Source organism: Streptomyces sp. JK94, from assembly GCF_053613315.1.
In genome coordinates, this window is the sequence record NZ_JBSICH010000024.1 from 115344 (window position 1) to 173014 (window position 57671).

The 57671-nt window shown below is 73.2% G+C and carries 46 protein-coding genes (1 of these 46 only partly in view); 26 read left to right on the forward strand and 20 right to left on the reverse strand.

Features of this window, described 5'->3' with window-relative positions:
- Window positions 1-19: 19 nt before the first annotated feature.
- Both leuA and ACVV2G_RS21655 read left to right on the forward strand, forming a co-directional pair.
- The gene (gene leuA / locus ACVV2G_RS21650) at window positions 20-1741 is read left to right on the forward strand and encodes a 2-isopropylmalate synthase (RefSeq protein ID WP_453844393.1); all 1722 of its coding nucleotides are present in this window, start codon (window positions 20-22) and stop codon (window positions 1739-1741) included.
- Between the two features lie 184 nt (window positions 1742-1925).
- Window positions 1926-2621: a TerB family tellurite resistance protein gene (locus ACVV2G_RS21655; protein ID WP_453844394.1), complete on the forward strand. Its 696-nt coding sequence runs from the start codon at window positions 1926-1928 to the stop codon at window positions 2619-2621.
- Here ACVV2G_RS21655 and ACVV2G_RS21660 read toward each other — a convergent pair.
- Window positions 2618-3172, reverse strand: coding sequence for a GNAT family N-acetyltransferase (locus ACVV2G_RS21660; RefSeq protein ID WP_453844395.1), 555 nt, complete (start codon window positions 3170-3172; stop codon window positions 2618-2620). The two genes, ACVV2G_RS21655 and ACVV2G_RS21660, sit on opposite strands and share 4 nt — an antisense overlap.
- Before the next feature lie 256 nt (window positions 3173-3428).
- On the opposite strand from ACVV2G_RS21660, the gene ACVV2G_RS21665 reads away from it, so the two are divergent.
- The 6 genes from ACVV2G_RS21665 (at window position 3429) to ACVV2G_RS21690 (ending at window position 10148) form a co-directional block, all read left to right on the forward strand.
- Window positions 3429-4199 (forward strand): SCO2525 family SAM-dependent methyltransferase, encoded by a 771-nt coding sequence (locus tag ACVV2G_RS21665; RefSeq protein WP_453844396.1) that lies wholly within the window; start codon window positions 3429-3431, stop codon window positions 4197-4199.
- Window positions 4200-4253: 54 nt separating this feature from the next.
- The gene (locus ACVV2G_RS21670; RefSeq protein ID WP_453844397.1) at window positions 4254-6098 is read left to right on the forward strand and encodes an SCO2524 family protein; all 1845 of its coding nucleotides are present in this window, start codon (window positions 4254-4256) and stop codon (window positions 6096-6098) included.
- A gap of 2 nt (window positions 6099-6100) precedes the next feature.
- Window positions 6101-7018 carry an SCO2523 family variant P-loop protein gene (locus ACVV2G_RS21675; RefSeq protein WP_453844455.1) on the forward strand — a complete coding sequence of 306 codons (918 nt, stop codon included), beginning with the start codon at window positions 6101-6103 and terminating at the stop codon, window positions 7016-7018.
- A complete protein-coding gene (locus tag ACVV2G_RS21680) occupies window positions 7015-7980 on the forward strand; it encodes an SCO2522 family protein (RefSeq protein ID WP_453844398.1) in 966 nt (321 codons plus the stop codon). Before ACVV2G_RS21675 ends, ACVV2G_RS21680 begins: the two co-directional genes overlap by 4 nt.
- 1 nt (window position 7981) lies before the next feature.
- Window positions 7982-8962: an SCO2521 family protein gene (locus ACVV2G_RS21685; RefSeq protein ID WP_453844399.1), complete on the forward strand. Its 981-nt coding sequence runs from the start codon at window positions 7982-7984 to the stop codon at window positions 8960-8962.
- Between the two features lie 70 nt (window positions 8963-9032).
- The gene (locus tag ACVV2G_RS21690; protein ID WP_453844400.1) at window positions 9033-10148 is read left to right on the forward strand and encodes a hypothetical protein; all 1116 of its coding nucleotides are present in this window, start codon (window positions 9033-9035) and stop codon (window positions 10146-10148) included.
- An 812-nt stretch (window positions 10149-10960) separates the two neighbouring features.
- Here ACVV2G_RS21690 and ACVV2G_RS21695 read toward each other — a convergent pair.
- On the reverse strand, window positions 10961-11194 hold the full coding sequence (locus ACVV2G_RS21695; RefSeq protein WP_453844401.1) for a DUF397 domain-containing protein: 234 nt from the start codon (window positions 11192-11194) through the stop codon (window positions 10961-10963).
- Window positions 11176-12009 carry a helix-turn-helix domain-containing protein gene (locus ACVV2G_RS21700; protein ID WP_453844402.1) on the reverse strand — a complete coding sequence of 278 codons (834 nt, stop codon included), beginning with the start codon at window positions 12007-12009 and terminating at the stop codon, window positions 11176-11178. Before ACVV2G_RS21700 ends, ACVV2G_RS21695 begins: the two co-directional genes overlap by 19 nt.
- 115 nt (window positions 12010-12124) lie before the next feature.
- Here ACVV2G_RS21700 and ACVV2G_RS21705 point away from each other — a divergent pair, with 115 nt between their 5' ends.
- The 4 genes from ACVV2G_RS21705 to ACVV2G_RS21720 are packed head-to-tail and all read left to right on the forward strand — an operon-like array spanning window position 12125 to window position 14179.
- Window positions 12125-12331 (forward strand): hypothetical protein, encoded by a 207-nt coding sequence (locus tag ACVV2G_RS21705; protein ID WP_453844403.1) that lies wholly within the window; start codon window positions 12125-12127, stop codon window positions 12329-12331.
- A complete protein-coding gene (locus tag ACVV2G_RS21710) occupies window positions 12328-12546 on the forward strand; it encodes a hypothetical protein (protein ID WP_453844404.1) in 219 nt (72 codons plus the stop codon). The genes ACVV2G_RS21705 and ACVV2G_RS21710 overlap by 4 nt, the downstream gene beginning before the upstream one ends.
- Window positions 12547-12568: 22 nt before the next feature.
- Entirely contained in the window at window positions 12569-13315 is a 747-nt protein-coding gene (gene recO / locus ACVV2G_RS21715; protein ID WP_453844405.1) for a DNA repair protein RecO, read from the forward strand.
- A gap of 12 nt (window positions 13316-13327) precedes the next feature.
- Window positions 13328-14179 carry an isoprenyl transferase gene (locus ACVV2G_RS21720; protein ID WP_453844406.1) on the forward strand — a complete coding sequence of 284 codons (852 nt, stop codon included), beginning with the start codon at window positions 13328-13330 and terminating at the stop codon, window positions 14177-14179.
- A 54-nt stretch (window positions 14180-14233) separates the two neighbouring features.
- On the opposite strand, the gene ACVV2G_RS21725 is transcribed toward ACVV2G_RS21720, so the two are convergent.
- The 4 genes from ACVV2G_RS21725 to ACVV2G_RS21740 are packed head-to-tail and all read right to left on the reverse strand — an operon-like array spanning window position 14234 to window position 17433.
- A complete protein-coding gene (locus tag ACVV2G_RS21725) occupies window positions 14234-14653 on the reverse strand; it encodes a Fur family transcriptional regulator (protein WP_453844407.1) in 420 nt (139 codons plus the stop codon).
- 59 nt (window positions 14654-14712) lie between these two features.
- Window positions 14713-15615, reverse strand: a complete 903-nt coding sequence (locus ACVV2G_RS21730) for a metal ABC transporter permease (protein ID WP_453844408.1) — start codon at window positions 15613-15615, stop codon at window positions 14713-14715.
- Window positions 15615-16382: a metal ABC transporter ATP-binding protein gene (locus ACVV2G_RS21735; RefSeq protein ID WP_453844409.1), complete on the reverse strand. Its 768-nt coding sequence runs from the start codon at window positions 16380-16382 to the stop codon at window positions 15615-15617. The genes ACVV2G_RS21730 and ACVV2G_RS21735 overlap by 1 nt, the downstream gene beginning before the upstream one ends.
- A gap of 28 nt (window positions 16383-16410) precedes the next feature.
- Window positions 16411-17433, reverse strand: a complete 1023-nt coding sequence (locus tag ACVV2G_RS21740) for a metal ABC transporter substrate-binding protein (RefSeq protein ID WP_453844410.1) — start codon at window positions 17431-17433, stop codon at window positions 16411-16413.
- Window positions 17434-17582: 149 nt separating this feature from the next.
- On the opposite strand from ACVV2G_RS21740, the gene ACVV2G_RS21745 reads away from it, so the two are divergent.
- The 3 genes from ACVV2G_RS21745 (at window position 17583) to ACVV2G_RS21755 (ending at window position 24788) form a co-directional block, all read left to right on the forward strand.
- Complete coding sequence (locus tag ACVV2G_RS21745) at window positions 17583-18965, forward strand: glycine--tRNA ligase (RefSeq protein WP_453844411.1); 1383 nt, start codon at window positions 17583-17585, stop codon at window positions 18963-18965.
- Between the two features lie 486 nt (window positions 18966-19451).
- The gene (locus tag ACVV2G_RS21750; RefSeq protein ID WP_453844412.1) at window positions 19452-20417 is read left to right on the forward strand and encodes a hypothetical protein; all 966 of its coding nucleotides are present in this window, start codon (window positions 19452-19454) and stop codon (window positions 20415-20417) included.
- 9 nt (window positions 20418-20426) lie between these two features.
- Window positions 20427-24788 carry a cation-translocating P-type ATPase gene (locus ACVV2G_RS21755; protein WP_453844413.1) on the forward strand — a complete coding sequence of 1454 codons (4362 nt, stop codon included), beginning with the start codon at window positions 20427-20429 and terminating at the stop codon, window positions 24786-24788.
- A gap of 305 nt (window positions 24789-25093) precedes the next feature.
- Here ACVV2G_RS21755 and ACVV2G_RS21760 read toward each other — a convergent pair whose 3' ends face one another.
- Window positions 25094-26536, reverse strand: coding sequence for an MFS transporter (locus ACVV2G_RS21760; RefSeq protein WP_453844414.1), 1443 nt, complete (start codon window positions 26534-26536; stop codon window positions 25094-25096).
- 160 nt (window positions 26537-26696) lie between these two features.
- On the opposite strand from ACVV2G_RS21760, the gene dusB reads away from it, so the two are divergent.
- Window positions 26697-27863, forward strand: a complete 1167-nt coding sequence (gene dusB / locus ACVV2G_RS21765) for a tRNA dihydrouridine synthase DusB (protein ID WP_453844415.1) — start codon at window positions 26697-26699, stop codon at window positions 27861-27863.
- Here the strand turns inward: dusB and ACVV2G_RS21770 are convergent, their stop codons facing one another.
- Entirely contained in the window at window positions 27864-29921 is a 2058-nt protein-coding gene (locus tag ACVV2G_RS21770; protein WP_453844416.1) for a CDP-alcohol phosphatidyltransferase, read from the reverse strand.
- 480 nt (window positions 29922-30401) lie between these two features.
- On the opposite strand from ACVV2G_RS21770, the gene ppdK reads away from it, so the two are divergent.
- Together ppdK and ACVV2G_RS21780 are read left to right on the forward strand one after the other, a co-directional pair.
- Complete coding sequence (gene ppdK, locus ACVV2G_RS21775) at window positions 30402-33131, forward strand: pyruvate, phosphate dikinase (RefSeq protein WP_453844417.1); 2730 nt, start codon at window positions 30402-30404, stop codon at window positions 33129-33131.
- A 336-nt stretch (window positions 33132-33467) separates the two neighbouring features.
- Window positions 33468-33983: a GNAT family N-acetyltransferase gene (locus tag ACVV2G_RS21780; protein WP_453844418.1), complete on the forward strand. Its 516-nt coding sequence runs from the start codon at window positions 33468-33470 to the stop codon at window positions 33981-33983.
- A 273-nt stretch (window positions 33984-34256) separates the two neighbouring features.
- Here ACVV2G_RS21780 and ACVV2G_RS21785 read toward each other — a convergent pair whose 3' ends face one another.
- Entirely contained in the window at window positions 34257-34760 is a 504-nt protein-coding gene (locus ACVV2G_RS21785) for a GNAT family N-acetyltransferase (RefSeq protein ID WP_453844419.1), read from the reverse strand.
- A 207-nt stretch (window positions 34761-34967) separates the two neighbouring features.
- Between ACVV2G_RS21785 and ACVV2G_RS21790 the strand changes: the two genes are divergently transcribed.
- Window positions 34968-36176 carry an acyltransferase family protein gene (locus tag ACVV2G_RS21790; protein WP_453844420.1) on the forward strand — a complete coding sequence of 403 codons (1209 nt, stop codon included), beginning with the start codon at window positions 34968-34970 and terminating at the stop codon, window positions 36174-36176.
- A 31-nt stretch (window positions 36177-36207) separates the two neighbouring features.
- Here ACVV2G_RS21790 and ACVV2G_RS21795 read toward each other — a convergent pair whose 3' ends face one another.
- On the reverse strand, window positions 36208-36663 hold the full coding sequence (locus ACVV2G_RS21795; protein ID WP_453844421.1) for an excalibur calcium-binding domain-containing protein: 456 nt from the start codon (window positions 36661-36663) through the stop codon (window positions 36208-36210).
- 184 nt (window positions 36664-36847) lie between these two features.
- Here ACVV2G_RS21795 and ACVV2G_RS21800 point away from each other — a divergent pair, with 184 nt between their 5' ends.
- Window positions 36848-37780 (forward strand): oxidoreductase, encoded by a 933-nt coding sequence (locus ACVV2G_RS21800; protein WP_453844422.1) that lies wholly within the window; start codon window positions 36848-36850, stop codon window positions 37778-37780.
- Between the two features lie 86 nt (window positions 37781-37866).
- Here the strand turns inward: ACVV2G_RS21800 and ACVV2G_RS21805 are convergent, their stop codons facing one another.
- The 5 genes from ACVV2G_RS21805 to ACVV2G_RS21825 form a co-directional block, all read right to left on the reverse strand.
- Entirely contained in the window at window positions 37867-39021 is a 1155-nt protein-coding gene (locus ACVV2G_RS21805; RefSeq protein ID WP_453844423.1) for an alkaline phosphatase PhoX, read from the reverse strand.
- 125 nt (window positions 39022-39146) lie between these two features.
- Window positions 39147-40091 (reverse strand): SMP-30/gluconolactonase/LRE family protein, encoded by a 945-nt coding sequence (locus ACVV2G_RS21810; RefSeq protein WP_453844424.1) that lies wholly within the window; start codon window positions 40089-40091, stop codon window positions 39147-39149.
- A gap of 119 nt (window positions 40092-40210) precedes the next feature.
- Complete coding sequence (gene nirD / locus ACVV2G_RS21815) at window positions 40211-40561, reverse strand: nitrite reductase small subunit NirD (RefSeq protein WP_453844425.1); 351 nt, start codon at window positions 40559-40561, stop codon at window positions 40211-40213.
- Window positions 40558-43167 (reverse strand): nitrite reductase large subunit NirB, encoded by a 2610-nt coding sequence (gene nirB / locus ACVV2G_RS21820; protein WP_453844426.1) that lies wholly within the window; start codon window positions 43165-43167, stop codon window positions 40558-40560. Before nirB ends, nirD begins: the two co-directional genes overlap by 4 nt.
- Entirely contained in the window at window positions 43167-44384 is a 1218-nt protein-coding gene (locus tag ACVV2G_RS21825) for an NAD(P)/FAD-dependent oxidoreductase (RefSeq protein WP_453844427.1), read from the reverse strand. The genes nirB and ACVV2G_RS21825 overlap by 1 nt, the downstream gene beginning before the upstream one ends.
- Window positions 44385-44748: 364 nt before the next feature.
- Here ACVV2G_RS21825 and ACVV2G_RS21830 point away from each other — a divergent pair, with 364 nt between their 5' ends.
- Entirely contained in the window at window positions 44749-45531 is a 783-nt protein-coding gene (locus ACVV2G_RS21830) for a sulfite exporter TauE/SafE family protein (protein WP_453844428.1), read from the forward strand.
- 192 nt (window positions 45532-45723) lie between these two features.
- Here ACVV2G_RS21830 and ACVV2G_RS21835 read toward each other — a convergent pair whose 3' ends face one another.
- The 4 genes from ACVV2G_RS21835 to ACVV2G_RS21850 all read right to left on the reverse strand — a co-directional run bounded on the left by ACVV2G_RS21835 (window position 45724) and on the right by ACVV2G_RS21850 (window position 50522).
- Window positions 45724-46347, reverse strand: a complete 624-nt coding sequence (locus ACVV2G_RS21835) for a class F sortase (RefSeq protein WP_453844429.1) — start codon at window positions 46345-46347, stop codon at window positions 45724-45726.
- A 284-nt stretch (window positions 46348-46631) separates the two neighbouring features.
- Complete coding sequence (locus ACVV2G_RS21840; protein ID WP_453844430.1) at window positions 46632-47165, reverse strand: hypothetical protein; 534 nt, start codon at window positions 47163-47165, stop codon at window positions 46632-46634.
- A 422-nt stretch (window positions 47166-47587) separates the two neighbouring features.
- Complete coding sequence (locus ACVV2G_RS21845) at window positions 47588-49732, reverse strand: molybdopterin oxidoreductase family protein (protein WP_453844431.1); 2145 nt, start codon at window positions 49730-49732, stop codon at window positions 47588-47590.
- 103 nt (window positions 49733-49835) lie between these two features.
- Window positions 49836-50522, reverse strand: a complete 687-nt coding sequence (locus ACVV2G_RS21850) for a SanA/YdcF family protein (protein ID WP_453844432.1) — start codon at window positions 50520-50522, stop codon at window positions 49836-49838.
- 164 nt (window positions 50523-50686) lie between these two features.
- Here ACVV2G_RS21850 and ACVV2G_RS21855 point away from each other — a divergent pair, with 164 nt between their 5' ends.
- The 5 genes from ACVV2G_RS21855 to ACVV2G_RS21875 all read left to right on the forward strand — a co-directional run.
- Window positions 50687-51463 carry a sirohydrochlorin chelatase gene (locus tag ACVV2G_RS21855; protein WP_453844433.1) on the forward strand — a complete coding sequence of 259 codons (777 nt, stop codon included), beginning with the start codon at window positions 50687-50689 and terminating at the stop codon, window positions 51461-51463.
- A 329-nt stretch (window positions 51464-51792) separates the two neighbouring features.
- Window positions 51793-53067, forward strand: coding sequence for a deoxyguanosinetriphosphate triphosphohydrolase (locus ACVV2G_RS21860; RefSeq protein WP_453844434.1), 1275 nt, complete (start codon window positions 51793-51795; stop codon window positions 53065-53067).
- A 146-nt stretch (window positions 53068-53213) separates the two neighbouring features.
- The gene (locus ACVV2G_RS21865) at window positions 53214-54479 is read left to right on the forward strand and encodes an NAD(P)/FAD-dependent oxidoreductase (protein ID WP_453844435.1); all 1266 of its coding nucleotides are present in this window, start codon (window positions 53214-53216) and stop codon (window positions 54477-54479) included.
- A 29-nt stretch (window positions 54480-54508) separates the two neighbouring features.
- Window positions 54509-56434, forward strand: a complete 1926-nt coding sequence (gene dnaG, locus ACVV2G_RS21870; RefSeq protein ID WP_453844436.1) for a DNA primase — start codon at window positions 54509-54511, stop codon at window positions 56432-56434.
- 357 nt (window positions 56435-56791) lie between these two features.
- On the forward strand, window positions 56792-57671 hold the 5' portion of the coding sequence (locus tag ACVV2G_RS21875) for an RNA polymerase sigma factor (protein ID WP_453844437.1). 356 nt of this gene lie beyond the right edge of the window; 880 of the gene's 1236 nt are visible here — the first part of the coding sequence; its start codon is at window positions 56792-56794; its stop codon lies beyond the right edge, outside the window.

The following is a 57671-nucleotide window of genomic DNA, read 5'->3' on the forward strand; positions in this document are numbered from 1 at the left end:
ACGAGGAGCCCACGCCAACATGGCCAACCGTCAGCAGCCCAGTTCCATGCCGACCGCCAAGTACCGCGGTTACGAGCAGGTCGACCTCCCCGACCGCACCTGGCCCGGGCAGCGCGTCACCACCGCCCCCCGCTGGCTCTCCACCGACCTGCGCGACGGCAACCAGGCGCTGATCGACCCCATGTCGCCCGCCCGCAAGCGCGCGATGTTCGACCTGCTGGTCAGGATGGGCTACAAGGAGATCGAGGTCGGGTTCCCCGCCTCGGGCCAGACCGACTACGACTTCGTACGGTCCATCATCGAGGACCCGGACGCCATCCCGGACGACGTGACGATCTCCGTGCTGACGCAGGCCCGCGAGGACCTGATCGAGCGCACGGTGGAGTCCCTGAAGGGCGCCCGGCGCGCCACCGTCCACCTGTACAACGCCACCGCCCCGGTCTTCCGCCGGGTCGTCTTCCGCGGCTCCCGGGACGACATCAAGCAGATCGCCGTCGACGGCACCCGCCTGGTCGTGGAGTACGCCGAGAAGCTGCTGGGCCCCGAGACGGAGTTCGGCTACCAGTACAGCCCCGAGATCTTCACCGACACCGAGCTGGACTTCGCCCTGGAGGTCTGCGAGGCGGTGATGGACACCTACCGGCCCGGCCCCGGCCGCGAGATCATCCTCAACCTGCCCGCCACCGTGGAGCGTTCGACGCCGTCCACGCACGCCGACCGCTTCGAGTGGATGGGCCGCCACCTGTCCCGCCGCGAGCACGTCTGCCTGTCCGTCCACCCGCACAACGACCGCGGTACCGCGGTGGCGGCGGCCGAACTGGCGCTGATGGCCGGCGCCGACCGCGTCGAGGGCTGCCTGTTCGGGCAGGGCGAGCGCACCGGGAACGTCGACCTGGTCACCCTGGGCATGAACCTGTTCTCGCAGGGCGTCGACCCGCAGATCGACTTCTCCGACATCGACGAGATCCGCCGCACGTGGGAGTACTGCAACCAGATGGAGGTCCACCCGCGCCACCCGTACGTGGGCGACCTGGTCTACACGTCCTTCTCCGGCTCCCACCAGGACGCCATCAAGAAGGGCTTCGACGCCATGGAGGCCGACGCCGCCGCGCAGGGCGTCACCGTCGACGACATCGAGTGGGCCGTCCCCTACCTGCCCATCGACCCCAAGGACGTCGGCCGCTCCTACGAGGCGGTCATCCGCGTCAACTCGCAGTCCGGCAAGGGCGGCATCGCCTACGTCCTCAAGAACGACCACAAGCTGGACCTGCCGCGCCGGATGCAGATCGAGTTCTCGAAGATCATCCAGGCGAAGACGGACGCCGAGGGCGGCGAGATCACGCCCACCGCCATCTGGGACGTCTTCCAGGACGAGTACCTGCCCAACCCGGACAACGCCTGGGGCCGCATCCAGGTCGCCCACGGGCAGACCACCACCGACCGCGACGGCGTCGACACCCTCACCGTCGAGGCCACGGTCGACGGCGCGGAGACCACCCTGGTCGGCACCGGCAACGGACCGATCTCGGCCTTCTTCCAGGCGCTGCAGGGCGTCGGCATCGACGTACGCCTGCTGGACTACCAGGAGCACACGATGAGCGAGGGCGCCTCCGCGCAGGCCGCCTCCTACATCGAGTGCGCCATCGGCGACAAGGTGCTGTGGGGCATCGGAATCGACGCGAACACCACACGCGCCTCGCTGAAGGCGGTCGTCTCCGCCGTCAACCGCGCGGCTCGCTGACCAGCCGAATCAGTGGTTTGGGGCCCCGCTCGCCGGAAAACGGCGGGCGGGGCCCCGTCGGATACCGGCCATCTCCGTGTGCAGGTCACGGAAAGGTCTCTTCCGGGGTACTGACTCCACGTCGGTGATGTGGCTAACATCACGCCAGCGCGACGATGCTGTCGCGCCGTTACGGAGGTGCGACGTGCTGCCTGGACGGGAACGAAACGGCCGAGCTGTCCGACTGCCGCGCCTCCTGGGCACGCGCACCGCGTGGACGCCCGTCGGGGACGGCGAGTTCTTCTGCCCGGGCTGCGGGGGCGACCGCAACTACCAGCGGCTCACCGGCCGCCGCCGCTTCACGCTGCTCGGCGTGCCCGTGCTGCCGCGCGGCGAGTCCGCACCGACGGTCGAGTGCGCGGCCTGCCGCCGCCACTACGGCACCGACGTCCTCGACCACCCGACCACCACCCGCTTCTGCGCGATGCTCCGCGACGCCGTCCACACCGTCGCCCTCGCGGTCCTGGCCGCCGGCGGGACCTGCTCGCGCACGTCACTGGAGACGGCGGCCGCCGCGGTGCGCGCGGCCGGCTTCGAGGACTGCACCGAGGACCAGCTCGGCGCGCTGGTCGAGGCGCTGGAGGCGGACACCGGCCGGGTCCACGGCGAGCCCTGCGTGCCCGGGCTGGCCATAGAACTCCACGAGGCCCTGGACCCGCTGGCCCCGCACCTCGCCGCCGTCGGCCGCGAGTCGATCCTCCTCCAGGGCGCCCGCATCGCGCTGGCCGACGGCCCCTACACCCCCGCCGAACGCGACGCGCTGGCCACGGTCGGCGCCGCCCTGACCATCTGCTCCGACGACGTGAGCCGCCTCCTGGAGTCGGCGGGCACACCGTCCTAGCCGGCCGGCTCTCCCGGACCCGGCAGGTCCAGGCGCATGATCTGGCGGTGCATGCCCGGGCCGAAGTAGTCCGCGCGCAGCCCGCCGTCCGGCTCCTCCGGGCGAAAGCCCAGCGAGCGGTAGAGCAGGATGGCGGCGAGGTTGGCGGGTTCCACGGTGAGGCGGACCACCTCCGTCCCGTCCCGGCGCAGCCGGTGCAGCACCTCCGTCATCAGCTCCCGGCCCAGTCCGTGGCGCCGGCGGTCCGGGGTCACGCACAGGCCGAGTATCCAGCTGTCCGCGCCGAGCGCCCTGGTGGCGGCCAGTACGTAGCCCCGCAGCCGGCCCGTGCCGTCGTCGAGGACCAGGAAGTGCTCCTCGTACATGTCGAAGAGCTGGCGCAGCAGGAAGCCGGGGTAGGCCACCTCCTGGAAGACCTCCTCGTCGAGCCGCCGCAGTTCGGGCAGGTCGGCCTCCCGCGCCGTGCGCAGGATCAGGGGCGGGGCGTCCGGGTCGGGTTCCGTGAGCCGGTCGTGGTGGTCCAGGGAACGTTCCAGCGGTTCGGCGGTCATGCAACCCCCAGTCGGGACGTGCGGACGTCAACTCGGCGGCACCGGGGCGGCGACCCGAAGGAATGAGCCTTCGTGTGGCGTCCGGTTACTCCTTCTGGCTAGAGTGAGCGTCCAACTTCCCCTGTGCAAGGGCGAATTCGGGTGTGCCGCTGTGCGCCCGACGTGCGCCCGGCGGATGGGAAGTGGCGAGTTCCCAGCTGTCTCCGCGTGCCCCGGTCGTTTACCGTGCACATCATTGGGGCTTGTCCGGAATCGAATGGAACGCGGCAGGGTGACTATGGATCGCAATGCCGACGCACCCTGGTCACAGTTCGATCCAGAGGTGTACGTCGACAACAACTACCGGACACCGCTCGAAGTGGACCTGCGCATCGTCCGGTTGCTGCGCGACTACTTCACCCGCTGCTTCTCCCGGGGCGTCCCGGATTCCGTGCGGGGCGTCGACGTCGGTGCCGGCGCGAATCTCTATCCCGCGCTCTCCATGCTCCCCTGGTGCGAAAAGGTACTCCTGCTGGAATTCGCGCGTCCGAATGTCGCGTACCTGGAGAGGCAGGTCTCCTCCGGGGGGTACGACACGGCGTGGGACGCGTTCTGGGAGGAACTCCGCCAGGCCCCGGCCTACGCCGCGGTCGAACCGAGGAGCCGGTGCGGCGAGATCGTCCGGGTGGAGCGGGGCAACCTGTTCGACCTCGACGGACACCGGCGCTGGGACATCGGGACCATGTTCTTCGTCGCCGACTCGATGTCCGAGTGCCCCGACGAGTTCCAGCGCGGTGTGCGGTGCTTCATGAACGCCCTCGCAGAGGGCGCTCCGTTCGCCGCCGCGTTCATGAAGGAGTCCGTCGGCTACCGCGTCGGCGCACACGACTACCCGGCCTGCCGGGTGAACGAGGACCGGGTCAGGGAGAGCCTGGAACCGTTCACCGGGGAGCTGGAAATCCACGATCTGCACCACGTGGTGCGCCCGGGACACGAGGGAATCCTCCTCGCCCTGGGGCGGCGCAATTCGGAGGTTGCCCCCCCCTGAGAACGGGGACCATGCTGAACACAGCGCAACGAGATCTGTACAAGGGGTGCGGGGATGCAGATCAAGCCACGCCAGCACATGCTGGAGATCTGGCAGGCCATGGCCCGTCATTCGTTCGAGGACGGGAAGCTCGTCCGGGGGGACACCGACGGGCTGAGCTGCGTCGCCGACGCCGAACGCCTGCTCTGCCTGCTCTATCCGGCCACCGAGGTCCCCGCCTTCCGCCTCGACCAGCCCGACACCACCGAACGTGACGTCCTGCGCGCCCTCGACCGGCTCGGCAGCCGGCTGGAGATCCCGCCCAACCTGATCACCGCGCTGACCCAGTTCATGCGCACCCACACCGACGCGGACGACAGCCCCACCTTCGCCGGCGGCCACTACTTCCGGCCCGCCGGCCCCGGCGGCCAGATCACCCCCGAACAGAGCCGGCTGGGCGTGGTCGACTCCTACTCCATGTCCGTCACGCTCTGCCTCGCCACCCTCGGCTTCCTCAAGATCTACGAGGGCACCACGACCCGCCCCGAGGTGCTCAGGGCGATCGCCGAGCTGAGAAACGCCACGAACGCCCGGCTGACCGCCGCCATGGTCAGCCTGCTGCGCTCCTTCACCGTCAACGTCTTCGACGCCGAGTCCGAACAGGGCGAGCGGCTGATCCAGGTCGTCGGACAGGGCAGGCAGTCCGACCGGGCCGTCCTCCAGCAGTTCTCCCGCAAGTTACGCCCCCTGCGCGCCACCATCATCGAGAGCCTCACCCGCGGCATCCAGGTCGACGAGGGCATCCGCGACGAGAGCCAGCTCTTCGAGTGCGGCTGGGCCTGGGGCGTCGTCAAGGACGCACCGACCGTCACCGACCTGGACGTCCCCGTCCCCGGCCAGCCCGACGGCATCGCCGACCGGTTGCCCTACGTCTACTTCACCGTCGTCGCCCTCGACGGCATCCAGGACCTGTTCTCCGACCGCACCCTCACCCTCGGCCTGCTCGACGCCGACCAGCAGAAGCTCGCCGAGGCCCTGCGGCTGCGCTGGGAACTCAGCCAGCAGTACTGGTCCGCGATCGCCCGCTTCGGTGCCGAACGCTGGCCCCTGGAGGACCTGCCCTGGCAGACCACCGGCCTGCGCCTGGAATCCGAGTACTTCTCCCTGACCGTCGCGGCCATCCTCGTCCACGACCTGGTCCGCCGGAAGGCGACCGACGACGACCTCACCCGCACCGTCGCCATCATGGAGCGCCTCGCCGACCGGGGCCGGGTCACCAGCCGGATGACCAAGGACGACCCCACCATCCGACTGCACACCCCCGGCGTCACCATGCCGCTCGCCGGGTCCGAGCGCTCCGGCGGAGTGCTCCTGTGGCGGATGACCGACTACTCCGCCCAGCTCCTCAAGCGGATCGTCCAGCTCGCCACCCTGTCGCGGAACATCGGCGCCCAGGACCGGCTGCTGCGCCTGGCCGAGCAGGCCTTCGAACACTTGTGGGCCCGGCGCATCGGCGACGAGGAAGGCGTCGGCCTCTGGGACAACGTCCGGTCCGTCTACCCCGACGCGCGCGACGTCGGACTGCGCATGTCCTGGAGCATCACCGAACGCGTCACCGAGTGCCTCGTCGCCGCCCGCAACCTCTACGAACAGCAGCCCATCCGCAGCCCCGGACTCGCCGGGCTGGCCCGCGAACTGCTCAGCGAGGCCACCCACCTGTTCGGCAAGGAGCAGCTGGAGGCCTCCGCCGCCGTCGACGGCAGCCGGGCCCGGGCCATGCGGAGCATCGAGAGCCGCCTCGACCACGCCCGCACCCTGGTCGACGAACGGCCCGCCACCGCCTTCGCCCTGGCCCTCCCGGTCCTGCGGGAACTCGACACCCTGGCCCAGGCCAGGGGAGCCGCCGCGCAGGAGGTGTGAGCGTGCTCGTCTTCGCCGCCTCCGACAAAGGGGGCACCGGACGCTCGGTGACCAGCGCCAACCTGGCCTACCAACGCGCCCTCACCGGCGACCACGTGGCCTACGTGGACTTCGACTTCGGCTCGCCCACCGCCGCCGCCGTCTTCGACGTGCCCGGCGCGATGCGCGGCACCGAGGAGCGCGGCCTGCACTCCTACCTGGACGGCGAGACGGCCGAGCCGGCCAGGATCGACGTCTGGCGCCAGACCGAGCACCCGCTGCTGCGCGCCCGCCCCAACCAGTCCGGCCGGCTCGTCCTGTTCCCCGGCGACGTCGGCGGCGGCGAGTTCGCCATCGGCGAGGAAGCCCTGGAGCGGTGCATCGACCTGCTGCTGCGGCTGAACGGCGAGTTCGACATCACCGTCGTCGACCTCAGCGCCGGCCGCAGCTACGCCGTCGACATGGTCCTCGCGGCCACCGCCCACCCCCGGATGCGCAACGTCGCCTTCCGCTGGCTCGTCTTCCACCGCTGGACCCGGCAGCACGTGATCGCCGCCTCCGGGCTGGTCCACGCGGCCCACGGCATCATCGGCGAGGGCGTCGCACGCGGGCACGACGAGGACGGTCTGCGGGCCGCGATCCGCTTCGTGCGGGCCGCCGTACCCGATCCCGAGTCGCCGCTGTGGTCCCTGGGCTCACCCGCCCAGGCCGCCTGGATGCAGGCCTGCGACGAGGCGCTGCGCCGGCTCGCCGCCGAGCAGCGCATCGGCGACAGCGTGGTCCTCGGCGTCGTACCGCTGGAGCCCATACTCCAGTGGCGCGAGCAGCTGATCACCGAGGAGGACGTGCTTTCCACCCAGATCGCCAACAAGGAGACCCTGGAGGCGCTGGAGGAGATCGCCCGGCGCCTCACCGACGACGCGCACTGGGGGCGGCCATGACCGGAGCGGTGTTCCGCGAGACCGCCGCCGAACCGCGCACCCAGTCGGTGCCGCTGTCCCACCTCTCCCTGGAGCTGGGCCACCTCTACATGGAGGACTTCGAGGCCGGGCCCGGACGCCTGCGCCGGCACTTCACCGAAGTACGCCCCTGGGCGGAGGCGGCCCGCGCCGCCGCCACCGCCCGCACCGGCGGCAGGCGCCCCCGGATCAGCACCTGCTTCCTGATCGACGACTACTTCACCCGCTTCTCCACCCCCGCCGACGTCGTGCCCATGCTGCTCGCGGAGGCCGAACGGGCCGGGCTGAGCGTCGACTACCTCGCCCGCGAGTCCGGCTGCGCCGTCACCGGCACGGTGCCCGTCGCCGAGGCGGTGGCCGGCCGCATCGTCGAGTCGCCGCCTCCCGGCAGCCACGGCCTGCGGCCCCCCGCCGCGCAGACCGGCTGGCTGGCCAACGGCGAGCGCAGCCCCGTGGCCCGCGCCCCGCAGGCGATGAAGCGCGCCACCGCCTGGCAGCCGCCGAAGGAGACCGCCGCCCGCCGCCACTCCGTCTTCCTCGACGTCGAGCTGTGGAGCGACGACCCCGACGGGCACCGCACCTGGTCCTGCCCCTTCCTCGCCGCCGTGTGGCAGCTCGCCCGCCTCGGCCTGCTGCGCAACGAGGGCGAGGCCGTCCTCGTCCCCCAGCCGCACACCGGCACCGGCTTCCCGGACGACTGGGACGAACTGCCCTCCCTCATCCGGCTCGACGACCGCGCCGCCCCCTTCGCCGCCTACCGGACCTGCTCGGTGCTGCCCACCCGGTTCCTGCCCGTCGAACACGCGGTCCGCGTGATCCTCGACCAGACCGAGGTCGACCCGGGAGCGCTGGAGCAGGTCGCCGAACGCTCCGGGCGGGAGGACACACCCGTCCCCGACTCGGTCGCCGACCGGATCTCCTACGTCTACTACGCGGGGCCCTGACGTGGCGCCGCGGCCGAGCGCCCCCCGCGCCGTCCTCGCCTGCGGTGAGGTCCGCACCTGCCTGCTGCCCGCCCGGCAGGCCCTCGACATCCGCTCCGCCGCCCAGCTCCTGGCCCTGCGCGCCGACGAACGGGTCCTGCTCTCCGAGCGCCCGAACCTCTACGCGCGTTCCCCCGACACCCTCACCGGCGTCGACTGCCCGCTGCCCAGCGCCAACGGCGCCCGCGTCCGCGCGATCGGCACCGTCGCCGCACGCGCCGCGCTCACCGAGGGGCGCCTGCTACAGGCCTCCGCCCGCTTCCAGGCCCCGGCGACGGGCCCCGGCCAGCGGCGGCCGTGGGGCGAGTACCTGGTACGGCCCGGCGTGGTCGAGCCGCTCGGGAAACTGCCCCACGCGGCCGTCGCGCAGGGCGTCCTCGACGGCGGACGGCACGGCGACCTCGACGTCGGGCTGATCGCCGGCGGGCTCCTCACCCGGCTGCTGCGCCACCCCCTGCTCGACCAGCGTCCGCCCTTCCGGTCCCGCCCGACCCGCCTGCGCTGGACGGCCCTGCCCGCGGAGCCGGGCGACGGCCCGTCCATCGAGCGCTTCACCCTCGCCGAGGACGAACTGCGCACCGTACGCCTGCGGGTGCCCGAGGGCACCGCCGTCGCCGATCTCGCGGTGCTCTGCGACGACCTCGCCCTGCACGACTGGCTGCTCACCACCGTGGTCCGCCTGCTCGACGGCATCCGGCTGGGCGGGCGGGCCGCCGAGGACGCCGGCGCCGTCGTCAGGGCGCTGCGCCCGGCCGTCGACCACCTGCTCCACCTGTGGATGCCCCGAGCCCGGGTGGCCGGGGACCTGGCCCCGCTGTGGGACCCGCTCGAGGAGCGGCCCGGTTTCACCCGCCAGTGGCAGGCCCTGGTGCAGCGCATCCGCGACCAGCTCACCCTGCACGCCATTCCCTCAGCCCACCGGGAGGCGGAGTCGGTCCCCTGACCCGGGCCGGTGCCTCCCACGCACGTCCCCGCCCCGATCCGACGCGTATCCCAACGGGGGGAGAAGCGAGATGAGCACGGCACAGTCACCCCGACCCGACGACACGGCCCGCACACGGGGCCCGGCCGATCCGAGAGGGGAGTCACCATGGGCGCGCATGCTGCTGGTCGCCCTGGTCGTCGGCGCCCTCTTCTGGAGCGTCACGGCGCTGCTGAGCCCGGAGGACGGCACGCTGCGGCAGTTCACGGCCGCCGTGCTCTGCGCCGGCGCCGCAACGGCCGTCCAGTACGTCCTCCGGCTGGCACCCCGCCCGGGTCCCGCACGGCTGGAGGAGCACACCCGCCGGGTGGAGAACGCGCTGGCCGAGAACACCGCCGCCGTACGGGACGGACTGACCCGGTACGACGACGAGCTGCGGACCGGCCTGACCCGGCACACCGAGGACGTGAAGCAGCTGGTCGAGACCCATGTGGCGCAGGTGGACCACCGGGCCGCGGAGTCCTACCCGCCGCTGGACCGGGCCCGCATCGACAGCGTGCCCGACCTGGCCAAGGGCTTCGCCGACGCCCTGCTGCCGGGCCCCTCGATCCTGCACACCTTCGTCCACCTGGAGATGACCCGGGTGGTCGGTCACATGGCGGACCTCACCAACCAGAGCGCCGAGTGCCCCGGTGAGAACCACGACTGGATGCTCACCCTCACCCGCGCCGCCGAGCACTCCATCTGCGCCACCAGCACCTCCGTCGACCGCACGTTCTGGAGCAGCGAGCCCGCGGGCCGCTACCTCGACGCCCAGCAGGAGGCGATCGACGAGCAGGGCGTGACGGTACGCCGGCTGTTCCTGCTGGAGAGCGCGCGCGAACTCGACGACCGGCTGCTGCGGCTGTGCGAGGAGCAGGAACTGCGGCGTATCGACGTACGCGCGGCCGTCCTGCCCGAGCTGCCCCCGCACCTCCAGCGCGGCACCACCAACGACTTCATCCTCTACGACGAGGAGGTGTCCTTCGAGATCGAGCAGGACCTGCGCGACGTCAACGTCAGGACCCGCCTCACCGCGCGCCCGGACTACGTGCGCGACCGGCTCAAGCGCTTCAGGGAACTCTGGGACGCGGGCATGGGACTGCGCGAGCTGGAGGTGCGGGTCGACGCCGAGCAGGACGGCAACTGGATGGTCGACCGGGCCTGACCGCGCACCGCCGCCGCGGGCCGGTACCCGCCGGTACTCGCCGGTACTCGCCGGCACTCGCCGGGGAGCAGGCGCGGCCGGGCGCCGCCCGGGGCGGGGGACTGGCGCCCGTCAGCATGGACACGGGGCCGTCGCGGTCGTTCTTGAGCAGCGGCGTTGTCAGGTGGCCGTGGGGCCGCCCGCTTCTTGGCCAGTGTCGTGCTTCCGCGAGCCGAGTAAAGGGCGCTCCCTGCGGTCGCGTCGGCTGCGCCGATGGCCCTGCGGGCCCCCCTTGACTCGGCTCGCTCCAGCACGGGTGAGAAGCGTGCGGGCGGCCGGGGGAGAACGGGGGGCCCGGGTGCGCCGGTCCCTTCCGTCGGCTGCGTACGCGTCCGGCGTGCGGGGGCGCGTCCGCGTCTCGCCAGCACGCCACGTGGGTTCGGCGGCGAGCGGTGGTGAGTGGGTGGTGGGTGGTCGTAGGTGGGTGGTAGGTGGGGACTGAATTGCGTGGATTTCGGGTGGGGGGCGGGGGTGGTCTGGAAAATGGATGACACATTGGGCTGAAGTGTCATCCATTTTCAGGGGGTGGTCCGGACCCGGACCCGGGGTCGTGGCGTGGGGCCCGTCCGGGGGTGGCCGCCGAGACGGCGTGGCGTGCCGCCACCGGGGCTGGCGCGCTCCCGTGTGCCGGGTGGGCGTGCAGCCGGCGTGAGGGACCGGCGTGCCTGGGCCACCACTTTTCCGGGCCGCTCGCTCGCTTCTGACCCGTGGTGCAGCGGGCCGAGTCAAGGGTCGGCCGCAGGCCGATCGCCGAAGGCGACGCGCAGCGCCCTTTACTCGGGTCGCGGAGGCACGACACTGGCAAGGAAGCGGGCGGCCCCAACGGTTCGTACGAACTCCGTCCAGGCCGCCGACCCCACGACGATCACCGGTCCGGCAGCCACCTTGCTGTCCCGGACCGGCACGACACCGGGGACCCCGTCAGCGACCTCGATGCAGCTGCCACCCTCGCCGTTGCTGTAGCTGCTCTTCGTCCAGCGGGCGTTGCTCAGGTCGTACTCGCGCATCGTCTGAAGTCCTCCGCCGCCGATTCGATCAGGGCCAGGGACGCCTCCGGCGACAGCGTGGCGACCCTGAGCAGATCGTATGCGCGCTGCGCCCGCTTCACCACGGCCGGTTCGTCCACCAGCGTTCCCGAAAACGACGTCTCTGTATAGGCGACTTGGGGAGCGTCCTCGAACTCCATGAGCTGCAACATCGCGCCCATGACCGCGTGTGCCCCCGCCGCGTACGGCAGCACCGTCACCAACGCCGTGCGCTCGTGCGTCAGCCGCGCGATGTGCTCCAGCTGGGCCGCCATCGCCTGCGGGCCGCCGACCGGGATGCGCAGCACGTTCTCGTGCAGAGTCACCCAATACTCGGGCCGTGCAGCGTCGTCGAGGATCAGCGACCGTTCCAGGCGGGCGGTCACGATCTCGTCGACGTAGGCGTCGGACTTGAACGGGTTGGCGGCGATCGTGACCGCGTGCGCGTACTGCTTCGTCTGGAGCAGGCCCGGGACGACCGTCGGCGCGAACTCGCAGATCCGTGTGGCCAGTCGCTCCAGCTCCACCACGCCCGCGAAGTAATCCGCGTACCTCGGATCGTCAATCAGCTTCCGGCACAGCCGCTCGAAGATACCGTCGGTTTGCAGTACCCCGTCGATCCGCTGCGCCACATCAAGCTGCGGCTTCCGAATTGCCTGTTCGAACTGTCCGATGTAACCCCCGGAGACGAATACCCGGGCGCCCAGCTCGACTTGGGTGATTCCCGCGTCCTCGCGCCGACGTTTGAGTTCCGTCCCGAAGAACTCCCACACAGCCTGCCGTGAACCGTTGGCCATAACCAACCCCCGTGTACTGAACCCCACTTGTAGTGCGCATACTCCTGCCGAGTGTAGTGACGGCGCGGCATTCTGGGGGTGCGAAGAGTGAAACCGGAAAGGGAAGGGGAGCACGGTGAAGGCACCACACTCGGCGCTCTGCGTCGGAGAAGCGGAGGACACGGTGAAAGAATTGCGCGAGGCGCTCGCGGAGGCCGGAATTACTCTCCCGTCACTCGGGCTAGACCCGGTGAGTCTTGCGCGAGAGGCGCCCTGCCCGCTCGTGGAATTGGGCCGGTGTTCCGTCGAGACCGCGCGGCGGCTCGCGGCGGTGCTGCGATGACGGCTCCGCCGGTGGGGGCCCACGCCGTCGACATCCGCAGCGGACGGGTCGGTGTCGTCATGGGGCACGAGGGGCCGTACGTCCAGATGCGGCCGTACGGCGGGGGCCGGGAGTGGGACGCCGAGCCGGGTGACGTACGCCACGCCACCCCGTCCGAGCGGCTCAGCGCGGCGACGGCGTACACCAACGCCCGAAGCCGTGGCGAGGTGCCTTGAAGCATGCGCGAGAATGGTCCGCATGAGTCTGTTCCGCGACGACGGCATCGTGCTGCGCACCCAGAAGCTGGGTGAGGCGGACCGGATCATCACCCTGCTCACACGCGGTCACGGACGCGTACGCGCCGTGGCACGCGGGGTGCGGCGGACGAAGTCGAAGTTCGGGGCGCGGCTGGAGCCGTTCTCGCACGTGGACGTGCAGTTCTTCTCCAAGGGCAGCGAGCTGGTCGGGCGCGGGCTGCCGCTGTGCACGCAGAGCGAGACCATCGCGCCCTACGGCGGCGGGATCGTCACCGACTACGCGCGGTACACCGCGGGGACCGCCATGCTGGAGACGGCCGAGCGGTTCACCGACCACGAGGGCGAGCCGGCGGTGCAGCAGTACCTGCTGCTCGTCGGTGCGCTGCGGACCCTCGCCCGGGGCGAGCACGCGCCGAACCTCGTCCTCGACGCGTTCCTGCTGCGCTCCCTGGCGGTGAACGGGTACGCCCCGACCTTCGGGGACTGCGCGAAGTGCGGCATGCCCGGACCGAACCGGTTCTTCTCGGTCGGTTCGGGCGGCACCGTCTGCCCCGACTGCCGGGTACCCGGCAGCGTCGTACCCTCGCCGCAGGCCCTGGAACTGCTGGGCGCGCTGCTTGCGGGAGACTGGGGCACGGCGGACGCGGCCGAGCCGCGGTACGTCCGGGAGGGGAGCGGACTGGTCTCCGCCTACCTGCACTGGCACCTGGAGCGGGGACTGCGCTCCCTGCGGTACGTCGAGAAGTAGGAGAACACTGACATGGCCGTACGCGGGATTCTGGGGCGTCAGCGCCGGGAGTACAGGACGCCTGAGCCGCACCCGTCCGGCGCACGGCCGCCGAAGCTCGGCGAGCTGGTGCCGGAGCACGTGGCGATCGTCATGGACGGCAACGGACGCTGGGCCAAGGAGCGCGGCCTGCCGCGCACCGAGGGGCACAAGGTCGGCGCCGAGCGGGTGCTGGACGTGCTCCAGGGCGCGATCGAGATGGGCGTGCGGAACATCTCCCTGTACGCCTTCTCCACCGAGAACTGGAAGCGGTCCCCGGACGAGGTGCGCTTCCTGATGAACTTCAACCGGGACTTCATCCGCAAGACCCGCGACCAGCTCGACGAACTGGGCATCCGCGTGCGCTGGGTGGGACGGATGCCCAAGCTGTGGAAGTCCGTCGCCAAGGAACTCCAGGTCGCCCAGGAGCAGACCAAGGACAACGACCGGCTCACCCTGTACTTCTGCATGAACTACGGCGGGCGGGCCGAGATCGCCGACGCCGCGCAGGCCCTCGCCGAGGACGTGCGGGCCGGGCGGCTCGACCCGTCGAAGGTCAACGAGAAGACGCTCGCCAAGTACCTCTACTACCCGGACATGCCGGACGTGGATCTCTTCCTGCGGCCGAGCGGCGAGCAGCGGACATCGAACTACCTGCTGTGGCAGAGCGCGTACGCCGAGATGGTCTTCCAGGACGTGCTGTGGCCGGACTTCGACCGGCGCGACCTGTGGCGGGCCTGCCTGGAGTTCGCGTCGCGGGACCGGCGGTTCGGCGGGGCGATCCCCAACGAGGAACTCCTCGCCATGGAGGGCCGGCCGGACTCCTCCGGCCCGTCCGGCGCCTGAGGACGAGGCCGTCGGGCCGGAACGGGTCCGGGGCACGGCCCCGGGCCCGACGGCTCAGCCGCCGGAGGCACGCGCGCAGTCCGCGCAGGTGCCGAAGATCTCCACCGTGTGCGCGACGTTGACGTAGCCGTGCTCGGCCGCGATGGCCTCCGCCCACTTCTCCACCGCGGGGCCCTCCACCTCGACCGCCTTGCCGCAGGTGCGGCAGACCAGGTGGTGGTGGTGATCGTCGCTGGAGCAGCGGCGGTAGACGGACTCGCCCTCGGCGGTGCGCAGGACGTCGACCTCACCGGCGTCGGCGAGGGACTGGAGGGTGCGGTAGACCGTGGTGAGCCCGACCGAGTCGCCCTTGTGCTTGAGCATGTCGTGGAGTTCCTGCGCGCTGCGGAACTCCTCGACCTCCTGGAGGGCCGCCGACACGGCGGCCCGCTGCCGGGTGGCACGGCCCTTCACGGGCGGTCCAGCGGTCGTCACCGGTTCCTCCTCACGTCTGCGGCTTGCCGGGCCATTGTGCCAGCCCGGCGGGGCGGCGGTCAGACACCGATCCCGTCGCCGGCCTCCCGGGTGGCCGGAATCTTGCATTCCGTCGGATCCGCGGCGGGCTCCGCCCCGGCGGCCGTCCGCGCGCGTCGCCGGGCCAGCGGGGCGGCCAGCGCGGTCAGCAGGAGGAACGCGCCGATGGTGAGCAGCACGATGGTCGCGCCGGGCGGCACGTCCTGGTAGTACGAGGTGACCGTGCCGCCGATCGTCACGCTGACGCCGATGGCCACGGCGACGGCGAAGGTGGCGGCGAAGCTGCGGGTGAGCTGCTGGGCGGCGGCCACCGGGACCACCATCAGCGCCGACACCAGCAGGAGTCCGACGACGCGCATGGCGACGGTGACCGTGACGGCGGCGGTGACGGCCGTCAGCAGGTTCAGGGCGCGGACCGGGAGGCCGGTGACCCGGGCGAACTCCTCGTCCTGGCTGACCGCGAACAACTGACGGCGCAGGCCGAGGGTGACGAGGACCACGAAGGACGCCAGCAGGCAGATCGCGGTGACGTCCGACTCGGAGACCGTCGACAGGGAGCCGAAGAGGTACGAGGTGAGGTTGGCGTTGGAGCCCGTGGGCGCGAGGTTGATGAACATCACACCGCCGGCCATGCCGCCGTAGAAGAGCATGGCGAGGGCGATGTCGCCGCGGGTCCTGCCGTACCAGCGGATCAGCTCCATGAGGACCGCGCCGAGCACGGACACCAGGGTGGCCATCCACACCGGGGACCAGGTGAGCAGGAAGCCGAGGCCGACGCCGGTCATCGCCACGTGGCCGATGCCGTCGCCCATGAGGGCCTGGCGGCGCTGGACCAGGTAGATGCCGACGGCGGGGGCGGTGATGCCGACCAGGACGGCCGCCAGCAGCGCCCGCTGCATGAAGGCGTAGTTCAGGAGTTCCATCAGCTCAGCAGTCCCGTGCGGATCGGTTCGGCGCCCGCCGGTGCGTGCGGGTGTACGTGGTCGTGGCCGGGCAGCGCGTGCTGGCCGACCGCCTCGGGCGGCGGGCCGTCGTGCAGGACGCAGCCGTCGCGGAGCACCACCGCCCGGTCGATCAGGGGCTCCAGGGGGCCCAGCTCGTGCAGGACGAGGAGGACGGTGGCGCCGGCCGCGACCTGCGTGCGCAGGGTGTCGGCCAGGACCTCCTGGCTGGCCAGGTCGACGCCCGCCATAGGCTCGTCCATGATCAGCAACTCGGGTTCGGCGGCGAGCGCGCGGGCGATCAGCACCCGCTGGTGCTGGCCGCCGGAGAGGGCGTTCACCGAGTCCCCGGCCCGGTCCGCCATGCCGACCATGCCGAGGGCCCGGCGTACGGCCTCGTGGTCGGCCTTGCGCAGGATGCCGAAGCGGGCCCGGGAGAGCCGGCCCGAGGAGACGATCTCGGTCACCGTGGCGGGGACGCCGCCCGCGGCCGTGGTGCGCTGCGGGACGTAGCCCACGCGCGCCCAGTCGCGGAAACGGCGCCTGGGGGTGCCGAACACCTCGATCTCCCCGGCCGTGACCGGCACCTGGCCGATGACCGACCGCACGGCCGTCGACTTGCCCGAGCCGTTGGCGCCGAGCAGCGCGACGACCTCACCGCGGGGGACGGTGAGGTCGATGCCGCGCAGGACGGGGCGTGAGCCGAGTTCGGCGCGGACGCCGCGCAGGGATATGACGGGCTCGGTCATGCCGTCCTCCGGTGGGTCGGTCGGTCGGTCACTTGGCGTTCAGGGCCGTCTGCAGGGCCGTGAGGTTGGCTTCCATGACCTGGAAGTAGTCGTCGCCGCGGGACTGGTCGGTGATGCCCTCGACCGGGTCGAGGACGTCGGTCTTCAGGCCCGCGTCCTTGGCGACCGTCTGCGCGGTCTCGTCGCTGACCAGTGTCTCGTAGAAGATGGTGGAGACGCCGTCGGCCTTGGCCGTCTCCGCCAGCTCCTTGACCCGGGCGGCGCTGGGCTCGGACTCGGGGTCGAGGCCGTTGATGGCCTCCTCGGTCAGGCCGTAGCGCTCGGCGAGGTAGCCGAAGGCGGCGTGCGTGGTGATGAAGGTCTTGGTCTTCGTGTCCTTCAGCCCGGTCTCGAACTTCGTGTTCAGGCTGCCGAGCTTCTCGACCAGGGCCTCGGTGTTCTTCTTGTAGTCGGCGGCGTGGTCGGGGTCGGCCTTTTCGAAGGCCTTGCCGACGCCCTCGGCGACCTCGGCGTACTTGACCGGGTCGAGCCAGATGTGGGGGTCCGCGCCGCCTTCCGCGGTGTGGTCGTGCCCGTCCTCCTCGGCGTGCTCCTCCTCGGCGTGCTCGTCCGCGTGCTCCTCCTCCGCGTGCTCCTCCTCCGCGTGGCCGTCGACCTCGGTGCCGTGCACCTCCAGCGTGGTCAGCGTCGCCGCGTCGATCTTCGTCGTGGCCCCGGACTGGGTGATGGCCTCGTCGACGGAGGGCTGCAGTCCCTTGAGGAAGAGCGCGGCGTCCGTCTCCTCGAGCTGCGCCCGCTGCTTGGCGCTGATCTCCAGGTCGTGCGGCTCCTGGCCGGGCTGGGTCAGACTGGTCACGCTGACGTGGTCGCCGCCGATCTGCTCGGCGAGGAAGGCCATGGGGTAGAACGACGCGACGACGTCGAACTTGTCCGTGTTGCCTGCGTTGCCCGCCGCCGAGCTGTCGCCGGAGCAGGCGGAGAGGGTCCCGAGACCGAGCGCGGCGGCCGCGGTGACTGCTATGCCGGATATGTGGCGTCGTCGTACGTTCATGACACTCATTTTCAACAAATATGGAAACCGTTGTCAACAAAGCGTCTGCGGGCCCCCGATTTGGCCGGGGGGCGGCCCGCGCCGGTAACCTGAGGCATTCTCTGGAAGCATCTCGCTTCGTCGCCCGTCGTCGTAATGAAGAGAGCACCGTGGCCGCCGACAAGATCGACACCATCGTCAGCCTGAGCAAGCGCCGTGGCTTCGTTTTCCCCTGCAGTGAGATCTACGGCGGTCAGCGCGCCGCCTGGGACTACGGACCGCTGGGTGTCGAGCTCAAGGAGAACCTCAAGCGCCAGTGGTGGCGCTACATGGTCACCTCGCGCGAGGACGTCGTCGGTCTCGACTCGTCCGTCATTCTGGCCCCGGAGGTCTGGGTGGCCTCCGGCCACGTCGCCACCTTCACGGACCCGCTGACCGAGTGCACCTCCTGCCACAAGCGGTTCCGCGCGGACCACTTGGAAGAGGCCTACGAGGAGAAGAAGGGCAAGGCCCCGGAGAACGGCCTCGCCGACCTCAACTGCCCCAACTGCGGCAACAAGGGCACCTTCACCGAGCCCAAGCAGTTCTCCGGCCTGCTCTCCACCCACCTCGGCCCCACCCAGGACAGCGGCTCCGTCGCCTACCTGCGGCCCGAGACCGCGCAGGGCATTTTCACCAACTTCGCCCAGGTGCAGACCACTTCGCGCCGGAAGCCGCCGTTCGGCATCGCCCAGATGGGCAAGTCCTTCCGCAACGAGATCACGCCCGGCAACTTCATCTTCCGCACCCGCGAGTTCGAGCAGATGGAGATGGAGTTCTTCGTCAAGCCGGGCGAGGACGAGAAGTGGCAGGAGTACTGGATGGAGCAGCGCTGGAACTGGTACACCGGCCTCGGCATGCGCGAGGAGAACATGCGGTGGTACGAGCACCCGGCCGAGAAGCTCTCCCACTACTCGAAGCGCACCGCCGACATCGAGTACCGCTTCCAGTTCGGCGGCAGCGAGTGGGGTGAGCTGGAGGGCGTCGCCAACCGGACCGACTACGACCTCTCCTCGCACGCGAAGGCCTCCGGCCAGGACCTCTCCTACTACGACCAGGAGGCCCAGGAGCGCTGGACGCCGTACGTCATCGAGCCGGCGGCCGGTGTCGGCCGGGCGATGCTGGCCTTCCTCCTCGACGCGTACGTCGAGGACGAGGCCCCGAACGCCAAGGGCAAGCTGGAGAAGCGCACCGTGCTGCGCCTCGACCCGCGGCTGTCCCCGGTGAAGGTCGCGGTGCTGCCGCTGTCCCGCAACCCGGAGCTGTCGCCCAAGGCCAAGGGGCTCGCCCAGGCGCTGCGGCAGAACTGGAACATCGACTTCGACGACGCCGGTGCGATCGGGCGGCGTTACCGCCGCCAGGACGAGATCGGGACGCCGTTCTGCGTCACCGTCGACTTCGACACGCTGGAGGACAACGCGGTGACCGTGCGGGAGCGGGACACCATGAAGCAGGAGCGAGTGTCGCTGGACCAGATCGAGGGGTACCTGGCGTCGCGGCTGGTCGGCTGCTGACGTTTCCCGTCGTGGGGGTACCAGGGGGCTCGCCCCCCGGTACTCCGGCCTTCGCCCACCTTTCGCCGACCCGGTCGGCCGGAGGGTGGGCGTTGTCGTCGCTGGGCCCGCGGTGGTGCCCGACGGCCCGTGGGCGGGCCCGTCGGGGTGAGTCCGTCGGGGTGAGTCCGTCGGGGTGAGAGCCGACCGTGGGCGGCAGGCGCAGGCTCAGCAGACCCGCCGGTGTCATCGGCGCCGGGCCCCGGCCCTGCAGGACCGCCCCGGCCGGCCCCACGCGCGTGCCGCCGGACGCCGGTTGGTGACCTGCGTGCCGGCCGACGGGGATTTCGGCAAGGGCTGGAGAGGCCGCAGGTCCTCGCTCCGGAGCGCGGGACGGCTTCGTCGGGGTGAAGCGCCCGAAGTGCGGGAACCCGCAAATGTGCGGAAGGTGAGGTTCCCAGGGATTCCACAGCTTGCACGAGCTTGCACAGGCGAGGACGAACAGCCATGGCTGAGCAGAATTCGGCGCAGACGCTCCCGAGGCCGTTGCACGCGGCCGCGTCGGCGCTGCGGAAGGTGCCGGGTGCCGGGACGGTCGGCAGGGCCGCCGAGGGCACGTTGGACAGGATCGGGGCCGTGTCGCCGCGAGGGCGGCGGGCGCTCGTGTACACGGGGGCCGGGGTGCTGGGCATCGCCGGGTTGGTGGAGTGGCCGGTGGCGGCCACGGGGGCTGCGGTGGCGTGGCTGACGCGGCCACGGTCGCAGGAGTCGCCGGAGGCGGAGGCGGCGCAGGTGCTGCGGGACGGGACGAAGGCCCCGGGTGGCGACGGCGCGGGCGGTGCCGCGGACGGCGGCACGGGGAAGGCCGGGACGGCGGGGACGAGTGAGGCCGGGGCGGGTACGGCCGGGAAGGACTCCGCGCGGCGGAGCACCGCGCGGAGAACCGGCGGGACACAGTCCGCCACCAGGAAGAGCCCGGCGACGAAGACCGCCGCGAAGTCGGGCCCCGCAGGCAAGAGCGCCGCCGGTAGGAGCACCGAGGCGAAGAGCGTGGCCACGAAGACCGAAGCGAAGAGCACTGCGGCGAAGAGCCCCGCCGACAAGAGCGCCGCCGACAAGAGCACCGCCGGTAAGAGCACCGAGGTGAAGAGCACCGAGGTGAAGAGCACCGCGAAGAACACCGCCGCCGGGAGTGCCGCCGCCGGGAGTGCCGCCGGCGGGAGCGCTGCCGGCAGGAGCGCCGCCGCGAAGAGCACCACGGCGAAAAGCACCGCCAAGAAGAGCGCGGCCAAGAAGAGCACCGAGGCGAAGAGCAGCGCGGCCAGGAAGAGCACCGAGGCGAAGAGCACCGCCAGGAGCAGCGCGGCCAAGAAGAGCACCGCCAAGAAGGCCGCGTCCGGTCCCTCCCGCGGCGCTGCGTCCTCCCGCGGCCGGAGCAGGAAGACGGCCGCGTCCACACGGAAGGCGGGCTGAGGGACAGCGATGGTCGGTGGACTCTTGACGCGTTCCCAGGGTGCCGTCACCGGAATCGTCCTGGCCGGACCCCGGCTGCTCGCGCGCGGCACCGCGCCCGCGGTGGGTGCCGCGGCCGGCGCCGTGGCGGGCACCGCGCGGGCCGGTGTGCGCGGCGCGGACTTCGCGGCGCGGGCGGCACGGGTCGCCCGCGCCGCGCTGCCGGGCGGCACCCCGGACTGGCGGGCCGGGCACCGGGCGCACCTCGCGCTCCGGCCGGCCGCGACGGAGGAGGTGCGCCGGGCGGGCGGCACGGAACGGGTCGCGCGCCGGGTGGCGGCGGCGCTGGTCGAGCACCCGGACGTGGTGCTCGCCTACTGGGACACCGGCCTCGCCCGGCTCGTGGTGACCGCGGCCGAGGAGGCGCTCACCGACCGGGTCGTGGACCGGGCCACCGAGCTGGCCGAACAGCACGGACTGACCCGGGCGGGCCAACGGGGTCCGGCCGATCCGGTGGAGGAGCCGGCCCACCCCGGCGACCCGGCCTCGGTGCGCGTCGCCGCCACGGCCCTCGGGGCGGACGCGCTGGGCATCGCCGCGGCCGTCACCGGCGCACGCCTGCGGCTGCCGCCCTCGCCCCGGCTGGTCACCGCCGTGGCGACGCTGCTGCGCGAGAACCCGGCCTTCCGCGCCTGGCTGCGCCGGCGTCTCGGCGCCGACGGCATGGACATCGCCCTGTCCGTCGCCAACGCGGCCGTCCACGGCGCCGGCCAGCGCTACACCTCACTGGTGCTCGACGGGGCGCTGCGCACCTGCCAGCTGACGGAGGCGGTGACCCGGACGGCGGCCTTCGAGGTCGTGCACGACCAGCTGTGCGCCCCGGGCCGGACCAGCCTGCCCGCCGACCCCGCCCTGCGCCCGCCGCTGCAGAGCTCCCCGGCGCAGGACTACGCCGCCCACGCCTCCACCGGCAGCGTGGCGGGCGCGGTGGCGGCCCTGCTGGTCAAGCACGACGTGACCGAGGCCGCCGAGGCGGTGCTGGCCGGCTCGCCCAAGGCCGCGCGCTACGGTCCCGCCGCCTTCCACGCCGTACTGAGCACCGCGCTGTCCCGCGCCGGCGTGCTCGTGCGCGACCCCGAACGGCTGCGGCAGCTGGAGATGGCCGCCACGGTCGTCCTGCACCCCAGCGCGCTGCGGGCGCCGGAGGCGGGCGCGGACCCGTGGACCGAGGACGTGCTGGACGCCGCCCGCCGCGCGGGCCTGCGCGTGGTGATGGTGGAGGACCCGGCGCTGGCCGACTTCACCGGACTCGCGGACCAGGTCGTCAGCGCCCGGCGCCCGCTCCGGGACGTCGTGGACGGACTGCGCGCCGAGGGCGGCGTCATCACCGTCGTACGGCCCCTGCCCGGCGACGACGAGACGGTGGCGGCCGGGCTGCTCGGCGGGGACGTGGCCGTCGCGCTGGCCGACGCGGACGCCCCGGTGGCATGGGGCGCGGACGTGATCGCCCCGCAGGGCCTGGCCGACGTGTGGCGGCTGCTGCGGGCGGTGCCGGCGGCCCGCGCGACCGGACGCCGGTCGCAGACGCTGGCCCGCTCCGGGGCCGCGCTCTCCGGGCTGCTGGTGGCGGTCGGCGAGGCGCGCGGCAAGGGGGGGAACGGCGGCGGGGGCGGCTGGGCGGCGCTGCCCGGAATGCGGCACGCGCCGGTCGACGTGAGCGCGGCGGCGGCCCTGCTGACCGGCGCGCGCGCCGCGCTCGGCGTGGCGATGGCCCGCGCCCCGCACCCCCGGGCACGGGTGGCGTGGCACACGCTGGACCCCACGGGCGTACGGGAGCGCCTGGACCGGGAGAAGGAGCCGGAGCCCTCCCTCACCGAACAGCTGACGGCGCGGATGCACGCCGCGGCCGACCGGGCGGGCCGTGTCCCCGTCCTCGCCCCGGTGAAGTGGACGTGGCAGCTGGGCCGGGCGGTCCGGGGCGAGCTGGACGACCCGCTCACTCCGGTGCTCGCGGTCGGCTCGGCGGCCGAGGCGATCCTCGGCTCCGTCATGGACGCGCTGCTGGTCGTCGGCGCCCTGGACCTGAACGCGCTGGTCGGCGGGTTCCAGCGGCTGCGCGCCGAACGGGCGCTGTCGGGGCTGCTCGCGCAGCAGAAGCAGAAGGCGCGGGTCGCCGACGAGGAGACGCACGACCCGTCGGCCGAGCCACGGGTCGTGGACGCCGCCAAACTGCACCCGGGGCACATCATCGACCTCAAGGCGGACGACGTCGTACCCGCCGACGCCCGGCTGCTGTGGGAGGACGGTCTGGAGGTCGACGAGTCGGCCCTCACCGGTGAGTCGCTGCCGGTCGACAAGTGCGTGGACCCGGTGGAGGACGCCCCCGTCGCCGAGCGGCACTGCATGGTCTTCGAGGGCACGACCGTGGTGGCCGGCCGCGCCCAGGCCGTCGTCGTGGACACCGGGGAGCACACCGAGGCCGCCCGGGCGGTCTCGCTGGCCGCCCGTACGCCGTCGGCGGCCGGCGTGCAGGCCAGGCTCCAGGAGCTGACCCGCAAGGCGCTGCCGCTGACCCTGGCGGGCGGGGCCGCGGTGACCGGCCTGTCGCTGCTGCGCGGGACGCCGATCCGGCAGGCCGTCGCCGGCGGCGTGTCGGTGGCGGTGGCCGCGGTGCCCGAGGGGCTGCCGCTGGTGGCGACGGTGGCCCAGCTGGCGGCGGCCCGCCGGCTCAGCCGGCACGGCGTCCTCGTACGGACCCCGCGCACCCTGGAGGCGCTGGGCCGCATGGACACCATTTGCTTCGACAAGACGGGCACGCTCACCGAGAACAGGCTGCGGCTGACCCGGGTGGCGGGCGCCGACGGCACGGTCCGCAAGGCGGGCGACCCGGACGTCGCCGACGCCGTACGGGTCGCCGCGCGCGCCTGCCCCCGCCTGAACGGCGACGGCGCCCGCCCCACCCACGCCACCGACGAGGCCGTCCTGGACGCGGCCGGGGACGACCCGGGGTGGACGCAGGAGGAGGGCCTGCCCTTCGAGACGTCCCGCGGCTACGCCGCCGCCGTCGGACGGGACGCCGGCGGCGCGCCGGTGCTGGTGGTCAAGGGCGCCCCGGAGACCGTGCTGCCCGCCTGCGCGGACCTGCCGGCGCACGCCTCCGAGGCGGCGCAGCGCATGGCGGGCGACGGGCTGCGCATCATCGCGGTGGCCGGCCGCCCCCTGCGCGAGGGGGAGAAGGCGGCCGACGTGCTCGAACAGGACCCACGGGGGCTGGAGTTCACGGGGATGCTCGGGCTGGCCGACGTGCCGCGCGAGACGTCCCCGGCCCTGGTGCACGGGCTGCGCGAGGCGGGCGTACGGCCCGTGGTGCTGACCGGCGACCACCCGCGGACCGCCCACGCCATCGCCGTCGACCTGGGCTGGCCCGAGGACGCGGTCGTGGTCACCGGCGACGAGATCGCCGCCGCGGACCGTACGGCGCGCTCCCGCATGCTGCGCGACGCGGACGTCGTGGCCCGGGTGGCGCCGGAGCAGAAGCTCCAGGTCGTCGAGTCGCTGCGGGACGCCGGGCGGGTCGTCGGCATGGTCGGCGACGGTGCCAACGACGCCGCCGCCATCCGTGCCGCCGACATCGGCGTCGGCATCAGCGCCCGCGGCTCGGCCGCCGCCCGCAACGCCGCCGACCTGGTCGTCACCGGCGACGACCTGCTGGTCCTGGTGGAGGCGGTGCGGGAGGGCCGGGCGCTGTGGCACAGCGTCGCCGACGCCATCGCCATCCTGATCGGCGGCAACGCGGGCGAGGTCGGCTTCGGCATCCTCGGCACCGTCCTCGGCGGTGCCGCTCCGCTGTCCACCCGGCAGATGCTGCTGGTCAACCTGTTCACCGACCTGTTCCCCGCGATGGCCGTGGCGGTGACGGAGACGGGGGACCCCGAGCAGGCACAGGACGACACGGGCGCGCCGCTCGGTACGGCGGTGCTGGGCGAGCCCCTGCTCCGCCAGATCCGGCACCGGGCCCTGACCACGGCCCTCGGCGCGACCGCGGCCTGGCTCCTCGGCCGCTTCACCCCGGGCACGGGGCGCCGTTCCACGACGATGGCCCTGTGCGCCGTGGTCGGCACCCAGCTCGCCCAGACCCTGGCCGACCGCCGGGGCAGCCGCCTGGTCCAGGTCACGTCCCTCGGCTCCGCGGCCGCACTGGTCGCCCTGGTGCAGACCCCGGGTGCCAGCCAGCTCTTCGGCTGCACACCGCTGGGCCCGGTCGCCTGGGCTTGCGTGGCCGCGGCCATCACCCTGGCCCTGGCGGGGCAGCGGGGGCTGCCGAGGGTGGAGGAGACCCTCGTGAAGTACTGGCCGAAGGTGACGGAGCGACTGCCGGCGCCGGTGCGGTGACAGGACCGACGCGGACGCGACGGGCGCCGCAGCGGGGGAGCCCGTGACGGGCGCCGCAGCGGGGAAGCGCGCGACGGGCGCCGCGCCGGGGCTGTTCGCGACGGGCGCCGCGCCGGGGCTGTTCGCGATGGGCGTCGCGCCGGGGTTGTCCGTGGCGGGCGTCGCGCCGGGGTTGTCCGTGGCGGGCGCCGCAGCGGGGCTGTCCGCGACGGGCGCCGCGCCGGGGAGTGCCGGTGCGGCGCCCGTCGGCCGCGCACGTACGAGGGGCGGGGCCGCCCCGGCTCACCGCGGGGCGTGCCGGGCGCTCACGATCCGGCCCGCGCCACCTGCCGCACCTCCGCCGACTGCAGGCGTTCGGCGGTCCGTTCGGCGGTGCGGCGGGCCCAGCGGCCGTTGGTCACGGCGCCGAGGACGAGGACCGAGAGGCCGCAGGCGGCCAGGATCCACCAGCCGGGGCGGGCGGCGGCCACGAAGGTGTCGCGGTACGACGACGCGCCCACGCCCGCCGCCAGCACCGCGCCGACCACCGCCACACCGAGGGTCTGGCCCAGCTGGCGGCTGGTGGAGGCGACGGCGGCGGCGACCCCGGCCTGCGCGCGGGGCATGCCGGAGACGGCGGTGTTGGTGATGGGCGCGTTGACGAAGCCGAAGCCGACGCCGAACAGGGCGTACCCGAGGAAGAGCGTGACGTTCGAGGTCTCGGCCTCGAAGGCGGCGAACAGCACCCCGCTCGCCGTCAGCGCGCCGCCCGCGATCAGCAGCGGCAGCCGTGGGCCGCGGCTGCCGACCAGCCGCCCGGACAGCGGGGCGCACAGGAAGGTCGGCACGGCCATCGGCAGCATCCACAGCCCGGCGTGCAGGGCGCTGAGCCCGCGCACGTTCTGCAGGTACAGCGTGGACAGGAACAGGAAGCCGCCCAGCGCCGCGAAGGCGGTGATCGCGGTGACGGTGGCCCCGCTGAACGGCGCCGAACGGAAGAAGCGCAGGTCGATGAGGGGTTCGGCGCGGCGGGGTTCGTAGAGGAGGAGGCCCAGCAGCGCGGCCAGTGCCAGCGCGGCGAACGGCAGCACCCGCACGGGCCCGGCGTTCGGTGCCTCGATGATCGCGTACGTCAGGCCGGCGAACAGCACGATCACCATCAGCTGGCCCAGCGGGTCGGGACGGCGGGCCTTCGGCGCGCGGGACTCGGGGACGAAGCGCAGGGTGAGCAGCAGGGCGGCCAGGCCCACCGGCAGGTTGACCCAGAAGATCGACCGCCAGCCGACCGACTCCACGAGCACGCCACCCACCAGCGGACCGGCGGCCATGGAGATGCCCACGACCGCGCCCCAGACGCCGATCGCGCGGGCGCGTTCCCGCGGATCGGTGAAGGTGTTGGTGATGATCGACATGGCGACCGGGTTGAGCATCGAACCGCCCACCGCCTGGACCATCCGGAACACGACCAGCGAGGACAGGTCCGGCGCCAGCGAGCACAGCAGCGAGCCCAGGGTGAAGACCACCAGGCCCGTCACGAAGACCCGCTTGCGGCCGATCCGGTCGGCCGTGGAGCCGGCGAGCATGAGCAGCGCGGCCAGCACCAGCGTGTAGGCGTCGACCGCCCACTGGAGCCCCGCGGTGCTGGTGTGCAGGTCGCGCTGCACGGCGGGCAGGGCGACGTTGAGGATCGTGTTGTCGATGCTCACGATCAGCAGGCTCATGCAGCAGATGGCGAGCACGAGCAGACGGCGGCGGGTGGGCTCGGGCATGGATTACATCGTACGGGGTTTTCGATAGTGCGGTTAACTAATGACTCATACACGGTCTTCCGCTTTCCCTGGGGCCCTGAGGTCCTGGGGTCCTGGGGTCCTGGGGTCCTGGGGCCCGGGGGCACGTCCGGCACCGCCCGGCGTACGTGACAATGGAGGAATGTCCACGCTCACCACGCCCGCCCCCGGCACCACCGCCGCACCCCTGCGGATCGGCCCGCACACCGTCGCCCCGCCCGTCGTGCTCGCACCGATGGCCGGGATCACCAACGCGCCCTTCCGCACCCTGTGCAGGGAGTTCAGCGGCGGCAAGGGCCTGTTCGTGAGCGAGATGATCACCACGCGGGCGCTGGTCGAGCGCAACGAGAAGACCATGCAGCTGATCCACTTCGACGCGACCGAGACGCCGCGCTCGATCCAGCTCTACGGCGTCGACCCGGTGACCGTCGGCAAGGCCGTCCGCATGATCGCGGAGGAGGACCTCGCCGACCACATCGACCTGAACTTCGGCTGCCCGGTGCCCAAGGTGACCCGCAAGGGCGGCGGCTCGGCCCTGCCGTACAAGCGGAACCTGCTGCGCGCCATCGTCCGCGAGGCCGTCACCGGCGCCGGCGGCCTGCCCGTCACCATGAAGATGCGCAAGGGCATCGACGACGACCACCTCACCTTCCTCGACGCCGGCCGCATCGCCGTCGAGGAGGGCGTGACCGCCGTCGCCCTGCACGGCCGCACCACCGCCCAGCACTACGGCGGGACCGCCGACTGGGACGCCATCGCCCGCCTGAAGGAGCACGTCCCCGAGATCCCCGTCCTCGGCAACGGGGACATCTGGTCCGCCGAGGACGCGCTGCGGATGGTCCGGGAGACCGGCTGCGACGGCGTCGTGGTCGGCCGCGGCTGCCTGGGGCGGCCGTGGCTCTTCGCCGACCTGGTCGCCGCCTTCGAGGGGCGCGCCGACGCGTACGTACGGCCCACCCTGCGCGAGGTCGCCGACGTGATGGTCCGGCACGCCACCCTGCTCGGCGAGTGGATCGGCGACGAGGCGCGCGGCGTCATCGACTTCCGCAAGCACGTCGCCTGGTACCTCAAGGGCTTCGCGGTCGGTTCCGAGATGCGCAAGCGGCTCGCGATCACCTCCTCGCTGGAGGCCCTGCGCGCCGGCCTGGACGAACTCGACCTGGACCAGCCCTGGCCCACCGGCGCCGACGGCCCCCGCGGCCGCACGTCCGGCAACAACCGGGTGGTCCTGCCCGACGGCTGGCTCAGGGACCCGTACGACTGCGCGGGCGTCGGCGAGGACGCGGAGCTGGACACCTCCGGCGGCTGATCAGCCCCTGGCGGGACGCGGCACCGAGCCGTACGCCGTCAGGAAGCGGTCGCGGAAGGAACTCATCCGCCACACCGGGGCGTCCCGGGCGGGTTTCAGGCCCTCCGTCCAGTTCCAGTCGTCGATCGCGTCGAGCACCTCCGGGTCCTTGGCGACGATCGAGACGGGGACGTCCCGGCTCGCCCCGTTCCCGCTGACGCGGGCGAGCGGCTGGTGGTCGCCCAGGAAGACCAGGACGGTGTCGTCGGTGCCGTAGCGCTCCAGCCACTGGACGAGGCTGGTGACCGAGTACTCGACCGACCTGCCGTACTCCTCCTTGGACCGCGCGGGGTCGGCGATGACGTCCGCCGCCTTCTCGCCCGACTCCTCGACGGCGTCGTACACCGACCCGTCGCCGACCGCGTCCCAGTCGATCATCTCCGGGATCGGCGCCCAGGGCTGGTGGCTGGAGGTCAGGATGATCTCCGCCATCAGCGGCCGGTCGCGCTCCCTGCCGTGCTCCAGGCGCTGGAAGGCCTCCAGCGCGTACTGGTCCGGCATGGTCGACCAGCTGAACTTCGGGCCCCGGTAGCCGACGTCGAACGCGTCGTAGACCTTGTCCAGCCCGTACCACTCCGCCTCCGGCCAGGCCTTCTGCACACCCGGCATGACGCCGACGGTGTCCCAGGCGCCGGTCTTCCCGAACGCCTTGGTGAGGGTGAGGCGGTCGCCCGCGGTGACGGTGCGGTAGCGCTGCTGGTTGTCGACCCACAGGCCCGACATGAACGTGGAGTGGCCGAGCCAGCTGCTGCCGCCGTACGTGGCCGAGGTCAGCCAGCCGCTCCGGGCCCTGAAGCCGGCACCGGCCAGCGCCTCCGTGCTCGCGTCGAGCATCCGGCCGACGCCGGGCGCCGTCACCGGGTCCTCGACGGCGCTGCGGCCGTAGCTCTCGATGAACGCGAAGACGACGTCCCTGCCGCGCAGGTCCGGCACCAGCTGGGCGGCGGGCGTGGCACCGAACCGGTCCGCCTCCGCCTCCTTCGCGAACGCCGTCTCGTCCCGCAGCGTGTCCACCACCCGGTGCGCCTGCGCCTCCAGGGCCCCGGAGGCGCTGCGGGTGGCGACCGGCACGCCGAAGGTCTGCACGCCCAGCGCCGCGCAGGTCATCCACACGGTGGCCGCCATCAGCGCGCCCCGGGCCGCCCGCTCCCGGTGCGCGGCGAGCACCTCGCCGAGCCGGACCGACGCCAGCGCCATGAGCACCGGCAGCAGCGTCGCGCCCCCCACCGCGCCCACGGCGGCCCAGGTCGCCGCCGCGCCGCCCATCGCGTCGGCCACGAACGACTGGGCGTCGTCCAGCAGGCCCCAGTCCAGGACGACGTTGAAGCCCCGGCCCAGGTACTCGGTGAAGCCCATGTCGAGCAGGTTCAGCACGGTCAGCGCGCCGAGGCCGGTGCCGAGGAGCGCCGCCAGCACCAGCCGCGGTACGCGGGGCAGGCAGAGCAGCAGTACCGCCCCGATGACCGCCTCCGCCGGTATCCGCGCGAACCGGTTCGGTTCCAGGGCGACGAGGGTGTTCGGCAGCACCAGCGCCCCGAGGACGAGGAGGGCGGCGAGGGCCGTCGTGGTCCGCCGGACGGCGAGGGCGGTCCGTGGGTGCCGGGTGCGCCAGGCGCGCCGGTGGGCGAGGCGGGCCGCGAGGGACCGCTCGGCGCGGGAGGTCCCCGGGCGGGAGGTCTCCGGCGAGGGGTGGCCGGACGCGCCGGGGGCTCCGGGCCGTCCGGGCGCGGGTGCCGCGTCTTTCCCCGGCTTCGGCTCCGAGTCCTGCTCCGGCTTCGGCTGCGGCTCGATGGACTCTCCGGGGTCCTCGGGCGCGACGACTTCGGGCTCGGCCGGTTCGTCGGCCTCCCGGGTCGCCTCGGTCTCGCGGGTCGTACCGGTCGCCCGGGTCGTATCGGTCGCCCGGGTCTCGCCAATCTCACCGGTCTCGTCGGTCCCCTCCGTCTCACCGGGTCCACCGGGTCCGTACGGCCCGTCGGCCGGGGGCGGTGACGGGCGAAAACGCGTGAAGACAGGCACCCGAAGGTCCTTCCGTACGAAACCGGGCCGGGCGGCGGGCCCGGCGAGGGGGCCGGACCCGCCGCCCTGTCGTACGTCCGCCGCGAGCGGTCCGTTCACACGTCCGCATGGTGAAATCCCGCGGCCTGTGGCAGCGTGATTCTCGCCACCTCTGATAAGGGGAGCGCTCAGATGAGCGGATCATGGGCGATTCCACTTCTCAAAGGGCGGCACTGAGTGCCATACCTTGATCGTTCATCGATCGAACTCAAACGTGGCGAATGACGCTCAGGTGAGCAATCGGCCTGGCGTGCGGAAGGTCATTCGTTCAAGAAGTGAAAACACAGGCTGTCGGTCGCTTGCCAAGCCTTGACTTTCGATCCGCTGGCGGACGAGTGGTTACAGGCGCATGACGCGCAAGTGGACGTACCCAGGTGCCTTTGATCTGGGTACATTCCTCGCCGTCAGGGCAGCCACCGCGTCCTCGAGGAGTCGAGACCCGTGTCGGAAAACAAAGAACCCCAGGTAGCGAACGTCACCAAGTTCGTTTACGACTTCACCGAGGGCAACAAGGACCTCAAGGACCTCCTCGGCGGCAAGGGCGCCAACCTCGCCGAGATGACCAACCTGGGTCTTCCGGTCCCTCCCGGCTTCACGATCACCACCGAGGCCTGCAAGACCTACCTCGACAGCGGCGAGGAACCGGCGGCACTGCGTGACGAGGTGAGTGCGCACCTCGACGCCCTTGAGGCGAAGATGGGCAAGAAGCTCGGCCAGGCCGACGACCCCCTCCTCGTGTCGGTCCGCTCCGGGGCCAAGTTCTCCATGCCCGGCATGATGGACACGGTCCTCAACATCGGCCTTTCCGACAGGTCGGTGCAGGGCCTGGCCCAGCAGGCCGGCGACGACCGTTTCGCCTGGGACTCCTACCGGCGCCTGATCCAGATGTTCGGCAAGACCGTCCTCGGTGTCGACGGCGACCTCTTCGAGGAGGCGCTGGAGGCGGCGAAGGCGGCCAAGAAGGTGACGGTCGACACCGAGCTGGAGGCCGCCGACCTCAAGAAGCTGGTCACCAGGTTCAAGAAGATCGTCAAGGCCGAGGCGGGCCGGGACTTCCCGCAGGACCCGCGCGAGCAGATGGACCTCGCCATCAAGGCCGTCTTCGACTCCTGGAACGGCGAGCGCGCCAAGCTCTACCGCCGCCAGGAGCGCATCCCGCACGACCTCGGCACCGCCGTCAACGTCTGCTCCATGGTCTTCGGCAACCTGGGCCCCGACTCCGGCACCGGCGTCGCCTTCACCCGCGACCCCGCCTCCGGCCACCAGGGCGTCTACGGCGACTACCTCCAGAACGCCCAGGGCGAGGACGTCGTCGCCGGCATCCGCAACACCGTCGCCCTCGCGGACCTGGAGTCGATCGACAAGAAGTCGTACGACCAGCTGATGCAGATCATGGAGACGCTGGAGAACCACTACCTGGACCTCTGCGACATCGAGTTCACCATCGAGCGCGGCCAGCTCTGGATGCTCCAGACCCGCGTCGGCAAGCGCACCGCGGGCGCGGCCTTCCGCATCGCCACCCAGCTCGTCGACCAGGGGCTGATCGACGAGGCGGAGGCCCTCCAGCGGGTCAACGGCGCCCAGCTCGCGCAGCTGATGTTCCCCCGCTTCGACGACGACGCGAAGGTCGAGAAGGTCGGCCGGGGCATCGCCGCCTCGCCGGGCGCGGCGGTCGGCAAGGCCGTCTTCGACTCGTACACCGCGGTGAAGTGGTCCCGCTCGGGCGAGAAGGTCATCCTGGTGCGCCGCGAGACCAACCCCGACGACCTGGACGGCATGATCGCCGCCGAGGGCATCCTCACCTCGCGCGGCGGCAAGACCTCCCACGCGGCCGTCGTCGCGCGCGGCATGGGCAAGACCTGTGTCTGCGGCGCGGAGGAGCTGGAGGTCGACACCAAGCGGCGCCGGATGACCGTGCCCGGCGGGCACGTCGTCGAGGAGGGCGACGTGATCTCCATCGACGGCTCCTCCGGCAAGGTCTACCTGGGCGAGGTCCCGGTCGTGCCCTCCCCGGTCGTCGAGTACTTCGAGGGCCGGATGCACGCGGGCGCCGAGGACGCCGACGAACTGGTCGAGGCGGTCCACCGCATCATGGCCTTCGCCGACCGCAAGCGCCGCCTGCGGGTGCGCGCCAACGCCGACAACGCCGAGGACGCGCTGCGCGCCCGCCGCTTCGGCGCCCAGGGCATCGGCCTGTGCCGCACCGAGCACATGTTCCTCGGCGACCGGCGCGAGCTGGTGGAGCGGCTGATCCTGGCCGACACCGAGACCGAGCGCGAGGAGTCCCTGAAGGAACTGCTGCCGCTCCAGAAGCAGGACTTCGTCGAGCTGTTCGAGGCGATGGACGGGCTGCCGGTCACCATCCGCCTGCTGGACCCGCCGCTGCACGAGTTCCTGCCGGACATCACCGAGCTGTCGGTCCGCGTCGCGCTCGCCGAGTCCCGCCAGGAGCCGCACGAGAACGAGCTGCGCCTGCTCCAGGCCGTGCACCGCCTGCACGAGCAGAACCCGATGCTGGGCCTGCGCGGCGTACGTCTGGGCCTGGTCATCCCCGGCCTGTTCACCATGCAGGTGCGGGCGATCGCCGAGGCCGCCGCCGAGCGCAAGGCCGCCAAGGGCGACCCGCGGGCCGAGATCATGATCCCGCTGGTCGGTACCGTCCAGGAGCTGGAGATCGTCCGCGACGAGGCCGACCAAGTCGTCGCCGAGGTCGAGGCGGCCACCGGTGCGAGGCTCAAGCTGGCCATCGGCACGATGATCGAGCTGCCGCGCGCCGCGCTGACCGCCGGTCAGATCGCCGAGGCCGCCGAGTTCTTCTCCTTCGGCACCAACGACCTGACCCAGACCGTGTGGGGCTTCAGCCGGGACGACGTGGAGGCCAGCTTCTTCACGGCCTACCTGGAGAAGGGCATCTTCGGCGTCTCCCCGTTCGAGACGATCGACAAGGACGGCGTGGGCTCCCTGGTCGCCGCCGCCGCGAAGGCCGGCCGCGCCACCCGCCCCGACCTGAAACTCGGCGTCTGCGGCGAGCACGGCGGCGACCCCGAGTCGGTCCACTTCTTCCACGAGGTGGGCCTGGACTACGTCTCCTGCTCCCCGTTCCGGATCCCGGTGGCCCGCCTGGAGGCCGGCCGCGCGGCGTCGCAGTCGAAGGGCAGCGACCACCGCTAGGACCCGTCCGGGGCGAAGACCCCGGAGCCGCCGCCTGTCACCCGACCACCCTCACCGATCGGCGGCGGCTCCGGACCACGGAAAGAGGCGGCACCCTGTGCGGGGGTGCCGCCTCTCGGCGCGTCCTCCGCGGTGAGAGGCGAGCCACCGTGCTCGCGCCGACCGCTCCTCGCGCGGGCGGGCACTGCAGGCCGGCCGCACCGACCGGCAGGAGTCCATCACCCGCCGGCTGCGCGCGACCCGTCGCTCCGCGAGCGCGGGCAGTGACGGCGTACGACCGCGCCACTCAGACCTCCACCCCGTTTGTGTCTCTGTGAAACGGACCAGCCTCTCCTCATGAACCACGCCCTCACCTGGACCACCCGCCCCGAGACCGCCGCCGACACCGCCGCGATCCGCGCGGTCAACCTGGCCGCGTTCCCGACCCCGCTGGAAGCCGACCTGGTCGAGGCCCTGCGCGTCGACCCGGCCTGGATCGACGGTCTCTCCCTGGTCGCACAGACCCCGGACGGCACCATCGCGGGCTTCGCACTGCTGACCCGCTGTCACATCGACGACAGCCCCGCCCTCGTGCTGGGCCCGTGCGCGGTGCTTCCCGCCCACCAGAAGAGGGGAGCGGGATCCGCCGCGATCCGAGCGGCCCTCGACTCCGCCCGCGCCCAGGGCGAGAATCTCGTCACCTGCCTGGGACACCCCGGCTACTACCCGCGCTTCGGGTTCACCCCGGCCTCGAGCCACGGCATCCGCCCCACCTTCGAGGTGCCCGACGAGGCCATGATGGTCCTCGCCCTGGACGCCACCGCTCCCGCCCCGAGGGGCACCATCCACTACCCGGCACCCTTCGGGGTCTGACGGGCCCGCGATCCGGTCGGCCCGTCGCACGACGGCGAGGGGCCGGTGCCGCCGCGGCGGTCCGCGCGATGTCTGCCTGGACGTGGCGGTCGCCCGCCTGCGGTGGGTGGCCGGCGGAGACTCACCACGAGGGCGCCCGCGGTCCCAGCCGGACCGGAGAGACAGTGGACCGGGCCATTCCGTGCGGGCCGGACGACGGCGCGCACAGGGCCCGGCACTCCGCCGCCGAAGTCCGTTCCCCCACGCCCCGAGGGCCGGTACGGCAACGGGTGCTCACGCGTCGGGGTGCTCCGGCAGGGCGAGCCAGTCCGACCAGGAGATCTCGCGGCCGATGAAGCGGGGCCGCTCGAACGGCCAGTCGGCGGCGATCCACTGCGGCACCAACGCGTCGAGGGCCTGCTCGACCTCGCCGCCCACCAGCTCGTCCACCACCCACCAGGAGATCTCGCCGTCCGCGCCGGCCCGCTCCGGGGGGTCGATGTAGACGCAGCCGAGCAGAGCCGTCTCCGCCGCGTCGAACAGCGCGTAGTTGAAGGACCGGTGTGCGGCGATCTCCTTCTCGTGCCGCAACAGGTCGGCCTGGTCGGCCTCGTAGGTCATGGTGGCAGCCGGCCATCCCCAAGCCGGGCCGAAGACGGCCCACAGCCGCTCGCGCGAACCCATCACCGCCGGATAGTCGAGCGGGGTGTCCGCCTCCCGGATCGGCCGCAGGTGATGACCGCCGCCCGGCAGCGGTACCAGTTCGGGGTGGACGAAGTCGTCGGGGAGCCAGCTCATGGCGCCCGACCGTAGCAGCGCGCGGCCGTCCGCCCCAGTGAATTCTCCCCGTACCGCCGGCCCGCCCTCGTACCGGGCGGGACCGGGGTGCCGCCGTGTGTGACGCGGTCGGTGGTGTGAACTCCTGTGCGTCGAGCAGCAGGATGCTGTCAGTAATGTTTGAGAGCCCTGACAGTGGACAGCGGCCGACACCGGAACGGTGGTTGGATGACCCAGACGGAGCACGGACGACCGGCCGGTACGACCGCATCGGGCGGGCGTGAGGAGGCGACCGCCCCGGGGGTGCCGGCTCCCCGGGCCGCCGCCGAGGCGCGTGTGCCGCAGGCCGGACCCGCCGTCCGCACGGACCGGCTCGCGGCGCTCGACGGGCTGCGGTTCCTGGCGGCCCTGGCCGTGGTGTTCTTCCACTTCGTCGGCCAGGTGCCCGGCACGATGCAGACCATCTGGGGCCGCCCCGTCGACGAGGTCTTCCCGCAGGCGCACGGCGTCTTCGCGTTCGGCCGGCTCGGCGTCGAACTGTTCTTCCTGATCAGCGGTTTCGTCATCTGCATGAGCGCGTGGGGACGCACCCCGCGCGACTTCTTCATCTCGCGCGTCACCCGCCTGTACCCGATGTACTGGGTGGCGATCGCGATCACGGCGTGCGTGGTCTACTTCGCCGACAACCCGTTCGGGCACCCGCACCCGCGGGTGCTGCTCGCCAACCTGACGATGCTGCAGACCCCGCTGGGGGTGGAGCACCTCGACTCCGTCTACTGGACGCTCTGGCCCGAACTCTGCTTCTACCTCACGTTCGCGGTGGTGGTCTGGAAGGGCCTGACCTACCAGCGGGTGGTGATCTACTGCGGAGTCTGGACGGTCGCCGCGGTGCTGGCGCCCAGTGCCGACATCCGGCTGCTCACGCTGCTGGTCAATCCGCCGTCCGCCCCGTACTTCATCGCGGGCATGGCCTTCTACCTCATGTACCGCTACCGGCCGACGCCGCTGCTCTGGGGCATCGTCGTCATGTCGTGGCTGGTGGCGCTGCACTACCTGCTGACGCCCGACGGGGGCCGCCTGAACTGGGGCTCCTGGTCGCCGGGGCGCGGCTGGCTGATGCTGGTGATCACGTTCTTCTTCCTGCTGGTCGCCGCCGTCGCGCTCGGCTGGACCAGCCGGATCCGCTGGCGCGGGCTGACCGTCGCGGGCACGCTGACCTTCCCGCTGTACCTGCTGCACGACGCCATCGGCGTGAACGTCCTGCACCGCTTCGGTGACCGTGCCGACCCCTGGATCGTGGTCGGGATCACCGTCGCGGCCCTGGTCGCGCTCTCCTACGTGGTGCAGCGGTTCGTCGAGCGCCCGGTGGCCCGGGCCGCCCGGCGCCGGCTGAACAGCGCCTCGTTCAGCCTGAGGCCGCCGGAGCCCCGCCGCTGAGCCGCGTACGGGGCACCGGGGAGCCGCCTGGTCAGCCGGCGCCGTTGCTCCGGCGCCGACGCGCGGCCAGCAGCAGTCCGCCGCCGGCCAGGACGACGGCCGCGCCGCCCGCCGCCAGGTACGGCGTGCTGTCGTCGCCGCCGGTCTCGGCCAGGTCGGTGCCCTGCTGGCCGGCCGCCTCCGCACCGTCGGCCCCGCCGCTCCCGGAGCCCTCCCCGGCTCCCGAGCCCGGCTCGTCGTCGCTCTTCTCGTCGTCGGCGGGCACGAAGCCCGCGGGCGGCTTGTCGCAGCCGACGCCGTCGTTGTCGCGGTCCAGGTGCGCGCCGTAGTGCTCGTCGTCCTGGGCGATGTTCGCGTAGCCGTTCTCGTACGCCTCGGTGCAGTTCTTGAACGGGTGGGTGCCCTCGTGCGCCTGGGCGGCGGTCGGCAGGGCGGCCAGGGCCAGCGCGGCGAGGGCCACGGCGGCGGGCTTGCGGAGCAGGTTCATCAGGAGTCCCGGGAATGGTGTGGATGAGCGGATATGAGGTGACGAAGCTATAGAGGTGCTGTGGTTGCGGTGACGGAATGAAGGACTCGTGATGCGAACGTGACGTGACCGGACGGTAGCTCTCCGCTCAGGAGGGTCCGGGCGCGTACGGTGGGCCGGGTCCGGACCAGGGAAGGAGCCGTTGATGACCGGCTGGAACGTGGGCGACATGCCCGGCCTGGACGGGCGCGTCGCCGTCGTCACCGGGGGCAACAGCGGCCTCGGCTACGTGGTGGCCCGGGAACTGGCCCGCAAGGGGGCGTGCGTGGTGCTCGCCTGCCGCAGCGAGGGGCGGGGGAGCGCGGCCGTGGAGCGCCTGCGCGGCGAGGTCCCGGGCGCCGCCGTGGAACTCGGGCGGCTGGACCTCGGGGACCTGGCCTCCGTGCGGGAGTTCGCGCACGGGCTGCCGTACGAGCGGATCGATCTCCTGGTCAACAACGCAGGGGTGATGGCGCTGCCCCACGGGACGACGGCGGACGGCTTCGAGACGCAGTTCGGCGTCAACCACCTGGGCCACTTCGCCCTCACCGGGCTGCTGCTGCCCGCCCTGCTCGCCACGCCGGGGGCCCGGATCGTGACCGTCTCCAGCTTCCTGCACGCGCTCGCGGGCATCGACCCGCGCGACCTCAACAACGTGCGCCGGTACGGACGCTGGACCGCCTACGCCCGCTCGAAGTCCGCCAACCTGCTCTTCACGCACGAGCTGGCGCGACGGCTCGCGGCGCGGGACGGCGCCGCGGACGTGCGCGCGGTCGCCGCCCACCCGGGCTACGCGGCGACCGATCTCCAGGCCGCCGGACCCCGGGCCGAGGGGCGCCGGATCGCCGAACGGCTGATGCTGCTCGCCAACCGGGTCGCCGCCCAGCCCGCCGAGGCCGGCGCCCTGCCCGTCCTGTACGCGGCCACCGCGCCCGGCGTCCCCTCCGACTCCTTCACCGGCCCGTCCTTCGCGATGTGGCGCGGGGCGCCCGCGCCGTCCTGGCGGGCGCCCTGGACCACCGACGACGCGATGGGGGAGCGGTTGTGGGCCGCGTCCGAGCGGCTGACGGGGGTCACCTACGAGGCGCTGGGGACCTGAGCGCGGCGTGGTGCGCGCAGGGCCGGCCGCTCCTTCCCCGACAGCCCGCCCCGGACTCCGGAGTCCCCGCCGCCGCGGCGGTGCGGTCAGGCCCGGAACGGCCCGCGCACCTCGTAGGTGATCCCGCCGGACGAGCTCCCGCTCGTGCCCCGCTGGCTGGAGAAGTACAGCCGCGTGCCGTCGGGCGAGAACGCCGGGCCGGTGATCTCCGAGCCGGACTGCCCGTCGATGCGCAGGAAGGGGGCGATCACGTCGTTCGGCGTGATCACGCAGATGTCCATGGTGCCGCCGTCCTCCGCCACGAACAGGTCGCCGGAGGAGCTGCCGGTGACGTTGTCCACGCCGGTCAGCGGGGCCGTGCCGGACGTCACCAGCGAGTCGTCGTAGGCCAGTTCGATGGTCTGGGCGGCGGCGTCGTACTGCCAGACGCGGTTGTCGCCCTTGGTGGTGAACCAGCAGGTGTCGTCGGCGTAGTAGCAGCCCTCGCCGCCGTTGAAGCGCTTGGCGCCGGGGACCTGGTTCCGCGTGGCCGTGGCGCCGGACGGGTCGGGGACCCTCGCCCACGTCACCGTCCCGCTGGTGGCCGTGCCCGCGACCAGGACCTCCAGCGTGCCGGAGGACAGGTCGCCCCAGGTCGTCGGGCGGAAGCGGTAGAAGCAGCCGTCGGTGACGTCCTCCGTCAGGTACACGACCCGGCGCACCGGGTCGGCCGCCGCGGCCTCGTGCTTGAAGCGGCCCATGGCGTCCCGCCGCACCGCCGCCTTCACCCCCCACGGGTCGGTCTCGTAGACGTAGCCGCGGTCCACCTCCTCGCAGGACAGCCAGGTGTTCCACGGCGTCCTGCCGCCCGCGCAGTTCTGCCGGGTGCCGGAGAGCACGCGGTAGGCCGACGTGATCGCCCCGGTGGACGAGAACCTCACCGCGCTCGCGCCGCCGGAGGGGTTGATCTCCGAGTTGGAGACGTAGATCCAGCCCGGGCCGTCCTGGTAGCAGGCGCCGCCGTCCGGCGCGCTGTGCCAGGTGTACGAGGTGCCCGCGACCTTCTGCCCGGAGCGGGCGATCACCCTGCTGGTGAAGCCGGCGGGCAGCCTGATGCCGTTGGCGTCGGGCGCGCCGAGCGCCCCGTAGGGGCCGTTGCCGGGCTGGGCGGGTGCGGCGTACGCGGCACCGCGCCACAGGGTTCCGCCGAGGACGGCCGAGCCGCCGACGAGGGCCGTGCGCAGGAGGGTACGACGTTCCACTGCTGCCTCCGGGTGTCCTGACCGGCCCCGCCGCCGGCCGGCGGCGGGAGCGTGCGGCTACGGACCCTAGAGCGCTACGGTTGACGGTGCATGGACAATTCGTGACGGCTGGACGGCATGCTCCCTCAGCGGTCCACCGCCACCGCCGTGAACGTCGTCTCGGGCGTCTGCGGGCTGGTGAAGCGCGCGTTGACGAGGTAGAGGCGGTCGCCGAAGCGGGCGGCGGTGGCGGGGACGTCGAAACGGGGATCGGTGATCGTGCGGCGCAGGGTCGCCCGGCCGGCCCGCGCGTCCAGGTCCCACACGCTGACGAGGTTGCGCCGGTTCTGGACGACGTAGAGGGTGCGGCCGACGCGGACCAGGCCGTCGCCGTTGACGACGTCGTCCGCGCCGACCAGCCTGATCCGGGTGGCGCGGCCGGTCCCGAGACTGACGCGGTACAGCTCGCCCGGGGTGCTGCGGACGACGATCAGGCCGCGCCCGTCCGGTGTGGCGACGATCCCGTTGGCGTTGATGCCGTCCGGCGTCTGCTCCCAGTCGCCGGTCAGCGGCAGGGTGCGCACCCTGCCGCGCGGGCCGCGCGGGACGCCGTACAGGACCGGCCCGTACGAGTCGGTGAACCAGGCGCGGTCGCCGTGCAGGACCACGTCGTTGACGAAGTGACCGGTGGCCTCGGTGAGCCGGTGGGTGCGCAGCAGGACGCCGGTGCGGGCATCGACGATCCGCGCCGTGCCGCCGGCGCCCCCGGCGATGTACAGCAGCCCGTCGCCGTCCAGCTTCAGGCCGACGGCCGCGAGGCCGGCGCCGCCCTCGTGGACGACGCGGCCCTCGCCGGTGCGCAGGTCGGCGCGGTAGACGGCGCCGTTCGCGCGGGACCCCAGGTAGGCGTACGGCCGGGCGCCGATGGTGATGCCCTCGGGCAGCCAGCCGTCGGGCAGGGGGAACTCCGTCGGCCATGCGGCGGGCGAAGCGGCCCGGGCCGGGCCGGCACCGGCGGTCGCCGCCAGCGCGGCGACGGCGGCACCGCCGAGCACCGCGCGCCGGGACGGGCGGACGTCATTCCGAGTCATGGTGCGACCTCCATGAGGGAAGGGCGGGGGACTCGATGAAACCCGACGGGACCGGTCCGCATCGACCCACCGGCCGTGTTCGACAGGAAACCGACAGCCGCGCGCCGGCCGCCGCGGTGCTACGCCGCCTTCACCTCGTAGGTCCCCACCCGCACCGCCTCGTCGTCCAGGCACACGCCGGACGCCAGGTCGAAGCGCTGCTTGAGCAGCGGGGACGCGACGAACGGGCGGCCCTGGTGGGTACCGGTCAGGCCGCGGGAGAGGACCGCCGCTCCGGTGAACGGGTCCCGGTTGTCGATGGCGTACAGCTCGCCGCCCCGGTCGCGGAACAGGGCCACCTGGCCGCCGTCCGGCAGCAGGGCCGCCACGCCGCGGCCCGGGAGCAGGGCGCCGAGGTCACAGGCCGTGAACCAGTCGTCCGTCAGGCGGAGCCGGACCTTCAGGTCGGTCGTCTCGGGTGCCAGGGTCATCGCCGGGTGCTTCCTTCCAGGAGGTCTTCCTCGGTGCGCCGCAGGCCGATGTTCAGCAGCGGCAGGTCGGGCTTCATCTGGTCGCGCTCGGGCACGAAGCCCACGACCGGGTCGGGGGTGTCGGGCGCGTTCACGAAGGACACGAACCGGGCCAGCTTCTCGGGGTCGTTGATGGTCTCGGCCCACTCGTCGCGGTAGTGCGAGACGTGGGCGGACATCAGGGACTCCAGCTCGTCGCAGATGCCGAGCGAGTCGTGCACGACGACGTCCCGCACGTGGTCCAGGCCGCCCGGGACGCGCTCCAGCCAGGTGGAGGTGCGCTCCAGCTTGTCGGCGGTGCGGATGTAGAACATCAGGAACCGGTCGATCAGGCGCACCAGTTCGGCGTCCGAGAGGTCCTGTGCCAGCAGGTCCGCGTGGCGCGGGGTGGCGCCGCCGTTGCCGCCGACGTAGAGGTTCCAGCCGTTGGACGTGGCGATCACCCCGAAGTCCTTCGACTGGGCCTCGGCGCACTCCCGGGCGCACCCGGACACCGCCGACTTCAGCTTGTGCGGCGACCTGAGCCCCCGGTAGCGCAGCTCCAGGTCGATCGCCATGCGTACGGAGTCCTGGACGCCGTAGCGGCACCAGGTCTGCCCCACGCAGGACTTCACCGTGCGCAGCGACTTGCCGTACGCGTGCCCGGACTCGAAGCCGGCGTCCACCAGCCGGGTCCAGATCACCGGGAGCTGCTCCACGCGGGCCCCGAACATGTCGATGCGCTGGCCGCCGGTGATCTTCGTGTAGAGCCCGAAGTCGCGGGCGATCTCGCCGATGACGATCAGCTTCTCCGGGGCGATCTCGCCGCCCGGGATGCGGGGCACGACCGAGTACGAGCCGTTCCTCTGGAGGTTGGCCAGGAAGTGGTCGTTGGTGTCCTGGAGGGCCGCCTGCTCGCCGTCCAGGACGTAGCCGCTCGCGCCGATCGCCGGGGCGAGGGAGGCGATGATCGAGCCGACCGTCGGCTTGCAGACCTCGCAGCCCTCACCGCCCCGCGCCTCCTGGCGGCCGTGCCGGTCCAGCAGCTCCCGGTAGGAGGTGATCCGCAGGGCGAGGACGATCTCGTACAGCTCCTCGCGGGTCTGCGCGAAGCAGCCGCACAGCCCCTTGTCGACCTCGACGCCGCTCGCCTCCAGCTCGGCGGTGACCAGCTGGCCGAGCACCTTGAGGCACGACCCGCAGCCGGTGCCGGCCTTGGTGCACTTCTTCACCTCGGGCACGGTCGTGCACTGGTGGTCGGTCACCGCGCCGCGGACCGTGCCCTTGCTGACGTTGTGGCAGGAGCAGATCACCGCGTCGTCGGGGAGCGCGGAGGGGCCCAGCTGGGCCGGGGCCCCGACGCCGGCGGGCAGCACCAGGGACTCGGGGGAGACCGGCGGGACGGAGCCGGTGAAGGCGCGCAGCGTGCCGTACGCGTCGGCGTCACCGATCAGGATGCCGCCGAGCAGCGTGCCGTCGCGGCCGACGACCAGCTTCTTGTACAGGCCGGCGCGGGAGTCGGAGTAGACGACGTCCAGGCAGTCCTCGGCGGTGCCGTGCGCGTCGCCGAAGGACGCCACGTCCACACCGAGCAGCTTCAGCTTGGTGGACAGATCGGCGCCGGTGAACGCCGCCTCGTCGGCGGCGATGGTCGCGGCGGCCGTCTCGGCCTGTTCGTAACCGGGCGCCACCAGCCCGTACACCCGGCCGTCGGCCGCCAGCGCGCACTCGCCGATCGCGAAGACGTGCGGGTCGGTGACCGTGCGGCACTGCTCGTCGACGCTGATGCCGCCGCGCTCGCCCACCGCCAGTCCGCAGTCGCGGGCCAGCTGGTCGCGGGGGCGGACGCCGGCGCTGAACACCACCAGGTCGGTGGCGAGTTCGGAGCCGTCGGACAGCTTCATGCCGGTGACGGCGCCGTCCTCGCCGACCACGATCTCCTGCGTGCCCACCCCCGTGTGGACGGACAGGCCCATGCCCTCGATGGTGCGCAGCAGTGCCGCGCCGCCCCCGTCGTCGACCTGCACCGGCATCAGGCGCGGCGCGAACTCCACGATGTGCGAGGTGAGTCCGAGGCCCTTCAGCGCGCCCGCCGCCTCCAGACCGAGGAGCCCGCCGCCGACCACCGCGCCGGTCGTCGAGGTCTTGGCGTACTCCTCGATGGCGAGGAGGTCCTCGATCGTCCGGTAGACGAAGCAGCCCTCGGCGTCCTTGCCGGGGACCGGCGGGACGAAGGGGTAGGAGCCGGTGGCCAGCACCAGCACGTCGTACTCGAGGACCAGACCCGAGCGGGCGGTCACCTTGCGCGCGTCCCGGTCGACGGTCTCGGCCGCGTCGCCGACGCGCAGTTCGATGCCGTGCTCGGCGATGAAGTCCAGGTCGGTCATCGACAGGTCCTCGGGGGTCTTCCCCGAGAAGTAGGAGGTGAGCCCGACGCGGTCGTAGGCGGGCCGCGGCTCCTCGCAGAGCACGACCACGCGGTGCGTGGCGGTCAGGCCGCGCTCGGCGAGTGCTTCGAGGAAGCGCTGGCCGACCATGCCGTGGCCGACGAGCACGAGGGTGGGGATGGGCCCCGGGGTGGCGGTCATCAGGAGCCTCCGTCTTGGGTGAGCAGGTGGAGCAGGGGGCCGCCGTCGGAGGGGAGCGGCTCTGCTCCCTCCCAGGCGCGCGCGAGCGCGCCGACGGTGCCGAGTTCGCCGACCAGGACCCCGCCGACCAGGCGGTCGTCGCGGACGACGACCTTGCGGTAGGTGCCCCGGGTGGCGTCGGCGAGCTGGACGACGTCGTCGCCGGGACGGGGGTCGGTCTCGCCGAACGCGGCGAGGTCGAAGGGGCTTCCCGGCCCGGTGAGGGTGAGCCGGGTCAGGGACCGGGTGCCGGTGTAGCGGGCGGTGCCGCTGCCGGCGAGCAGTTCGGCCAGCGCCCCGGCCTGTTCGAGAGCGGGCGCGGCCAGCCCGTACACCCGGCCCGCGTGCTGGGCGCAGTCGCCCACGGCCCGGACGTGCGGGTCGGAGGTGCGCAGCTCGTCGTCGACGAGGACGCCCGAGCCGACCTCCAGCCCCGCCGCCTGCGCGAGACCGGTCCGCGGCCGGACGCCGCAGGCGAGGACGACCAGGTCGGCGCCGAGGGCGTACCCGTCGGCCATCTCCACCGACCGCACCGCCCCGCCGACGCTGCGCACGTCGCGCACCCGGCACTCGGTGTGCACCTCGACGCCGAGGTTCTCCAGGTGCCGCCGGACGAGCTGCGAGGCGGCCGGGTCGAGCTGGCGTTCCATGAGGCGCTCGGACTGCTGGGCGAGGACGACCTGCGCACCCCGCACGGCCAGCGCGCGGGCGGCGGAGACCCCGAGCAGCCCGCCCCCGATGACGACGGCGCGCACGCCCGGCCGCAGCGCCTTGGACAGGCCCAGGCAGTCGTCCATGGTGCGGAAGGCGTGCACGCCCTCGGGCAGTTCGCGGCCGGGGGTGAACAGGCCGCGCAGGGGCGGCAGCACGGCGTTGGAGCCGGTGGCGAGCACCAGCGTGTCGTACGCGATCACCGAGCCGTCGGCGCACCGGACCGTCCGCCCGGCCCGGTCGATGCCGGTGACCCGGCTCCGCAGCAGCCCGGCCGGCGTGGGCAGGGCGATCACCTCGGGGCTGTACCGTCCGGCCAGCACCTCGGCGAGCAGCACCCGGTTGTACGGGCGGTGCTCCTCGTCGCCGATCACCAGCGCGGGCGTGCCCAGCTCACCGAGCCGCCGGGCGAGTGTCACGCCCGCGAGTCCGGTGCCGATCACCACCACACGCGTATTCGAGGTCATGGCACCGAGCCTGCGGGGCGGGTGTTACCCGGTGGCATCGCGTCTGTTTCCCGCCGGGAACGCTGCCCTCAGCGGGGGCGGGAGGTGGGTGTGAGGGGTCCGGCGCCCGCTGGGCGGGTGGGTGGCGAGCGGGTGTGATCGGCCGGCGGGGCCCGTGCGTGACCGGCCGACCGGCCGGCGTCGGCCCGTGGGAGACCGTCGACCGGCCGGCGGCCTTGCGTGACCGACCGGTGATCGTGTGTGGCTGACCGACCGGTGATCGAGTGTGATCGACTGAAGACCGAGCGTGACCCGCCGACCGGTAACCTCAGAAGATACTCATCTTGATGGACCGCACATCCATCCCGTCCTTAGGGTCGCGATCATGCCCGACATATCGCTGACCACGGTCGTCCTGCTGTGTCTCGCGGCCCTCGCGGCCGGCTGGATCGACGCCGTGGTCGGCGGCGGCGGACTCCTGCTGCTGCCGGCCCTGCTGCTCGGTCTGCCCGCCGGCACACCGGCCGCGCACGCGCTGGGCACCAACAAGGCGGTCGCCATCGTCGGCACCACGGGCGCGGCGGTGACCTACGCGCGCAAGGCCCCGGTGGACGTCCGGACCGCCGTACGCATCGGACTGGCGGCGCTGGCCGGATCGTCGGGCGGGGCCTTCCTCGCGGCCGGGATGAGCACCGAGGTGCTCAAGCCGGTGATCATGGTGGTGCTGCTGGCGGTGGCGGCCTTCGTGATCCTGCGCCCCGCCTTCGGCACCGCCCCCGCCACCGGCCCGGCCACCCGCCGCCGGATCATCGCCGCGATCGGCCTCGGGGGCCTCGGCATCGGCTTCTACGACGGCCTGATCGGCCCCGGCACCGGTACCTTCCTCGTCCTGGCGCTCACCGCCCTGCTCCACCTGGACCTGGTGACCGCCTCCGCCACCGCCAAGATCGTCAACTGCTGCACCAACGCGGGCGCCCTCGCCACCTTCGCCTGGCAGGGCGCCGTCCTGTGGCAGCTGGCCGCCCCGATGGCCCTCTTCAACCTGGCCGGGGGCATGTTCGGCGCGCACACGGCCCTCAAGAAGGGCAGCGGCTTCGTCCGCGTCGTCCTGCTGACGGTCGTCTTCGCCCTGGTGGCGAACCTCGCCTACGAGCAGTGGCAGGGCTAGGCGTACGTTGTGGAATGGAGCTGTCGAGGCACCGCTCGGCCAGGAGGCCTTCGGCTCTCAGGCCAACGCTGCTCCCACGCCCCGTGTCCCCCGGCCGTGCGCAGCGGTGTCGCGTTGCCCGCCCCCTGTGGCGCGAGGATCGAGGATGGTCGGCGAGTACTCGACGCGCGGTGGCGTCTCGCACCGGAGCCCTCACCGGCTGCCGGTGAGGTGGGCGAAGACGACCACGTTCCCCTGGTAGCCGGTACCGCGTGAGTAGCCGCCGCCGCACGTGATGACGCGCAGCTCGGGCCGGTCCGCCGCGCCGTACACCTTCTCGTCGGGGAAGTCCTCGGCGGCGTACACCTCCACCGCGTCCACGGTGAACACCGCGACCCCGCCGTCGCGCCGGTCGACCTCGATCGTGCCGCCCTTCTCGAGGGCGCCGAGCCGGTAGAAGACGGCGGGGCCCTCGGCGTTGTCGACGTGCCCGGCGACGATCGCGGTGCCCTTCTCGCCGGGGGTGGTGCCGGCCTCGTACCAGCCGGCGAGGTTCTTCTTCTCGGCGGGCGGCACGTCGAGGCTGCCGGACGGTGTCAGGCGCAGGCCGGTCAGGGGGGCGTCCACGCCGATCGCCGGGACCCGGACGCGGTCGGGCGGCGAGGGCGGCAGCGCCGGTGCGGCGGGGGCCTGTCCGGCCTGTCCGGCACCGGTGCGGGCCTGCGCGGCCGACGGCTGCGGCGGGGACCCGCCCTCGCCGCCGACGAGCAGCCAGGCGCCGGAGCAGAGGGAGACCGCGGTGACGGCCGCTATCGCGGTGTTCCCGACCCTGCGCATGACGTCGCCTCTTCCCTCGGGGTCTCGGGGTCTCGGGGTCTGGGATCCTCGGTTCCCCGGGGCCTCGGGTCCCCCGGTTCTTCGAGTCCTCGAGTCCTCGGGTCCTCGGTATTCCCGGGTCTTCGGGTCTTCGGTCCCCCGGTTCCTCGGGTCCCCGATTTCCTTCTCCTCCTGAGGGCCCTCGGACCCTCAAGGCCCCCTGCCCCCTCCGGGCCGCGAGGGGCGTCGGACCCGGAGGGGGTGGGGAAGTGCGGTACCGGCCGACGGGCAGCGGAGGGTGCCCGTCAGATCCCGTCGCCTCTCGCCCGGCGATGCAGGAGCCAGGTACCGCCCGCGGCGGCGACGGCCAGAGCCGCCACACCGGCCGCGGTCTGCACGGGATCGGGGCCAAGAGCGCCACCGACCCCCGTCTTCACGCTTCCTCTGGGGTACACCTGCTCACGGGCCGAGGTCAGGGTGACGACCAGGTCGCCCGTCACCCTGAGACCGCCGTCACCACAGGTGGCGACGATCTCGTACGTCCCCGGCTGCGCGCTCGGCGGCACCTCGAAGCGACCGGTCGTCCCGGTCTCGCCGGCGACCGGGGCCAGCGGGAACGCACCGGCGCCGACCGCGCTGGCGTCGCCCGCCGCCGGACCGTCCGCGCCGCACGCCACCGTGTGCACCGTGGCCCGCTCGCCCGGCACGACGGAGGCCGGGTACACCTCCAGTCCACCGGTCGCGGCGGCCTCCCCGGCGTGCGCGGGCGCCGGCGCGGCGAGGCCGACGGCCGCGACGGCGAGCGCGGTACCGGTCAGCAGGCGGGCGGTACGTCGCATCGGTGCTCCTTTGAGCTCTTCGGTGGCCCCTGCCCTACCGAGGAAAGTGGCACCGGACGCGGCCCGCTCCCCGAGAACCCGCCGGGAAGGGGATGAACGGGTGTCGCCCCCGGGTCCCGCGGACTCGCGCCGGACGCCGTTTCGGCAGGTCACCGGCGTAGGACGGGGGCCTTCCGGAAAAGATCCCGAAGGGCGCGGGACGCGGGTGTGAACGGGTGACCGGCGCCTCCGAACGGGTCCGCCGCCACGGCTTGACCTCAAGCAACACCGTGCTCCCGCCGCGGCCCCGCCGCGCTGCCGCCGCGTTCACCGCGTTCCCGCCGCGGCCCGCCCGGCGTCGTAGCGGCCCCCGGCCGCCTCCAGGGTGACCGCGGCTCCGGGGCGCGCCGGCCGAGGGCGGTGCCCGGCCCGTGCGACGACCGCTACGGAGCCGCCTCGACCGCCTCGACCGCCGCGATTGCTTCGACCGCCGCGACCGCCTCGACCCGCACCGCGCACACCTTGAACTCCGGCATCCGCGAGGTCGGGTCCAGCGCCGGGTTGGTCAGGGTGTTGGCGCGGCCCTCGCCCGGCCAGTGGAAGGGCATGAACACGGTGTCCGGACGGATGCCGGTGGTGAGGCGGGCCGGGGCCACCGCCCGGCCCCGCCGCGAGACGACCGCCACCGGGTCGCCCTCGGCCGCGCCCAGCCGCGCCGCCAGCCGCGGATGCAGCTCCACGAACGGGCCGGGCGCGGCGGCGTTCAGCTCGTCCACGCGCCGGGTCTGCGCGCCGGACTGGTACTGCGCCACGACCCGCCCCGTGGTCAGCAGCACCGGGTACTCGTCGTCCGGCTCCTCGGCGCTCGGCCGGTGCGAGACGGGGACGAAACGGGCCCGGCCGTCGTCGGTGGCGAAGCGGTCGAGGAAGAGACGGGGCGTGCCCGGGTGCGGCAGCCGGTCCGCCCCGGCGGTCTCCACCGGCGCCGGGCACGGCCAGAAGACCCCGTTCTCCTCCGCCAGCCGCCGGTAGCTGATCCCGGAGTAGTCCGCCGGGCCGCCCGCGCTCGCCCGGCGCAGCTCCTCGAAGACCTCCTCCGGTTCGGTCGGGAAGCCCTTCTCCACGCCCAGCCGGCCGGCCAGCTCGTGCAGCACCTCCAGGTCGCTGCGCACCCCCTCCGGCGGGGTGATCGCACGCCGGCGCAGCAGCACCCGGCCCTCCAGACTGGTCGTGGTCCCGGACTCCTCCGCCCACTGCGTCACCGGCAGGACCACGTCCGCCAGCGCCGCCGTCTCGGAGAGCACCACGTCGCACACGGCCAGGAAGTCCAGCGACCGCAGCCGGCCCTCGATGTGGGCCGCGCGGGGCGCCGACACCACCGGATTGGAACCCATCAGAAGCAGCGACCTGATGTCCGTGCCCAGCGCGTCCAGCAACTCGTAGGCGCTGCGTCCCGGTCCCGGCAGCGAGTCCGGGTCCACCCCCCACACGTCGGCCACATGGCGCCGCGCCGCCGGGTCCGTCAGCTTGCGGTACCCGGGCAACTGGTCGGCCTTCTGCCCGTGTTCGCGCCCGCCCTGCCCGTTGCCCTGCCCGGTCAGGCAGCCGTACCCCGACAGGGGCCGCCCGGCCCGCCCGGTGGCCAGGCACAGGTTGATCCACGCGCCCACCGTGTCCGTGCCCTTGGCCTGCTGCTCGGGCCCGCGCGCGGTGAGCACCATCGCGGCGTCCGGCGCGCAGAACAGCCGTACCGCCTCCCGCAGGTCGGGAACGGACACCCCCGTGATCCGCTCCACGTACTCCGGCCAGTGCGCCATCGCCGCCGCCCGCGCGTCCTCCCAGCCCGCCGTGCGCGCCTCGACGTACTCCTCGTCCACCCGCCCCTCGGCGACCACCAGGTGCAGCATCCCGAGCGCCAGCGCCAGGTCGGTGCCCGGCCTCGGCGCCAGGTGCAGGTCGGCCTGCTCGGCGGTCCTCGTGCGGCGCGGGTCGACGACGATCAGCGTGCCGCCGTTCTCGCGCAGCTCGGTGAAGTACCGCAGGGACGGCGGCATGGTCTCCGCCGGGTTCGAGCCGACGAGGATCACGCACCCGGTCCTCGGGATGTCCTCCAGCGGGAACGGCAGCCCCCGGTCCAGCCCGAACGCCCGCACGCCGGCCGCCGCCGCCGACGACATGCAGAACCGCCCGTTGTAGTCGATCTGCGAGGTGCCCAGCACCACCCGGGCGAACTTGCCCAGCGTGTACGCCTTCTCGTTGGTCAGCCCGCCCCCGCCGAACACGCCGAGCGCGTCCGCGCCGTGCTCCGCACGCGTGCGGGCCAGGTTCCCGGCGATCCGCCCCAGCGCCTCGTCCCAGCCGGCCGGCACCAGCGCCCCGGCTCCGTCCCGCACCAGCGGCGAGGTCAGCCGGGCGCTCGCGGCGAGCACCGCCGGCGCCGTACGCCCCTTGCCGCACAGCGCGCCCCGGTTCACCGGGAAGTCGGCGCGCTCGGTGACCTCGACGGTCCCGTCGGCGGCGGGCGTCAGATTCATCCCGCACTGCAGGGCGCAGTACGGGCAGTGCGTGGGCGTGACGGTGTTCTGCATGCCGCCCAGCGTGCGACGCCCGTGTTACGCGACCGGGCGGCGCTCTGTTACGCCGCCGGGACGGCGACCTCCCCGCCGCCGGCCGCCGGCGGTGAGGACCGCGTCACCCCGCGCCGGCCAGGGCTCGCGCCACCCCCGGCTCCCGCGGCCCGAGGAAGTGCGGATCCGGCTCGAAGACCGCGTCCAGCGCCGCCTTGCCCGCCGCGAGGATCTCCCGCGCGGCCCCGTAGTACCAGGTCGCGTCGTGCACGTCGTCGACCCCGACGCCGTACGACGCCACGCCCGCCGCCCGGCACAGCGCCACCGACCGCCGGATGTGGAAGCCCTGACTGATCAGGACCGCCCGGTCCACGCCGAAGATCTTCTTCGCGCGGACGCAGGAGTCCCAGGTGTCGAACCCCGCGTAGTCGCTGACGATCCGCCCGTCGGGCACCCCGTGCCGGACGAGGTAGGCGCGCATGGCGTCCGGTTCGTCGTACTCCTCGCGACTGTTGTCACCGGTGACCAGGACCACCTTGATCCGGCCCGCGCGGTACAGCCCGGCCGCCGCGTCCAGCCGGTGCGCCAGGTACGGGGACGGCTCACCGTCCCACAGCCCGGCGCCGAACACGACCGCCACCTCGGTGCGCGGCACGTCGGCCGCGGTGCGCAGCCGGTCCCCGGTCACCACGTGCAGCCACGTCGCCGGCAGCAGCGCCAGCACGCACCCGGCCACCACCGCCCGGACCAGCCGCCGCTGCCCCGTACGGGTGCGCGGCAGGCGCGGTCTGCCGGGTCTCCAGCGGCGCATCGGTCGGTCCTCTCCCCGGTCGGTCCCCGTTCTGAGGGACGTGCCGGGGCGCCGTCCGGTTCACCGGCCGCTCACACCCGGCGGGCGGTCCCGTGCGAGGCGACGCAAAATTGTCGTGACGCCCACGCAACGGGAAGGCAACGTCACCCGGCCACGATCGGTGCATGACGGTGATGACAGCGACGGGCACGACGAGTACGGCGGCGACCGGCGGCGCACCCGCCCTGGTCGTCGTCGCCCACGGCAGCCGCGACCCGCGCGCGCTGAGCACCGTACGGGCCCTCCTCGACCGGGTCCGCGCCCTGCGCCCCGCCCTGCCGGTGCGCCTCGGCCACATCGAACTGAACGCGCCCCTGCTGCCCGACACGCTCGCCGGCCTCGGAGACGGGGAGGCCGTCCTCGTGCCCCTGCTGCTCAGCCGCGGCTACCACGTCCAGCGGGACATCCCCGAGACGGCCGCCGCCTCCCCGGCCCGCACCCGCGTGGCCGCGCCGCTCGGCCCGCACCGCCTGCTGACGGACGCCCTGCACGACCGGCTCCTGGAGGCCGGCTGGCCCGCCCACGCCGGGCCCGGCCACGCCGTCGTCCTCGCCTCCGCGGGCTCCCGCGCCGCGGACTCCCGGGCCGACACCGCCCGCACCGCCGCCCTCCTCGCCGCCCGCCTGGGCGTCCCGGTCGTACCGGCCTACGCCTCGGCGGCGTCGCCGACCGTCCCGGAAGCCGTCCGCGCCCTGACGGCCCGGGGCCACCGCCGGGTGGCCGTCGCCTCCTGCTTCACGGCCCCGGGCCGCTTCGCGACGGAGTGCGCGGCGGCAGCGCCCTGGATCGCCTCGGCCCCCCTGGGCCCCCACCCGGCGATGGCCCGGCTCCTGCTCCACCGCTACGACGAGGCGGCGAAGACCGCCGGCGCCTCCCCGCACCGGTCGGCGGCGTCCGCCTAGACGACGGGCACGGGAACGGGAGCCCACCGACGCGCGGGTCCGCATGAGCCGTGGGCCCCATGGGCCGCAGGTCCGCATGAGCCGTAGGGCCCCCGCAGGTCCCCGTGGGCCGGAGGAACCCGCGGACGCGCGGGTCCGCATGAGCCGTGGGCCCCATGGGCCGCAGGTCCGCATGAGCCGTAGGCCCCCCGCAGGTCCCCGTGGGCCGGAGGAACCCGCGGACGCGCAGGTCCGCATGAGCCGTGGGCCCGCAGGCCCCCCACAGGCCGGAGAGGCCCGCCGACGGGCGGGCTCCCCGTCTGTCACACCTTCCCCTTACTGTTCATGACATGGAAGGCACCGCACCCCCACCCCCGTACGACCCGACGTCCGTCGCCCGCTACGCCACCGAGCCGGACAAACGCCCCGGCCGCACCGCCTTCCAGCGCGACCGCGCCCGCATCCTGCACTCCGGGGCCCTGCGCCGCCTCGCCGGCAAGACGCAGGTCGTCACCCCGGGGGAGGGCAGCCCCGTCTGGGACGCCAGCCCCCGCACCCGCCTCACGCACTCCCTGGAGTGCGCCCAGGTCGGCCGCGAACTCGGCGCCGCCCTCGGCTGCGACCCCGACCTCGTCGAGGCGGCCTGCCTCTCCCACGACCTGGGCCACCCGCCCTTCGGCCACAACGGCGAACAGGCGCTGAACGCGTTCGCGGAGGACTGCGGCGGCTTCGAGGGCAACGCCCAGTCCCTGAGGCTCCTGACCCGCATCGAACCCAAGCGCTTCACCGAGGACGGCTCCGTCGGCCTCAACCTCACCCGCGCCACCCTGGACGCCGCCACCAAGTACCCCTGGCCCCGCGGCGCCCACCCCACCGACCCCGGCTCACCCAAGTTCGGCGTGTACGACGACGACCGGCCCGTCTTCGAATGGCTCCGCAAGGACGCGCCCGGCGTCCGCACCTGCTTCGAGGCCCAGGTCATGGACTGGGCGGACGACGTGGCGTACTCCGTGCACGACGTGGAGGACGGCCTGCACGCCGGCCACATCGACCCGAACTGCCTGCTCGCCGACCCCGAGCGCGAGGCGGTCTTCGAGGCCGCCGTCGGCCGCTACGTCCCCGCCGGCACCGACCACGCCGAACTCGCCGCCGCCCTAGACCGCCTCCTCGCCCAGGACTGGTGGCCGCACGGCTACGACGGCACGGCCACCGCCCAGGCCCGGCTGAAGGACGCCACCAGCCAGCTCATCGGCCGCTTCTGCCTCGCCGCCGAGACCGCCACCCGGGCCGCGTACGGCGGCGGCCGGCTCACCCGGTACACGGCCGAACTGGTCGTCCCCCGCGAGACCCGCCTGGAGTGCGCCGTGCTCAAGGCGGTCGCCGTCCGCTACGTCATGCAGCGCGTCGAGCAGGAACGGCTCCGCGCCGACCAGCGGATCGTCGTCGCCGAGCTGGCCGAGGCGCTCACCGCCCGCGCCCCCGACGGCCTCGACCCCCAGTTCCGCGCCCTGTTCGACCGGGCCGGCGACGACCGGGCCCGCAAACGGGTGATCGTCGACCAGATCGCCTCCCTCACCGACGCCTCGGCCCGATCGCTTCACGCCCGCCTGACGGGGCATCCATGACACTGGCGGGACGGGTGGTGACCCCACGTGCCCGGAAACCTCCGGACACGGCCCCTGCGTGGCCTGATCGGGTCACTCCCCCTTCCCGCGCCACGCCGTGTGCGGGACGCTCGCATGTGGCGGCACCCTGACGAGGAGGCAAACAAGTGGTCGACGCGGATCAGACATTCGTCATCGTCGGAGGCGGCCTGGCCGGCGCGAAGGCGGCCGAGACGCTCCGCACGGAGGGCTTCACCGGCCGGGTGATCCTCATCTGCGACGAGCGCGACCACCCCTACGAACGTCCGCCGCTGTCCAAGGGCTACCTCCTCGGCAAGGAGGAGCGCGACAGCGTCTTCGTCCACGAGCCCGCCTGGTACGCGCGGCACGACATCGAGCTGCACCTCGGCCAGACCGTCGTCGGGATCGACCCCGCCGCCAAAACCGTCCACTACGGCGACGACGGCACCCGCGTCGGCTACGACAAGCTGCTCCTCGCGACCGGCGCCGAGCCCCGCCGCCTCGACGTCCCCGGCACCGGCCTCGCGGGCGTCCACCACCTGCGCCGCCTCGCCCACGCCGAGCGCCTCAAGGGCGTCCTCGCCTCCCTCGGCCGGGACAACGGCCACCTCGTGATCGCCGGCGCCGGCTGGATCGGCCTGGAGGTCGCGGCGGCGGCCCGCGAGTACGGGGCGGAGGTCACCGTCGTCGAGCCCGGCCCGACCCCGCTGCACGGCGTCCTCGGACCCGAGCTGGGTTCCGTCTTCGCCGAACTGCACGAGGCGCACGGCGTCCGCTTCCGCTTCGGCGTGGAACTGACCGAGATCATCGGCCAGGACGGCGTGGTGCTGGCCGCCCGTACCGACGACGGCGAGGAGCACCCCGCGCACGACGTGCTCGCCGCGATCGGCGCCGCCCCGCGCACCGCGCTCGCCCAGGCCGCAGGCCTGGAGATCGCCGACCGGGCCCACGGCGGCGGCATCGCGGTCGACGCGCAGCTGCGCACCTCCGACCCCGACATCTACGCGGCCGGCGACGTGGCCTCCTTCCACCACGCCCTCTTCGACACCGGCCTGCGCGTGGAGCACTGGGCCAACGCCCTGAACGGCGGCCCGGCAGCCGCCCGCGCGATGCTCGGCAAGGGCCTCGCCCACGACCGCGTGCCCTACTTCTTCACCGACCAGTACGACCTGGGCATGGAGTACTCCGGCTGGGCGCCCGCGGGGTCGTACGACCAGGTGGTGATCCGCGGGGACGCGGCGAAGCGCGAGTTCATCGCCTTCTGGGTGAAGGAGGACCGGGTGCTGGCCGGGATGAACGTGAACGTGTGGGACGTCACGGAACCCGTCCAGCAGCTGATCCGCTCCGGGGCCCGGGTCGACACCGAGGCGCTGGCCGACCCGCACGTCCCCCTCGAAAGCCTCGTCGCGTAGCTGTCGTACCGCCGCCGTAGACTTCAGGCGTGGCAGGACGGATCAACGACGAGGACGTGAAGGCGGTACGGGACGCGGTCCCGATCGACGCCGTCGTCTCGGAGTACCTCCAGCTGCGCAACGCGGGCGGCGGCAACCTGAAGGGGCTGTGCCCGTTCCACGACGAGAAGTCCCCGTCCTTCCAGGTCAGCCCGAGCAAGGGGCTCTTCCACTGCTTCGGCTGCCAGGAGGGCGGCGACACCATCACGTTCGTGATGAAGATCGACCACCTCACCTTCTCGGAGGCGGTCGAGCGGCTGGCCGGCCAGGCCGGCCTCACCCTGCGCTACGAGGAGGGCGGGTACAACCCGAGCCACCAGCGCGGCGAGCGCATCCGCCTGGTCGAGGCCCACAAGATCGCCGCGCAGTGGTACGCCGAGCAGCTCGCGACCAGCCCCGAGGCCGACACCGGCCGCACCTTCCTCGCCGAGCGCGGCTTCGACCAGGCCGCCGCCCAGCACTTCGGCGTCGGCTACAGCCCCCAGGGCTGGGACCACCTCACCCGCTTCCTGCGCGGCAAGGGCTTCAGCGACAAGGAGCTGCTCCTGTCCGGCCTCGCCCAGGAGGGCCGCCGCGGCCCCATCGACCGCTTCCGGGGACGGCTGATGTGGCCCATCCGCGACATCGGCGGCGACGTCGTCGGTTTCGGCGCCCGCAAGCTCCACGAGGCGGACAACGGCCCGAAGTACCTGAACACCCCGGACACGGCGATCTACCGGAAGTCGCAGGTCCTGTACGGCATCGACCTCGCGAAGAAGGACATCGCGAAGGCCTCCCGCGCGGTGGTCGTCGAGGGCTACACGGACGTCATGGCGTGTCACCTCGCCGGCGTCACCACGGCGATCGCCACCTGCGGCACCGCCTTCGGCGGCGACCACATCAAGATCCTGCGCCGGCTGCTGATGGACAACGGCTCGGCCCGCGTGATCTTCACCTTCGACGGCGACGCGGCCGGCCAGAAGGCGGCCCTGCGCGCCTTCGAGGACGACCAGAAGTTCGCCGCCGAGACCTACATCGCCATCGCCCCCGACGGCATGGACCCCTGCGACCTGCGCCTGGCCAAGGGTGACGACGCGGTCGCCGACCTGGTCGAACCGCGCACCCCGCTCTTCGAGTTCGCGCTGCGCCAGATCGTCGGCCGCTACGACCTGGACACCCCGGCCGGCCGCGCGGCGGCCCTGGACGAGGCCGCCCCGGTCGTCGCCCGCATCAAGAACAGCGGCGCCCAGCACGAGGTCGCCGTGCAGCTCGCCGGCATGCTCGGCATCCTCGACACCCAGTTCGTGGTGAAGCGGATCGCGCAGCTGGCCCGGTGGGCCCGCGACCGGGGCGGCAAGGGCCCCGGCCCCGACCGGCAGCAGCGCGGCGGCGACCCGCAGCAGTACGCCGCCCCCACCCGTCCGGCCCCCCGCGGCCCGGCACTGAACCTGCGCAACCCGGTCTTCGCCACCGAACGCGAGCTGCTCAAGCTCGCCCTCCAGCGCCCCGAGCTGGTCTCCCCGGCCTTCGACGCGTACGGCGTGGACGAGTTCACCGCCCCGCCCTACGCCGCCGTGCGCGAGGCGATCCAGGCGGCGGGCGGCGCCGAGTTCGGCGTCCAGGACCCGCAGGACTACCTGGTCCGGGTCCGCGAGGCCGCCCCCGACGACACCGTCCGCGCCATGGTCACCGAGCTGGCGGTCGAGGCGATCATGCTGCACCGGGGAGTGAAGGGCGTCGACGAGGTCTACGCGGGCGCCCAGCTGGTCACCGTCCGCCGCCGCGCCGTCGAGCGCCGCATCCGCGACATCACCGGCCGCCTCACCCGCCTGACCGGCCACGGCGACCCCGCCGAAGTGGCCGCCGTGCAGAACGAGCTGTGGGTCCTCCAGCAGTACGACCAGACCCTGCGGGAACACGGCGCCGCCGCCCTCTGAGCCACGGCCGGCCGGCGCCCGCGCGCCACCGGTCTCGGCGGCATCCCGCGCGGACACCCGGGGAACGCTCCGCGGCCGGGTGCGGCACGGCGCCCGGGCCCCGGCGCGGGTGACCTCCGGGTCACGGCCCGGACGCAAAAAGTCACCGCACGCCCCTCGTGGCGGTGATGTGTCGTACCCCACACTGGGGGCGGTGCCCGAGTCCCCGGAGCGCGGCCGGCCCGTCCCGTCGGGTCCCCCGATCCTCGCGGTTCCGTTCCACGCGTACGGGGCGGACGGCGGCGAGCGCGCCGGCTCCGCCCCCCGAAGTACCGCCGCCGGCCCCCGCCGACCGCGTCCATCCTGGAGGTCGCCCCCGTGCAGACCCGGACCCTCACCCAGACCGACGCCAGTACCGACGGCGCGGAGCCGGAAGCGGAGAACGGCGTCCTCGTCGAGATGCCCCCGCAGCACCGTGCCGTGCCCGACCCCGGCCGCGGGCCGGACGACCCGCCCGCGGCGACCGCCCACCCCGACGACCCCGCCGACGCCCTCGGAGCCGCCGACACCCCCGACCCCGCCGACGCCCTCGCCCACGTCCGCGACCCCGGGCCGGCCGGAGCCCCCGAGCCCGCCGACGCCCCCGAGCCCGCCGACACCCCCGGGCCGCCCTCGCCCACCCGTACCGAGAGCGGTGGGCCCTCCTCCGACCTGTTCCGCCAGTACCTGCGGGAGATCGGCCGGATCCCGCTGCTCACCGCGGCCGAGGAGGTCGACCTCGCCCGGCGCGTGGAGGCCGGACTGTTCGCCGAGGAGAAGCTGCGGCTCGCCACCGACCTGGACCTGGACGACCGGCTCGCCCTGGACCTCGACCGGCTCGTCGTCATGGGCCGCGTCGCCAAGCGCCGCCTGATCGAGGCGAACCTGCGGCTCGTGGTGTCGGTCGCCAAGCGGTACGTCGGGCGCGGACTGACCATGCTCGACCTGGTCCAGGAGGGGAACCTGGGGCTGATCCGCGCCGTGGAGAAGTTCGACTACGCGCGCGGCTACAAGTTCTCCACGTACGCCACCTGGTGGATCCGCCAGGCCATGTCCCGCGCCCTCGCAGACCAGGCGCGCACCATACGCGTCCCCGTGCACGTCGTGGAACTGATCAACCGGGTCGTCCGCGTCCAGCGCCGCATGCTCCAGGAACGCGGCTACGAGCCGACCCCGCAGGAGGTCGCCGCCCACCTGGACCTGGCGCCGGAGCGGGTCG

Coding starts and splice junctions, on each gene's coding strand:
- ACVV2G_RS21850 (WP_453844432.1), bottom strand. CDS start 50,522: ATGCGCCGCTGGAGACCCGGCAGACCGCGCCTGCCGCGCACCCGTACG.
- ACVV2G_RS21760 (WP_453844414.1), bottom strand. CDS start 26,536: ATGCCCGAGCCCACCCGCCGCCGTCTGCTCGTGCTCGCCATCTGCTGC.
- ACVV2G_RS21735 (WP_453844409.1), bottom strand. CDS start 16,382: ATGACCGAGCCCGTCATATCCCTGCGCGGCGTCCGCGCCGAACTCGGC.
- dusB (WP_453844415.1), top strand. CDS start 26,697: ATGTCCACGCTCACCACGCCCGCCCCCGGCACCACCGCCGCACCCCTG.
- ACVV2G_RS21785 (WP_453844419.1), bottom strand. CDS start 34,760: ATGAGCTGGCTCCCCGACGACTTCGTCCACCCCGAACTGGTACCGCTG.
- ACVV2G_RS21660 (WP_453844395.1), bottom strand. CDS start 3,172: ATGACCGCCGAACCGCTGGAACGTTCCCTGGACCACCACGACCGGCTC.
- ACVV2G_RS21790 (WP_453844420.1), top strand. CDS start 34,968: ATGACCCAGACGGAGCACGGACGACCGGCCGGTACGACCGCATCGGGC.
- ACVV2G_RS21860 (WP_453844434.1), top strand. CDS start 51,793: ATGGAAGGCACCGCACCCCCACCCCCGTACGACCCGACGTCCGTCGCC.
- ACVV2G_RS21670 (WP_453844397.1), top strand. CDS start 4,254: ATGCAGATCAAGCCACGCCAGCACATGCTGGAGATCTGGCAGGCCATG.
- recO (WP_453844405.1), top strand. CDS start 12,569: ATGAGTCTGTTCCGCGACGACGGCATCGTGCTGCGCACCCAGAAGCTG.
- ACVV2G_RS21845 (WP_453844431.1), bottom strand. CDS start 49,732: ATGCAGAACACCGTCACGCCCACGCACTGCCCGTACTGCGCCCTGCAG.
- leuA (WP_453844393.1), top strand. CDS start 20: ATGGCCAACCGTCAGCAGCCCAGTTCCATGCCGACCGCCAAGTACCGC.
- ACVV2G_RS21730 (WP_453844408.1), bottom strand. CDS start 15,615: ATGGAACTCCTGAACTACGCCTTCATGCAGCGGGCGCTGCTGGCGGCC.
- ACVV2G_RS21665 (WP_453844396.1), top strand. CDS start 3,429: ATGGAACGCGGCAGGGTGACTATGGATCGCAATGCCGACGCACCCTGG.
- ACVV2G_RS21720 (WP_453844406.1), top strand. CDS start 13,328: ATGGCCGTACGCGGGATTCTGGGGCGTCAGCGCCGGGAGTACAGGACG.
- ACVV2G_RS21800 (WP_453844422.1), top strand. CDS start 36,848: ATGACCGGCTGGAACGTGGGCGACATGCCCGGCCTGGACGGGCGCGTC.
- ACVV2G_RS21690 (WP_453844400.1), top strand. CDS start 9,033: ATGAGCACGGCACAGTCACCCCGACCCGACGACACGGCCCGCACACGG.
- ACVV2G_RS21710 (WP_453844404.1), top strand. CDS start 12,328: ATGACGGCTCCGCCGGTGGGGGCCCACGCCGTCGACATCCGCAGCGGA.
- ACVV2G_RS21795 (WP_453844421.1), bottom strand. CDS start 36,663: ATGAACCTGCTCCGCAAGCCCGCCGCCGTGGCCCTCGCCGCGCTGGCC.
- ACVV2G_RS21825 (WP_453844427.1), bottom strand. CDS start 44,384: ATGACCTCGAATACGCGTGTGGTGGTGATCGGCACCGGACTCGCGGGC.
- ACVV2G_RS21830 (WP_453844428.1), top strand. CDS start 44,749: ATGCCCGACATATCGCTGACCACGGTCGTCCTGCTGTGTCTCGCGGCC.
- ACVV2G_RS21740 (WP_453844410.1), bottom strand. CDS start 17,433: ATGAACGTACGACGACGCCACATATCCGGCATAGCAGTCACCGCGGCC.
- ACVV2G_RS21680 (WP_453844398.1), top strand. CDS start 7,015: ATGACCGGAGCGGTGTTCCGCGAGACCGCCGCCGAACCGCGCACCCAG.
- ACVV2G_RS21840 (WP_453844430.1), bottom strand. CDS start 47,165: ATGCGACGTACCGCCCGCCTGCTGACCGGTACCGCGCTCGCCGTCGCG.
- nirB (WP_453844426.1), bottom strand. CDS start 43,167: ATGACCGCCACCCCGGGGCCCATCCCCACCCTCGTGCTCGTCGGCCAC.
- ACVV2G_RS21750 (WP_453844412.1), top strand. CDS start 19,452: ATGGCTGAGCAGAATTCGGCGCAGACGCTCCCGAGGCCGTTGCACGCG.
- ACVV2G_RS21780 (WP_453844418.1), top strand. CDS start 33,468: ATGAACCACGCCCTCACCTGGACCACCCGCCCCGAGACCGCCGCCGAC.
- nirD (WP_453844425.1), bottom strand. CDS start 40,561: ATGACCCTGGCACCCGAGACGACCGACCTGAAGGTCCGGCTCCGCCTG.
- ACVV2G_RS21855 (WP_453844433.1), top strand. CDS start 50,687: ATGACGGTGATGACAGCGACGGGCACGACGAGTACGGCGGCGACCGGC.
- ACVV2G_RS21695 (WP_453844401.1), bottom strand. CDS start 11,194: ATGCGCGAGTACGACCTGAGCAACGCCCGCTGGACGAAGAGCAGCTAC.
- ACVV2G_RS21700 (WP_453844402.1), bottom strand. CDS start 12,009: ATGGCCAACGGTTCACGGCAGGCTGTGTGGGAGTTCTTCGGGACGGAA.
- ACVV2G_RS21755 (WP_453844413.1), top strand. CDS start 20,427: ATGGTCGGTGGACTCTTGACGCGTTCCCAGGGTGCCGTCACCGGAATC.
- ACVV2G_RS21835 (WP_453844429.1), bottom strand. CDS start 46,347: ATGCGCAGGGTCGGGAACACCGCGATAGCGGCCGTCACCGCGGTCTCC.
- ACVV2G_RS21810 (WP_453844424.1), bottom strand. CDS start 40,091: ATGACTCGGAATGACGTCCGCCCGTCCCGGCGCGCGGTGCTCGGCGGT.